General features: G+C 74.8%; 41 protein-coding genes. 23 read left to right on the forward strand and 18 right to left on the reverse strand.

The annotated features are described in order from the left end of the window. The first annotated feature begins 175 nt into the window (after positions 1-175). Positions 176-1090, forward strand: a complete 915-nt coding sequence (locus ACFZBX_RS22420) for a RimK family alpha-L-glutamate ligase (RefSeq protein ID WP_391535539.1) — start codon at positions 176-178, stop codon at positions 1088-1090. Positions 1091-1104: 14 nt separating this feature from the next. Here ACFZBX_RS22420 and ACFZBX_RS22425 read toward each other — a convergent pair whose 3' ends face one another. Next, on the reverse strand, positions 1105-2097 hold the full coding sequence (locus ACFZBX_RS22425) for a PHP domain-containing protein (RefSeq protein ID WP_391535540.1): 993 nt from the start codon (positions 2095-2097) through the stop codon (positions 1105-1107). Positions 2098-2210: 113 nt separating this feature from the next. Between ACFZBX_RS22425 and rpmG the strand changes: the two genes are divergently transcribed. After that, positions 2211-2375, forward strand: a complete 165-nt coding sequence (rpmG, locus tag ACFZBX_RS22430) for a 50S ribosomal protein L33 (protein WP_391535541.1) — start codon at positions 2211-2213, stop codon at positions 2373-2375. Between the two features lie 78 nt (positions 2376-2453). After that, positions 2454-3005 carry a GNAT family N-acetyltransferase gene (locus ACFZBX_RS22435; RefSeq protein WP_391535542.1) on the forward strand — a complete coding sequence of 184 codons (552 nt, stop codon included), beginning with the start codon at positions 2454-2456 and terminating at the stop codon, positions 3003-3005. Between the two features lie 20 nt (positions 3006-3025). Here ACFZBX_RS22435 and ACFZBX_RS22440 read toward each other — a convergent pair whose 3' ends face one another. The 3 genes from ACFZBX_RS22440 to ACFZBX_RS22450 form a co-directional block, all read right to left on the reverse strand. After that, on the reverse strand, positions 3026-3451 hold the full coding sequence (locus ACFZBX_RS22440) for a hypothetical protein (RefSeq protein WP_391535543.1): 426 nt from the start codon (positions 3449-3451) through the stop codon (positions 3026-3028). Between the two features lie 187 nt (positions 3452-3638). Then, positions 3639-4118 (reverse strand): hypothetical protein, encoded by a 480-nt coding sequence (locus ACFZBX_RS22445; protein WP_391535544.1) that lies wholly within the window; start codon positions 4116-4118, stop codon positions 3639-3641. A 131-nt stretch (positions 4119-4249) separates the two neighbouring features. Next, a complete protein-coding gene (locus ACFZBX_RS22450; RefSeq protein WP_391535545.1) occupies positions 4250-4789 on the reverse strand; it encodes a hypothetical protein in 540 nt (179 codons plus the stop codon). 259 nt (positions 4790-5048) lie between these two features. Here ACFZBX_RS22450 and ACFZBX_RS22455 point away from each other — a divergent pair, with 259 nt between their 5' ends. Next, positions 5049-7757 (forward strand): LuxR C-terminal-related transcriptional regulator, encoded by a 2709-nt coding sequence (locus ACFZBX_RS22455; protein WP_391535546.1) that lies wholly within the window; start codon positions 5049-5051, stop codon positions 7755-7757. A 48-nt stretch (positions 7758-7805) separates the two neighbouring features. Here ACFZBX_RS22455 and ACFZBX_RS22460 read toward each other — a convergent pair whose 3' ends face one another. Continuing rightward, the gene (locus ACFZBX_RS22460; RefSeq protein ID WP_344344548.1) at positions 7806-8006 is read right to left on the reverse strand and encodes a hypothetical protein; all 201 of its coding nucleotides are present in this window, start codon (positions 8004-8006) and stop codon (positions 7806-7808) included. A 204-nt stretch (positions 8007-8210) separates the two neighbouring features. Here ACFZBX_RS22460 and ACFZBX_RS22465 point away from each other — a divergent pair, with 204 nt between their 5' ends. The 7 genes from ACFZBX_RS22465 (at position 8211) to ACFZBX_RS22495 (ending at position 17699) form a co-directional block, all read left to right on the forward strand. Beyond that, positions 8211-10040, forward strand: a complete 1830-nt coding sequence (locus ACFZBX_RS22465) for a glycoside hydrolase family 15 protein (protein ID WP_391535547.1) — start codon at positions 8211-8213, stop codon at positions 10038-10040. 44 nt (positions 10041-10084) lie between these two features. After that, entirely contained in the window at positions 10085-10483 is a 399-nt protein-coding gene (locus tag ACFZBX_RS22470) for a hypothetical protein (protein ID WP_391535548.1), read from the forward strand. Beyond that, positions 10480-11886: an MFS transporter gene (locus ACFZBX_RS22475; protein WP_391535549.1), complete on the forward strand. Its 1407-nt coding sequence runs from the start codon at positions 10480-10482 to the stop codon at positions 11884-11886. The genes ACFZBX_RS22470 and ACFZBX_RS22475 overlap by 4 nt, the downstream gene beginning before the upstream one ends. A gap of 210 nt (positions 11887-12096) precedes the next feature. Next, the gene (locus tag ACFZBX_RS22480) at positions 12097-14157 is read left to right on the forward strand and encodes a discoidin domain-containing protein (RefSeq protein WP_391535550.1); all 2061 of its coding nucleotides are present in this window, start codon (positions 12097-12099) and stop codon (positions 14155-14157) included. 171 nt (positions 14158-14328) lie between these two features. Then, the gene (locus ACFZBX_RS22485) at positions 14329-15519 is read left to right on the forward strand and encodes an MFS transporter (protein WP_391535551.1); all 1191 of its coding nucleotides are present in this window, start codon (positions 14329-14331) and stop codon (positions 15517-15519) included. A 223-nt stretch (positions 15520-15742) separates the two neighbouring features. After that, entirely contained in the window at positions 15743-16849 is a 1107-nt protein-coding gene (locus ACFZBX_RS22490) for a phage tail sheath family protein (RefSeq protein WP_391535552.1), read from the forward strand. 307 nt (positions 16850-17156) lie between these two features. Further along, the gene (locus ACFZBX_RS22495) at positions 17157-17699 is read left to right on the forward strand and encodes a DinB family protein (protein WP_391535553.1); all 543 of its coding nucleotides are present in this window, start codon (positions 17157-17159) and stop codon (positions 17697-17699) included. A 47-nt stretch (positions 17700-17746) separates the two neighbouring features. On the opposite strand, the gene ACFZBX_RS22500 is transcribed toward ACFZBX_RS22495, so the two are convergent. Then, complete coding sequence (locus ACFZBX_RS22500; protein ID WP_391535554.1) at positions 17747-18478, reverse strand: dienelactone hydrolase family protein; 732 nt, start codon at positions 18476-18478, stop codon at positions 17747-17749. A 266-nt stretch (positions 18479-18744) separates the two neighbouring features. On the opposite strand from ACFZBX_RS22500, the gene ACFZBX_RS22505 reads away from it, so the two are divergent. After that, the gene (locus tag ACFZBX_RS22505) at positions 18745-19776 is read left to right on the forward strand and encodes a medium chain dehydrogenase/reductase family protein (protein WP_391535555.1); all 1032 of its coding nucleotides are present in this window, start codon (positions 18745-18747) and stop codon (positions 19774-19776) included. Between the two features lie 39 nt (positions 19777-19815). On the opposite strand, the gene ACFZBX_RS22510 is transcribed toward ACFZBX_RS22505, so the two are convergent. The 3 genes from ACFZBX_RS22510 to ACFZBX_RS22520 all read right to left on the reverse strand — a co-directional run bounded on the left by ACFZBX_RS22510 (position 19816) and on the right by ACFZBX_RS22520 (position 21751). Continuing rightward, the gene (locus ACFZBX_RS22510) at positions 19816-20346 is read right to left on the reverse strand and encodes a histone-like nucleoid-structuring protein Lsr2 (RefSeq protein ID WP_391535676.1); all 531 of its coding nucleotides are present in this window, start codon (positions 20344-20346) and stop codon (positions 19816-19818) included. A gap of 188 nt (positions 20347-20534) precedes the next feature. Next, complete coding sequence (locus ACFZBX_RS22515) at positions 20535-20936, reverse strand: hypothetical protein (RefSeq protein WP_391535556.1); 402 nt, start codon at positions 20934-20936, stop codon at positions 20535-20537. An 83-nt stretch (positions 20937-21019) separates the two neighbouring features. Further along, the gene (locus tag ACFZBX_RS22520) at positions 21020-21751 is read right to left on the reverse strand and encodes a hypothetical protein (protein WP_391535557.1); all 732 of its coding nucleotides are present in this window, start codon (positions 21749-21751) and stop codon (positions 21020-21022) included. A gap of 334 nt (positions 21752-22085) precedes the next feature. Here ACFZBX_RS22520 and ACFZBX_RS22525 point away from each other — a divergent pair, with 334 nt between their 5' ends. The 8 genes from ACFZBX_RS22525 to ACFZBX_RS22560 all read left to right on the forward strand — a co-directional run bounded on the left by ACFZBX_RS22525 (position 22086) and on the right by ACFZBX_RS22560 (position 31575). Then, entirely contained in the window at positions 22086-23948 is a 1863-nt protein-coding gene (locus ACFZBX_RS22525) for an alpha/beta hydrolase family protein (RefSeq protein WP_391535558.1), read from the forward strand. Then, entirely contained in the window at positions 23945-24106 is a 162-nt protein-coding gene (locus tag ACFZBX_RS22530; RefSeq protein WP_380764226.1) for a hypothetical protein, read from the forward strand. Before ACFZBX_RS22525 ends, ACFZBX_RS22530 begins: the two co-directional genes overlap by 4 nt. A 78-nt stretch (positions 24107-24184) precedes the next feature. Continuing rightward, the gene (locus ACFZBX_RS22535) at positions 24185-26128 is read left to right on the forward strand and encodes a RiPP maturation radical SAM C-methyltransferase (protein WP_391535559.1); all 1944 of its coding nucleotides are present in this window, start codon (positions 24185-24187) and stop codon (positions 26126-26128) included. After that, positions 26109-26780, forward strand: a complete 672-nt coding sequence (locus tag ACFZBX_RS22540) for a DUF5825 family protein (protein WP_391535560.1) — start codon at positions 26109-26111, stop codon at positions 26778-26780. Before ACFZBX_RS22535 ends, ACFZBX_RS22540 begins: the two co-directional genes overlap by 20 nt. Before the next feature lie 79 nt (positions 26781-26859). After that, on the forward strand, positions 26860-28062 hold the full coding sequence (locus tag ACFZBX_RS22545) for a cytochrome P450 (RefSeq protein ID WP_391535561.1): 1203 nt from the start codon (positions 26860-26862) through the stop codon (positions 28060-28062). Then, a complete protein-coding gene (locus tag ACFZBX_RS22550) occupies positions 28055-29371 on the forward strand; it encodes an MFS transporter (protein ID WP_391535562.1) in 1317 nt (438 codons plus the stop codon). The genes ACFZBX_RS22545 and ACFZBX_RS22550 overlap by 8 nt, the downstream gene beginning before the upstream one ends. A 145-nt stretch (positions 29372-29516) precedes the next feature. Then, positions 29517-30620 carry an NADH:flavin oxidoreductase/NADH oxidase gene (locus ACFZBX_RS22555; protein ID WP_391535563.1) on the forward strand — a complete coding sequence of 368 codons (1104 nt, stop codon included), beginning with the start codon at positions 29517-29519 and terminating at the stop codon, positions 30618-30620. A gap of 82 nt (positions 30621-30702) precedes the next feature. After that, a complete protein-coding gene (locus ACFZBX_RS22560; protein WP_391535564.1) occupies positions 30703-31575 on the forward strand; it encodes a hypothetical protein in 873 nt (290 codons plus the stop codon). A 37-nt stretch (positions 31576-31612) separates the two neighbouring features. On the opposite strand, the gene ACFZBX_RS22565 is transcribed toward ACFZBX_RS22560, so the two are convergent. Next, on the reverse strand, positions 31613-32377 hold the full coding sequence (locus ACFZBX_RS22565) for a hypothetical protein (RefSeq protein WP_391535565.1): 765 nt from the start codon (positions 32375-32377) through the stop codon (positions 31613-31615). 154 nt (positions 32378-32531) lie between these two features. Further along, the gene (locus tag ACFZBX_RS22570; protein WP_391535566.1) at positions 32532-33143 is read right to left on the reverse strand and encodes a DoxX family protein; all 612 of its coding nucleotides are present in this window, start codon (positions 33141-33143) and stop codon (positions 32532-32534) included. A 435-nt stretch (positions 33144-33578) separates the two neighbouring features. Between ACFZBX_RS22570 and ACFZBX_RS22575 the strand changes: the two genes are divergently transcribed. Beyond that, positions 33579-34268 carry a polysaccharide deacetylase family protein gene (locus ACFZBX_RS22575; protein WP_391535567.1) on the forward strand — a complete coding sequence of 230 codons (690 nt, stop codon included), beginning with the start codon at positions 33579-33581 and terminating at the stop codon, positions 34266-34268. 39 nt (positions 34269-34307) lie between these two features. On the opposite strand, the gene ACFZBX_RS22580 is transcribed toward ACFZBX_RS22575, so the two are convergent. The 5 genes from ACFZBX_RS22580 to ACFZBX_RS22600 all read right to left on the reverse strand — a co-directional run bounded on the left by ACFZBX_RS22580 (position 34308) and on the right by ACFZBX_RS22600 (position 41136). Next, complete coding sequence (locus ACFZBX_RS22580) at positions 34308-35486, reverse strand: epoxide hydrolase family protein (RefSeq protein WP_391535568.1); 1179 nt, start codon at positions 35484-35486, stop codon at positions 34308-34310. Beyond that, positions 35483-35902 (reverse strand): hypothetical protein, encoded by a 420-nt coding sequence (locus tag ACFZBX_RS22585; protein WP_391535569.1) that lies wholly within the window; start codon positions 35900-35902, stop codon positions 35483-35485. The genes ACFZBX_RS22580 and ACFZBX_RS22585 overlap by 4 nt, the downstream gene beginning before the upstream one ends. Positions 35903-35971: 69 nt before the next feature. Beyond that, positions 35972-38050, reverse strand: coding sequence for a hypothetical protein (locus ACFZBX_RS22590; protein ID WP_391535570.1), 2079 nt, complete (start codon positions 38048-38050; stop codon positions 35972-35974). After that, positions 38047-39852, reverse strand: a complete 1806-nt coding sequence (locus ACFZBX_RS22595; protein ID WP_391535571.1) for an HSP90 family protein — start codon at positions 39850-39852, stop codon at positions 38047-38049. Before ACFZBX_RS22595 ends, ACFZBX_RS22590 begins: the two co-directional genes overlap by 4 nt. Before the next feature lie 156 nt (positions 39853-40008). Further along, positions 40009-41136 carry a nucleotide disphospho-sugar-binding domain-containing protein gene (locus tag ACFZBX_RS22600; RefSeq protein WP_391535572.1) on the reverse strand — a complete coding sequence of 376 codons (1128 nt, stop codon included), beginning with the start codon at positions 41134-41136 and terminating at the stop codon, positions 40009-40011. 504 nt (positions 41137-41640) lie between these two features. On the opposite strand from ACFZBX_RS22600, the gene ACFZBX_RS22605 reads away from it, so the two are divergent. Next, complete coding sequence (locus ACFZBX_RS22605) at positions 41641-42066, forward strand: cold-shock protein (RefSeq protein WP_391535573.1); 426 nt, start codon at positions 41641-41643, stop codon at positions 42064-42066. Between the two features lie 79 nt (positions 42067-42145). Here ACFZBX_RS22605 and ACFZBX_RS22610 read toward each other — a convergent pair whose 3' ends face one another. After that, positions 42146-42733 (reverse strand): lytic polysaccharide monooxygenase, encoded by a 588-nt coding sequence (locus ACFZBX_RS22610; RefSeq protein WP_391535574.1) that lies wholly within the window; start codon positions 42731-42733, stop codon positions 42146-42148. A 534-nt stretch (positions 42734-43267) separates the two neighbouring features. On the opposite strand from ACFZBX_RS22610, the gene ACFZBX_RS22615 reads away from it, so the two are divergent. Further along, positions 43268-44422, forward strand: coding sequence for a Cmx/CmrA family chloramphenicol efflux MFS transporter (locus tag ACFZBX_RS22615; protein ID WP_391535575.1), 1155 nt, complete (start codon positions 43268-43270; stop codon positions 44420-44422). 150 nt (positions 44423-44572) lie between these two features. Here ACFZBX_RS22615 and ACFZBX_RS22620 read toward each other — a convergent pair. Further along, positions 44573-44870, reverse strand: a 298-nt coding sequence (locus tag ACFZBX_RS22620) for a hypothetical protein (protein WP_391535576.1), incomplete at its 5' end; no start/stop codon positions are given.

The following is a 44870-nucleotide window of genomic DNA, read 5'->3' on the forward strand; positions in this document are numbered from 1 at the left end:
GGCCGGGGGCCCGCCCCCCCGGGCGGGGGGGGGCGCCCCCCCCCCCGCGCCGGCGGGCCCCCGCGGGGGGGGGCCCCCGGGGGGGGGGCCCCCCCCCCCCCCGGGGGGCGCGGCCCCCCCCCCCGCTTCCGCTCCCGGCGGGCACGTCCGGGCGGGCCGGGGCCAAGCTGGGGGCATGACTGTTGGCAGGGTCGCCCTGGTGACCAGCGAGGCCGGTCTCGCACTCGACGAGGACCTGCCGGCCGTGGTGGCGGCGCTCGGCGAGCGGGGTCTGACGGCGGAGCCGGTGGTGTGGGGCGGTGCGGGCCGGACGGCCTGGGAGCGCTTCGACCTGGCGGTCGTCCGCTCGACCTGGGACTACGCGGAGCGGCTCGACGAGTTCCTGGCCTGGGCCGACGGCACGGCGCGCGCCACCCGGCTGTGGAACCCGGCGCCGCTGATCCGCTGGAACAGCGACAAGCACTACCTCGCGGAGCTGGCCCGGCGCGGGGTCGCCGTGGTGCCGACCCGGTTCCTGGAGCCCGGGTCCCCGGCCGCCCCTGCCGTCCCCGGGGATCCGGGCGGCCCCGCGTGGCCGGACGGGCCGGACGGCGTCGTGGTCAAGCCGGTCGTCTCGGCGGGCGCCGTGGACACCGCCCGGTACGAGGCCGGCCGGTCCGGGGAGGCCGCCCGGCACGCCCGGGCGCTGCTGGAGCAGGGCCGCGGTGTGATGGTCCAGCCGTACCTGCCCCGGGTGGCGGAGGGGGAACGCGCGCTGGTCCTGTTCGACGGCGTCTTCAGCCACGCGGTCCGCAAGGAGCCGCTGCTGACGGAGCCGGGGGTGATCGACAACGACCGCTTCCCGCACCCCGGCGTCGCCGCGTACCGGCCGACGGAGGCGGAGCTCCGCACCGCGCTGGCGGCCCTGGCGGCGGTGCCCTCGGCCCGTCCCCCGCTGTTCGCCCGGGTGGACCTGGTGCTGGACGCCGGCGGGGCGCCCGTGGTCCTGGAGCTGGAACTGGTCGAACCGAACCTCTTCCTGGACGCCGATCCGCAGGGCCCCGGCCGGTTCGCCGACGCGGTGGCGGCACGGGCGCGGGCTGAGCGCTGAGCCGCGACGGGCGCTCAGCGATGGTCCGTCCACTCCAGCAGGCGCGCCAGTGGCCAGGTCGTCACCAGCCGGTCCGGGCCCAGACCGGCCTTCGCGGCGCGCGCGTAGCCGGTGGACTGCCAGCGGAGCTGCTCGGGCGCGTGGGCGTCGGTGTCCACGGCGAACAGGCAGCCTGCCTCCGCCGCCAGCGCCAGCAGGTCGTCCGGCGGGTCGCGCCGCTCGGGGCGGCAGTTGATCTCCACCGCCGTCCCGGACTCGGCGCAGGCCGTGAAGACCTCGCGCGCGTCGAAGCGCGACTGCGGGCGGCCCCGGCCGGTGATGATCCGGCCGGTGCAGTGCCCGAGCACGTCGACGTGCGGGTCGCGCACGGCGGCCACCATCCGGGCGGTCATCGGTCCGGGGTCGGAGCGCAGCTTGGAGTGCACCGAGGCCACCACCACGTCGAGGCCGTCGAGCAGTTCCTCCTCCTGGTCGAGCGAGCCGTCCTCCAGGATGTCGCACTCGATGCCGGTCAGCAGCCGCAGGCCGGGGCGGGCGTTGACGGCGGCCACCGCGGCAAGCTGCAGCCGCAGCCGGTCGGGGCCGAGGCCGTGGGCGACGGTGAGCCGCGGCGAGTGGTCGGTGAGGACCGCCCAGCGGTGTCCCAGCGCGCCGGCCGCCTCGGCCATCACCTCGATCGGGCTGCCGCCGTCGGACCAGTCGGAGTGCAGATGGCAGTCGCCCCGGCTCGCCGTGACCAGGTCCCAGCCGGCCCGGGCCGCCGGACCGCTCTCCTCCTCCAGCCTGGCGAGGTAGGCGGGCACCGCGCCCGCCGAGGCCTGGGCGATCACCTCGGCGGTCACCGGGCCGACCCCGCGCAGCGTCCGGGCGCGGGCCTCGTCCACCGGGCCGGCCGGCAGCGCGCGGACGGCGTCGGCCGCCGTGTGGAACGCCCGCACCCGGTACGGCGAGGCGTCGCGCCACTCCAGGAGGAAGGCGATCCGCCGGAGCGCTTCGATCGGGTCCATGTCTCCAGTGTTCGCCCGGTCCCGGGGCCTGCGCGCGGCCGGGAATGCGTGCGGCGGGGCTCGTGTCGGACGCGGGTGAAAACGATTTCCGTCTCAGATCGGGAGGAATCCCCATGGCCCGCAGCGACCTGCGTCCGGTGATCAGGCTCCGTTCCACCGCCGGCACCGGCTACACCTACGTCACCCGCAGGAACCGCCGCACCAGCGCCGACCGGATGGTGCTGCGCACGTACGACCCGGTCGCCGGCCGGCACGTCGACTTCCGTCAGGAGCGCTGAGCGAAGCCCCTGGTGCGGCTGCGAGGTGCGGCCCCGCGACTCTGGCGTGCGGAGGCGGCGCGGGTCATGATGACCCCCATGGGGCGACCGAGGGGGATCATCGACTGCGGGGACTTCACGCTGCGCCGCTGGCGCGGACTGCCGGACCTCGCGGCCGCACTGGTGCTGTTCGAGGAGTCGCGGGAGCATCTGCGGCCCTGGGAGCACTGGATCACCGGGCACGACGAAGAAACGACCCGGGGCTTCCTCGAACGGTCCGTCGTGCGGTGGGAGGCGGGCGAGGTGTTCAACTACGCCATCGCCGCCGCCGGGGACGGGACCCTGCTCGGGATGTGCCAGGCCTACCGCGCGGCCGATCCCCGGGGGCCGCGGCTGGGGTACTGGCTGCACCCGGACGCCACCGGCCGGGGCATCGCGACCCGGTCGGCGGCGGCGCTGGCCGCCGAGATGTTCACGCTGCCGGGCGTGGAGTACGTGGAGATCGCGCACGACCTGGCCAACGTCCGCAGCGGCGCCGTCCCGCGCCGGCTGGGGTTCGCGGAGGTCCGGCGCGGGCCGCTCTCACCGCCCGCCGCCCCGGCGGACAGCGGGATCGAGGTGGTCTGGCGGCTGGAGCGGCCCGCGGACTGACCCGGGCGGACGGCGCGCGGTCAGACGTGCGGGACGGTCGGGCCGCCGCTCGCCCGGTTCGCGCCGAGCGGGGCGAGCAGGGTGGTGGCCGCCGCCAGGGACTCGGCGAGCCGGGCGGCGGTGCGGCCGGCCTCGTAGAGCTGCTCGCGGGCGTCCCGGGCGGTCCTGGCGGCCGCGAACGCCGCGTCCCCGGCGCCGGCGGAGGCGGAGGCGGAGGCGATCCGGCCGGCCGCCTGCTCGCTGCTGAGGAACGCCTCGACGTGGTCCAGCAGTTCGGGCAGCCGCGCGGTCAGCCCGGCCAGCGCGCCGACGGTCTCGGCCGCCTCGGCGGCGTGCCGCAGGCCGGGCCGGCCGCCCTGCGGGGCGGCGCCGGCGGCGCGCAGCAGTTCGGCGGCCTCGGCGGCCAGGTGGGCGACGGACAGGTTCGGGGGGACGGGCCGGGTCATCGGGTACCTCCTCGGCGGTGGCGGCGGTGCGGCCGGTGGACGCCCGACGGCCCGCCGGAGGCTTCCGACGGACCGTCAGCACCGGCCCGGGAGCGCGTCTTCCCGCGGCGGCGCGTGGTATGCCACCCGGTTCCGGCCGAGGAGTCGAAGAGTCCGAGGCGTCCGAGGCGTCCGAGGTGTCCGGGGCTCAGGTGTCGCCGCCGGGACCGGGCGGCTGCTCGGAGCGTGCCGGTGCCCACCGGCCGGGGGTGGCGTAGGCGGTCAGCGCGTAGATGGCGACGACGTCGATCGCGATGATCGTCAGCGACCAGACCGGGTAGGACGGGACGAAGGACATCTGGGCGAAGGCGTTGAGCACCAGGACCACGACGCCCGCCCACCGGGCCCACTGCGTGCGCAGGGCCAGGACGCCGTAGGCGGCCCCGAGTTGGGCGACGGCCAGGGCCAGCATCACCCAGCCCCAGGCCAGCAGGTCGCCGAAGACGAAGTGGGCGTCCCCGATGAAGACGTGCGAGCCGGCGATGGCGGAGATGCCGTCCAGCGCGTTCAGGGCGCCCACCAGCACCAGCAGCACACCGGCGAAGGTGAGCAGCCCGGACCCGACGTGGTCGTCGGTCGCGCGCGCCCCGGCCGACGGGGTGGCGCCGTGGGGAACGGCGGCGGTCATGATGGCCTCCAGGTGATCCGGCTCCGGGTGCGGGGCACGAGGGGTACGGGGCACGCCAGGTGCGGGGCACGTCCCCGGCCACCACTGCGCCACACCGGCCCGGGCCCGGGGACCACCCGCTGCGGGTGATTTCAGTGCCCCACCGCCACCTTGGCCGCCACGATCACCAGGCCCAGCAGCAGGTTGACCGCGCCCTCGACGAGCACCTGGCGCGGCGCGGCCCCCGCCCGGCGGGCGCCCAGGCCCGCCCAGCCCACCTGCTGGGCCACCGCGACGCCGAGCGCCAGCCAGGCGTTCTCCCCCGTCCCGAGCCAGGGGCTGAGCAGCACCGCCAGGGCGGGCAGCGCCGCGGCCTCGACGATCGGCCACTCGTGCCGCCCCACCTCGCGCACCTGGTGCCAGGTGACCTGGCGGCCGGCCTCGCGCTGCCCGGCGACGTGCGCGTAGACGTGCGCCGCCCAGAACACCAGCCCGGTGACCGCCAGCAGCAGGACGAGCGAGATCCTCGGGTGCGGTCCGCTCGGGCTGGAGGCCGCGATCACGGAGGCCGCGAGCATCGAGCCGTAGACCGCCCCCGCGTAGTCGGTCCGCGCGGCCCGCCCGGGGCCCGCTCCGGGCGGGCCCGGCGGGCCGGGGACGGGCCCGCGGGACGCCGGTCCGGGGTCGGTCACGACGGCCTCCTGCGGGGTCGGTGCCGGGCCGCTCCACCGGGGCCGGCCCTCCCGTCGATCGTCGCCGCCGCTCCGGCGCCCGGCCTCACCCCCGGAGGGTGACGCGGGCCGCGCCCCCGCTCGGATGGCACCCGGCGCCCGGGCCGTACTACCGTCGAAGTGGCGTCTCCCGGAGGCGCCCGCAACGGCGCGCCCGCGGCCCGCCGCTCCGCACCCGGCCGTGCCCTCCCGCACGGCGGAACCACCAGGCGGTGGCCACATGCCGCACACCCGCACCGCACCCGCGAGGCTTCCGAACGGGGACCCGCTGCTGGACACCCGGGTCCGTCCGCCCGGTCCGCCCGCCGCCACCTTCCTGCGCCGCGAGCGGCTGCTGCGCCGGCTCGACGCGGCCGCGTCCCGGCCGGTGACCCTGGTCGACGGGCCCGCGGGGGCGGGCAAGACCCTGCTGGTGGCCGACTGGCTGGCGCGCGGCCGGCTCCCCGGTCCCGCGGGCTGGCTCACCCTGGAGGAGGGCGACAACCAGCCCGGCACCTTCTGGGCGTACGTCCGCGAGGCCCTTCAGGGCGGCGTGCCCGGGCTGCCGGACGAGGTCGGCGCCCCGGCCCGGGCCGAGCACGTCGAGCCGTCCCTGCTGGTGCGGCTGGCCGCCTGGATCAACGCCCGGCCGCAGCCGCTGGTCCTGGTGCTGGACGAGTTCGAGCACATCGACAACCCCGGGCTGACCGGGCAGCTGCACGACCTGGTCCGCCACACCGCCGGGCGGCTGCGGCTGGTACTGGTCGGCCGGCGCGAGCCGCTGCTGCCACTGCACCGCTACCGGGCCGCCGGCGAGCTCGGCGAACTGCACGCCGCCGACCTCGCGCTCAGCCGCGCCGAGGCGGGCGCCCTGCTGGAGCGGCACGGGCTGCGCCTGGACGCGTCCACCGTGGACGCGGTGCACCGGGCGGTGTCCGGCTGGGCGGCCGGGCTGCGGCTGCTCGCGCTCGCCGCCAAGGACGCCGACGACCCCGGCGCCTACCTCCGGCGGATCGACGCCGGGCACGCCGCGCTCTCCGACTTCCTGCTCGCCGAGGTGCTGCGGACCCAGCCCGCGCCCACCCAGGACCTCCTGCTGCGCTGCAGCATCCTGGGCCGGGTCCACCCCGACCTCGCCGATGCGCTCACCGGCCGCCGCGACGGCCGGCGGATCCTGGAGCGGCTGCACCAGGAGAACGCCTTCACCGAGGCGCTGTCCGACGGCTGGTACCGGCTGCACCCGATGTTCGCGGGCATCCTGCGCCTGCACCTGCGCGCCGCCGCGCCGGAGCGGGTCGACGAGCTGCGGGTGCGGGCCGCGCACTGGCTCGCCGACCACGGCCGGCACCGGGCCGCACTGGACCACGCCGCCGAGGGCGGCGACTGGGCGCTGGCCGCGCGGCTGCTGGTCGACGAGCCGGCCCTCGGGGAGCTGGTCGCCGGACGGGACGCCACCCGGCTGTGCGCCCTGTTCTCCCGGATGCCGCCGGCCGAGCGGACCCCGGCCGCCGAACTCGTCCGCGCGGCCCTCCGCCTGGGCCGCGACGACGCGGAGGGCGCCCTGCGGATCGTGGATCGCGTCGAACCCCTGCTGGCGGAGCAGGAGACCCCGTACCACCTGGCGGCCGCCTTCGTCCGCGCGGAGGCCGCCCGGCTGCTCGGCTCGGCCGCGCTCGCCGAGCGCGCCGCCCGCCGGGCCCACGAGCTGGCGGCCCGGGCACCGGCCGAGCTGCTGGACGGCCACCCCGAGCTGCTCGCCCTGGTGGACGCCGGCCTCGGCTCCGCGCTGCTGTGGCACGGCCGGCTCGACGAGGCGCGGGCGGCGCTGGAGCGCGCGGCGCGCGCCGCGCCCTCGCCCGCCACCGCCCGGCTGCGCCACGACGCGCTCTGCCGGCTGGCGCTCATCGACCACCTGCGCGGCCGCTCCGGGCGCGCCGAGCACCGGGTGCGCGAGGCCGACGAGGAGGCCGACCGTTCCAGCCTGCCGCCCGACAGCCGCACCGATCTGCGTGACCTGCTGCTGGCCGCCACCGCGCTGGAGCGCGACGAGCCGGCCGCCGCCCGCAGGGCGCTGCACCGGCTCGCGGCCCGCCCCGCGCCCGGGCGTGATCCGCTGGTCGCGCTCGGCAACGCCGTGGTCGGGGCGAGGCTGGAGGTGTCCCAGGGACGGCCCGACACCGCGCTGCGGCTGCTGGCGGAGGCCCGGGAGCACGAACTCGCCGACCGGCCGTCCGAGTGGAGCCGTGAGCGCCTGGCCGTCACCGCCTGCGCCGCGCACCTGGCGGCGGGCCGCCCGCGAGCGGCGGTGGCGGCCCTGGACGGCGTGCCCACCCGGGCGCCGGACTCGCGCGTGGTGGCGGCCCGGGCGCACCTCGCCGCCGGGCTGGACGAGGCTCAGGCCCTGGAACAGCTGCGTGCCCTGTGCGACGACCCCGCCGTGGGCAGCGCCACCCGTACCCGGGCGCTGCTGCTGCTGGCCCAGTCCTGCGCCGAGCCCGACGGGCCGGACGGCGCCCGGCTGCTGGCGCAGGCGCTCGCCACCGCCGAGCCGGAACGGCTGCGCCGGCCGTTCCGCGAGTGCGCCCCCTGGGTGCGGCGCCGGCTGCGCCGGCGGCCGCAGCTGGCCCTCGCGCATCCCTGGCTGCCCGGCGACCTGCGCCCGGCCGCGCCCGGCCCGGGGCCGCACCCGGACGGCCCGGACCCGGACGGCGGGCCACCGCCCGCCGGGCCGCCGATGGAGCCGCCGACGGAACCGCTGACCGGGCGGGAACGGGACGTCCTGCTGCACGCGGCGCGGATGCTGTCGACCCAGGAGATCGCCGACGAGCTGTTCCTGTCGCCGAACACCGTCAAGACGCACCTCAAGAGCATCAACCGCAAGCTGCTGACGGCCAACCGCCGCGAGGCGGTGCGCACCGCGGCCCGGCTGCACCTGCTCGACGAGCCGTGAGCCGTGAGCCGGGGCCGCGAGCCGGGGCCGTGAGCCTGCTTCTGCGCCTCACTCCGGCAGGCGGTGCAGCTCCGTCACCCGCAGCCCCAGCGCCTGGCAGCGGTTCAGCAGTCCGAACAGATGGGCCTCGTCCACCACGTCCCCGTACAGGACGGTGTGGTCGGGCACGACCCTGCTCTCCATTTCGGGGAAGCCCTCCCTGCGGGTCGTCTCCTGCAGTACGCCGGACACCCGGATCTCGTAGCGCATGGGGCCGGCTCCCTTCGCCTCGACGGTGGCCTCCAGCCTGGCCGCACGGTGCGGCGCGGCGCATCACCCCCATGAGGTGACCCGCCGGTCCGCCGTTCCCCGGTGCCCCGGGCGCTCACCCGCCCGGGGTGATCCACCGCCTGTGCCGCCGCCCGTACGGTGGCGGCGCAGGCAGTTCCCGCCGTCCGCCGAGGGAGCCCCACCATGAGTTCCTACCCCGCGATCGCCGACCACGGCGTGATCGGCGACCTGCAGACGGCCGCCCTGGTCTCCACCGACGGCGACATCGACTGGTGGTGCACGCCCCGGTTCGACTCCCCCAGTCTCTTCGCCTCCCTGCTGGACGACGCCGGGGGCGGCCGGTGCCGGCTGGCCGTCGACCGGGAGGCCGTGCCGGACGCCCGGGTGAAACAGCTCTACCTGGCCGGTACGGCGATCGTGGTCACCCGCTTCCTCGCCCCGCAGGGGGTGGCGGAGGTGATCGACCTCATGCTCCCCGACACCTCGGCGAGCCCGTCCGACCGGCACCGGATCATCCGGGGCGCGCGGGTGGTGCGCGGCCGGGTGCCGTTCGTGCTGGAGTGCCGGCCCCGCTTCGACTACGGCCGCGCCGCCCACCGGCTCAGCCTGCCCGACGAGCACACCGCGCTGCTGCGCTCGCCCGGCCAGGAGCTGTGCGTGCGCACCACCGCCCCGGTCACCCTGCACGCCGACGGCGAGGACGTCACCGCGCGGTTCACGCTGGCCGCCGGGGAGCTGGCGACCGTGGAGCTGACCTCGCTGCCGCCGGGCGGCGAGCCGCCTCCCGCGCCGAGCGACGAGGACGCCCTCGCCGCCTTCGACGCCTGCCGGGCGTACTGGTACGGCTGGCTGAGGTCGTCCAACTACCAGGGCCGTTGGCGGCAGATCGTGGACCGCTCGGCGATCACCCTGAAGCTGCTCAGCTACCGGCCGACCGGGGCGCTGATCGCCGCCGCGACGATGGGCCTGCCGGAGCAGGTCGGCGGCGAGCGCAACTGGGACTACCGCTACACCTGGATCCGGGACGCCTCGCTCTCCGTGCACACCCTGATCGGGCTCGGCTTCCGCGAGGAGGCGCAGGCGTTCCGCCGCTGGGTGCGCGAGCGGATCGAGGCCGCCGGCGCCGGGGGCGAGCGGCTGCAGATCATGTACCGGATCGACGGCGACCCGCACCTGGGCGAGGAGACGCTCGGCCACTGGGAGGGCTACCAGGGCTCCTCCCCGGTGCGGGCCGGCAACGCCGCCGCCGACCAACTCCAGCTCGACATCTACGGCGAGGCCGCCTACGCGTTCGCCGCCGGGGACGGCGACATGGGCGCGCTGCGCGGCTGGGACGCGTTCCGCCGGATGGTGGACTGGCTGACCGAGCACTGGGACCGCGCCGACGAGGGGATCTGGGAGACCCGCGGCGGGCGCCAGGACTTCACCTACAGCCGGCTGATGTGCTGGGTGGCCTTCGACCGGGCCGTGCGGCTCGCCCGCACCCACGCCCGCCCCGCCGACCTGGACCGCTGGAGCTCGGTGCGCGACGACGTCCTGCGCCAGATCGTGCAGCGCGGCTGGAGCCCGAAGCGCGGGGCCTTCGTCCAGCACTACGACACCGAGGTCCTGGACGCCTCGCTGCTGCTGATGCCCAAGGTCGGCTTCCTCTCCCCCACCGACCCGGACTGGCTCTCCACCCTGGACGCGATGGACCGGGAACTGGTCTGCGACAGCCTGGTCTACCGCTACGACCCGGCCGCCTCCCCCGACGGGCTGCGCGGCACCGAGGGCACCTTCAACCTCTGCTCCTTCCTCTACGTGGAGGCCCTCGCCCGGGCGGGCCGGGTCGAACAGGCCCGCTACGCCTTCGACAAGATGCTCACTTACGCCAACCACGCGGGCCTGTTCGCCGAGGAGATCGGCCCCTCCGGCGAGCAACTGGGCAACTTCCCGCAGGCGTTCACCCATCTGGCACTCATCGATGCGGCGCTCGCCCTGGACGAGGAGCTCGACCGCCGGGGCACCGCCTGAGCCCGCGTGCGGCCCGGGCACAGGTCCACGAAAGGAGTCCGGTCATGGCCTCGTCCACCCACCCGGCACGGCCCCGCCGGAACCTGCTGCCGTTCGCGGGTGTCGCGATGATCCTGCTGGCCCTGTTCAACGGGTGGGACGCGATGGCGGCGCTGATCGACTCGCCCGTCGTCACCGGCACCGACCGCTACGTCTTCGGCGACCTGCACAGCCTGGGCTGGGCGGTGCTCGCGCTGGCCGTCGCCCAGGGCCTGGCCGGCATCACGCTGCTCACCGGCGACCTCCCCAGCCGCTGGTTCCCGGCGACGGTGCTGTGCGCCAACGTCTTCGTGCAGTTCGTCTTCGTGGCGAGCTACCCCGCCTGGTCGCTCATGATCATCGCGATCGACGTGGCCGCGCTCTACGCGGTGCTCACCGCGCCCGACGGACGGAGCCGGGAATGACCACCACCGCTGCCGCGAGTCCCGCCCCGGCCGCACGGCGCGTCCTCGCCCCGCTGGCCCTCGCCCAGTTCATCTGCAGCTTCGCGGGCTCCAGCATGAACGTGATGATCAACGACATCAGCGCGGACCTCGACACCACCGTCCAGGGCGTCCAGGTCGCGATCACCGTCTTCCTGCTGGTGATGGCCGCCCTGATGATCCCCGGCGGCAAGCTCACCGACCGCTGGGGCCGCAAGCGCTGCCTGATGCTGGGCCTCGCCGTCTACGGCGTCGGCGCCCTGCTCAGCGCGGCCGCCCCCGGGCTCGGGGTGCTGATCCTCGGCAACTCGGTGCTGGAGGGCGTCGGCACCGCCCTGCTGATCCCCCCGGTCTACATCCTGACCACCCTGCTGTTCACCGGGACGGCCGCCCGGGCCCGCGCGTTCGGCACCATCATGGCGCTGGGCGGCGTCGGCGCGGCGGCCGGTCCGCTGATCGGCGGCCTGCTCACCACGGCGATCGACTGGCGCGCCAACTTCGGCTTCCAGGTCCTGGTGGTGGCGGTGATCCTGTTCCTCACCCGCACCCTGGAGGATCCGCTGCCCGCCGACCCCGGCCGGCCGTTCGACACCGTCGGCGCGGTGCTGTCGGCGACGGGTCTGGTGCTGCTGGTCACCGGCATCCTCGCCGCGGACGACAACACCTGGCTGATGATCGGCCTGCTGGCCGCGGGCGCCGCGGTGCTGGCCGCCTTCTTCGGCTGGATCCGCCGACTGGAGCGGGCGGGCCGCGAACCGCTGCTGGCCACCAGCCTGTTCCACAACCGCGTCTCCAATCTGGGCCTGGTCACCCAGAACGCCCAGTGGCTGGTCCTGATGGGCGTCTCGTTCACCGTCGGCGCCTACCTCCAGGTCGTCCGCGGCTACAGCGCGATCGCCACCGGCGGCGTCTTCACCGCCGCCACCGTGGGCCTGCTGGCCTCCTCGCTCGCCGCCGAGCGGCTGGCGAAGCGGCGCGCCCAGCGCACCCTGATCGTCACCGGCTTCGCCACCACCACCGCCGGCATCCTGGTGCTGCTCCTGCTGGTGCGCGCCTTCGGCGGCGCCTGGGCGTTCGCGCCCGGACTGCTGCTGATCGGGCTCGGCCTCGGCCTGATGCTCACCCCGTCGGTCAACGTGGTGCAGTCCGCGTTCCCGGACAGCCGGCAGGGCGAGATCTCCGGCCTGTCCCGCAGCATCTCCAACCTCGGCTCCTCGCTCGGCACCGCCGTGGCCGGCACCATCCTGGTCTCCGCGCTCTCCCCCAACGGCTACGCGGCGGCGATGATCGTCCTGGCCGGCTTCGGCGTGGTCGGCCTCGGCGCGGCGCTGTTCCTCCCGCACGACCGGCCACCGGGCACCGGGGCCGCCGGGCCGGGGCGCTGAGCCCGGCCGCTGAGCCCGGCCACCGAGCGGGCGCACACGGAACAGCCGTTTCCGTCACGACTATTGACGGAATGTCCAACAGTGGCGATTCTCGTCACACCGAGTATGCGGACGCCGACAGCCGCCCCCGGGGGCGCCGCGGTGCCGCGGACGGCGGGCGTCGGCCGCGTCGTCGGACCGCCCGTCCGTCCCTCCGGAACTGGGGTGCCCATGACCCGACTCCCCCACGCACGCCTGCGATTCGCCACCCTGCTCGCCGCGCTGCTCGCCCTGGTCGCCGCCGCCCTCGCCGCGCCGGCGCGCGGGGCCGGCGGCGCGAACTGGTGGGACCCGGTCGCCCGGCCGGCGCCCGACGCCGCGATCGGCGTCACGGGCGAGCCGTTCACCGGCACCGACGCCCAGGGCCGGGTCCGCGGCTTCGTCGACGCGCACGACCACATCCTCTCCAACGAGGCCTTCGGCGGCCGGCTGATCTGCGGCAAGGCCTTCTCCGAGGCGGGCGTGACCGACGCCCTCAAGGACTGCCCCGAGCACTACCCCGACGGCTCGCTCGCCGTCTTCGACATGATCACCAACGGCGGCGACGGCCGGCACGACCCGGTCGGCTGGCCGACCTTCGCCGACTGGCCGGCCCATGACTCGCTGACCCACCAGCAGAACTACTACGCCTGGGTGGAGCGCGCCTGGCGCGGCGGCGAGCGGGTCCTCGTCAACGACCTGGTGACCAACGGCGTGATCTGCTCGGTCTACTTCTTCAAGGACCGCGACTGCGACGAGATGACCTCCATCCGCCTCCAGGCGAAGCTCAGCCACGACATGCAGGCCTACGTCGACAGGATGTACGGCGGCCCCGGCAAGGGCTGGTTCCGGATCGTCACCGACAGCGGGCAGGCCAGGGAGGTCGTCCACCAGGGCAAGCTCGCCGTGGTGCTCGGGGTGGAGACCTCGGAGCCGTTCGGCTGCAAGCAGGTGCTGGACGTCGCCCAGTGCGGGCGCGCGGACATCGACCGCGGCCTCGACGAGCTGTACGGGCTCGGCGTGCGCAGCATGTTCCTGTGCCACAAGTTCGACAACGCGCTGTGCGGCGTGCGGTTCGACGAGGGCGCGCTGGGCACCGCGATCAACGCGGGCCAGTTCCTGTCCACCGGCACCTTCTGGCAGACCGAGCCGTGCACCGGCCCGCAGCACGACAACCCGATCGGCCTGGCGCCCGCCACGGCGTCCGTGCAGAACCAGCTGCCACCGGGCGTGACGCCGCCCGCGTACGCGGCCGGCGCCCAGTGCAACACGCGGGGCCTGAGCGAGCTCGGCGAGTACGCCCTGCGCGGGATGATGCGGCGCGGCATGATGCTGGAGCTCGACCACATGAGCGTCAAGGCGGCCGGGCGGGCGCTGGACGTCCTGGAGTCCGAGGCGTACCCGGGCGCGATCTCCTCCCACAGCTGGATGGACCTCGGCTGGACGGAGCGCGTCTACCGGCTCGGCGGCTTCGTCGCCCAGTACATGAACGGCGCGGAGGCGTTCAGCGCGGAGGCGCGGCGCACCGACGCGCTGCGCGACAAGTACGGCGTCGGGTACGGCTACGGGACCGACATGAACGGGGTCGGCGGCTGGCCCGGTCCGCGCGGCTCCGGCACCGCGAACCCGGTGCGCTACCCGTTCCGCACCGCCGACGGCGGCTCGGTGGTGGAGCGGGCCACGGCGGGCAGCCGCACCTGGGACGTCAACACCGACGGGGCCGCGCACTACGGGCTGGTGCCGGACTGGCTGGAGGACGTCCGGCTGGTCGGCGGGCAGGACGTGGTCGACGACCTGTTCCGGGGCGCGGAGTCCTACCTGACCACCTGGGGCGCCTCCGAGCGGCACCGGTCCGGGGTGAACCTGGCCGCCGGCGCCTCGGCCGCCGCCAGTTCCGCCGAGTGGAACCCGTTCACCGACTACGGGCCCGGCCGGGCCGTCGACGGCAGCCCCTCCAGCCGGTGGGCCAGCGACTGGAGCGACGACCAGTGGCTGCGGATCGACCTGCCCGCGACCACCCTGGTCGGCCGGGTCACCCTGGACTGGGAGCGGGCCCACGCCCGCGCCTACCGGATCGAGGTGTCCACCGACGGGGCGGCCTGGCGGACGGTGTGGTCCACCGCCTCCGGCGACGGCGGCCTGGACACCGCGCGCTTCCCCGCCGTCCCGGCGCGGTACGTGCGGATCCACGGGGAGCAGCGGGCGACCGGGTGGGGGTACTCGCTGTACGAGGCGGGCGTCTACCGGGGCTGACCTGCACCGTTCCTGACCCTGACCGGTTCCGGCGATTCGCCGGGACCGGTCTTTTGCATGCGCGGGAACGACCGGTGCGCGGACATTATGCGCTTGCATATATCTAGCGCCTGCAATTATTGTCAGCACACGCAAGGAGCTCACTCAAGCAATCCAGAAGGGTGGAGCCCAGTGCCCCTCGTCCTCCTCGCCCTGGCCATCGGCGCCTTCAGCATCGGCACCACCGAATTCGTGATCATGGGCCTGCTCCCCGAGATCGCCGCCGACTACGGCGTCTCCATCCCCACCGCGGGCCTGCTGGTCACCGGCTACGCGCTCGGCGTGGTCGTCGGCGCACCACTGATGGCCGTCCTCGGCACCAGGGTCAACCGCAAGCGGATGCTGATGCTGCTGCTCGGCCTGCTGGTGCTCGGCAACGCGCTGTCCGCCGTCGCGCCGGGCTTCGGCGTGATGCTGACCGGCCGGGTGGTCGCCTCGCTCGCCCACGGCGCGTTCTTCGGCATCGGCTCCGTCGTCGCGGCCGACCTGGTCGCCCCCGACAAGAAGGCCGGCGCCCTCGCCACCCTGTTCGCCGGCCTCACGGTCGCCAATGTCGTCGGCGTCCCGCTCGGCACCTTCCTCGGCCAGGGCGTCGGCTGGCGCGCCACCTTCGCCGTCGTCGCCGCGCTCGGCGTGGTCGGACTGATCGGCATCGCCCGCCTGGTGCCCGAACTGCCCCGCCCCGAAGGCGCCCACCTGCGCCGCGAGCTGGGCGCGTTCCGCAACCCGCAGGTGCTGCTCGCGATGACGATGACCGTGCTCGGCTTCGGCGGCGTCTTCGCCGCGATCACCTACATCGCGCCGATGATGACCGAGGTGACCGGCTACTCCGAGGGCTCCGTCACCTGGCTGCTGGTGCTCTTCGGCGCCGGGATGTTCCTCGGCAACCTGGTCGGCGGCCGGTTCGCCGACCGCAGCCTGATGCCGATGCTCTGCACCGCGCTCGGCGGCCTCGCCGTCGTGCTCGCGCTGTTCACCCTCACCGCGCACAACAAGGCCACCGCCGCCGTGACCATCGTCCTCGTCGGCGCCCTCGGCTTCGCCACCGTCCCGCCGCTGCAGAAGCGCGTCCTCGACCAGGCGCACGGCGCGCCGACCCTCGCCTCGGCCGTGAACATCGGCGCCTTCAACCTCGGCAACGCCCTCGCCGCCTGGCTCGGCGGCCTGGCCATCTCCGCCGGCCTCGGCTACACCGCGCCCAACTGGGTCGGCGCCCTGCTCGCCGCCTCGGCCCTCGCCCTGGCCTTCTGGTCCATCGCCCTGGAACGCCGCTCCCCCGCGGCCGCCGCGCCCACCGCAGCGCCCGTCCCGGTCCACCACTGACAACAGGTGGCGGCGCCTCGGCCTCCGCTTCCGGGAAGGGCAGCTCCAGGGCCCGTTCGCCGGGCCGGTCACCCGATGAACGGGTTGTCCAGAGGTTTGCGAAGAGAACACTCGATCGCATGACATTTCTGACGCCCCATCACTTTCCTCCCTACGCTCGCGCTTGCGGGTGGTTCCGGCCACCCGCGTTCTGCTGCCTTCCATCAACGTCCAAGGAGCCAGGATGCAGAGTGGGGTTCGGATCATCGCGGGCGCGGGAACGTCCACGGCGGCGTTCGTGGCACCGCTGAAGAGCGGCGCGGCGGAGCCGAGGCCCGTACGCGGCTGGCAGGACTTCACGCGGCTGTACCCGGTCGGCGCTGAGGGCGGCGGCGAGGGTGGCGGTGAGGCCGGTGCGAATCTGGCCGAGGCCGTGTACGGGTTCTTCGCCAACGGCGGCACCGAGTGCTACGTGGTCGGCACGGGCGGTGGCACGCCGACGGCCTACACCGCCGGGCTGACCGCATTGGAGGCGGTGGCCGACGTGAACATCGTGGTCGCTCCCGACCTGTGGCAGGCCGAGAGCGAGGCACCGGCGATCGCCAAGGCGATCGCCGGCCACTGCGCGCGCCTCGGCAACCGGATGGCGCTGCTGCACACCGAGCAGGGCGCCTCGGCAGCGGACGCGGTCAAGACGCCCGCGCTGTTCGGGCTGGACGACACCGAGGCGCAGTTCACAGCCGTCTACCACCCCTGGATCGAGGTGCCCGGCGTCGACGGTACGGCCCGCACGGTTCCCGCCTGCGGCCACATCGCCGGGATCTGGGCCCGCACCGACGCCGAACGCGGGGTGTTCAAGGCCCCGGCGAATCAGAACGTCCGGGGGGCGACCGCGATCGAGAAGGCGCTGACCGACGACGAGAACGGCGAACTGAACGCGGTCGGGGTGAACTGCCTGCGGGTCTTCCCCGACCGCGGGCTGCTGGTGTGGGGCGCCCGCACACTGTCCACCAGCCGTGACTGGAAGTACCTGAACGTCCGGCGCCTGGTGAACCACCTGACCGACTCGATCCGGGCCGGCGCGACCTGGGCCGTCTTCGAGCCGAACGACGAACGCCTCTGGGCGAGCCTGCGCTCGGCGGTCGCCTCGTACCTGAGCGATCAGTGGCGCCAGGGAGCACTCGTGGGCAGGACGCCGGACGAGGCGTTCTACGTGATCTGCGACCAGACCAACAACCCGGCCGAGCGGGTGAAGGCCGGCCAGGTGGCCATCGACATCGGCATCGCCCCCATCCGCCCCGCGGAGTTCATCGCCTTCCGGGTCGTCCAGGAGGCCGGCACCGGCCAGTAGCCGCGTCGAGCGGCGTTCGGGCGGTGCCCGGCCCGTCAGTAGTCGGGCAGGTCGAAGAGGGTGGCGGCGCAGAAGACCTCCGCCGCCTCCGGCCCGGGCTCGTCGAAGCCGCCGAAGGAGTCGGGATCCTCCGTGGCGCCGGCGGTCCACCGGCGCCGCTGTCACCCCGCCGACAGCTCACTGACAGCCCGTCAGCGTTGCACGCTCCCCCGGAGTCGAGGACAGGATCTGACCTACATGCCTCCTACTGTGGATCACGTCGGACGGCAGCGGCCGCCGGCACCGGAGCTTCCACGGAGGAACAGCCATGAGCGAGACCGCGACCACCACCGCCCCCGCCGTCACCGGCGAGCGGAGCGACCTGCTGGCGCAGCTCGCCACGCAGCGTCAGTTCCTGCGCTTCACCACGCGGGACCTGACCGATGAGCAGGCCGCGCTGCGGACCACCGCCGGCGAGCTGTGCCTGGGCGGTCTGATCAAGCACGTCGCGGCGGTCGAGGAGTCCTGGGCAGGCTTCATCCTCGAAGGCCCGTCGGCGATGCCCGACTTCATGAACCTGACGCAGGCCGACCTGGACCAGCGGGCCGACCAGTTCCGGCTGCTGCCGGGCGAGACCCTGGCCGGCGTTCTCGACGCCTACGAGGAGGTGGCCCGGCGCACCGACGCGCTGGTCGCCTCGCTGCCGGACCTCGACGTCACGCACCCGCTGCCCGAGGCGCCGTGGAACAAGCCCGGTGTCCGCTGGTCCGCCCGGCGGGTGGTGCTGCACGTCATCGCCGAGACGGCGCAGCACGCCGGCCACGCCGACATCCTGCGGGAGTCCCTGGACGGCGCCAAGACCATGGGCTGAGCGCCGCCCGGCGCGCGTCCTGCGGCGCGCGCCGGGGGCGGTGCCGGTCAGCCGAAGTGGCGGGCGAAGAACCGCAGGGCGCCGGTCAGTTCGAAGGCCGGGAGGCCGCCGTGCGGGCCGGGGTTGGCGTGCAGGGTCTTCTCGGCGGAGCCGAGGGCCTCGAACAGGGCGAGGCCGGCCTCGCGCGGAACCCGCTCGTCGTCCCACTGGAGCAGGAAGTGCACCGGGACGGTGATCCGCGCGGCCTGCCCGGCGGAGGCGAGCGCGCCCCCGAGGCCCAGGACCGCCGCGCGCACCCGGGGTTCGGCCGCGACGAACGGGACGCCGAGCCCGCATCCCAGCGAGACGCCCCAGTAGCCGACGGGCCCGGCGCCGACGTGGTCGAGCCGCTGGACGGCGTCCAGCACCGCGCGCCATTCGGGGACCGTCCGGCGCGCCACCAGGGCGTGGAACTCCGCGAGCAGCGGCGCCGGTTCGGCGCCGGCCTCGATGCGCGCCCGGTTGGCGGTGGCGATCCGGTCGTACTCCTCCTGCACCGGCCGGTCGCCGTGGCCGGGCACGTCCGGTGCGACCACCGCGAAGCCGCGTTCGGCGACGAGCCGGTGGGCGCGCTCCAGGACGGCGGGGGCCTTCTTGTGCTCGCCGCCGCCGTGTCCGAGCAGGATCAGCGGGCGGGGGCGGGCGGGACCGTCCGGGGTCCAGAGCGCGCCGGGGGTCTCCCCCAGGACGAAGAGCTGCTCACGGATGCCGTCGGACGAGGTGTCAGTGGTGAAGCGCATGGGCGGTACGAGCCTTCCGGGGTGCCTGCTCCGGGCACTCCCGGGCCATGCGAGGGAGGGGTGCCCGACCTGTCACAGCGTTGATCGGTCCCACCTCCTCGGTTCGCAGCGGCGCACGGCGGAGTGGACGGTACCACGGGGCTCGTCGGCCGGGCAGTCGAGTTAGAGGGTCTCACTGAAGTTGTTGACACTCACGGCAATGCGGAGTTAGAACTTATAACGAGCGCGAGAACGCGAAATCCTCTACCGAGAAGGAGGGCGCGGCCATGAGTGACCAGCGTCTGCTCCAGGTCGTCCTGCCGGGTGTGGTGGCTCCGGAGGGGCTGGAACTCCGGTACGGCACCGTGCCCCCGGCCGGCCGGGGGCAGGTCGTGGTCGGTGTGGAGGCCACCGGCGTCTCCTTCGCCGAGCAGCAGATGCGCCGCGGGCGGTACTACGACCAGCCGGCCTTCCCCTTCGTCCCCGGCTACGACCTGGTCGGCCGGGTGCTGGCCACCGGCGAGGGCGTGGACCCGGCGCTGGCCGGACGGCGGGTGGCCGCGCTGGTCAAGATCGGCGGCTGGGCCAGCCATGTGGCGCTGGACGCGGCGGACGTGGTGCCGGTGCCCGACGGCCTCACCCCGGCCGAGGCGGAGACCGTGGTGCTCAACGGCATCACCGCCTGGCAGATGCTGCACCGGCTGGCGAGGGTGCGCGCCGGGCAGACCGTCCTGGTGCACGGCGCGAGCGGCGGCGTCGGCTCCGTGCTGGTCCAACTGGCCCGCGCGGCCGGGGCGTCGGTGATCGGCACCGCCTCCGCCCGCAACCACGACGAGCTGCGCGGGCTGGGCGCCGTCCCGGTCGACTACCGCGAGGGCGACGTGCCCGCCCGGGTCAGGGAGCTGGCCCCCGGCGGGGTGGACGCGGTGTTCGACCACGTCGGCGGGCGCAGCGTGGTCGACTCCTGGCGCCTGCTCGCCCCCGGCGGCGTCCTGGTCGCCTACGGCAGCGCCTCCACCCGGGACGACAGCGGCTCCAGGACGTGGCCGGTGCTGAGGGTCCTCGCCCGCACCTGGGCCTGGAACGCCCTGCCGAACGGGCACCGCGCCCACTTCTACAGCATCTGGGCCGGCCGAATCCTGCGCAAGGACGCCTTCCGTGCCCGGCTGCGGGCCGACCTCACCGCGGTCTTCGGCGCCGTCGCCCGGGGCGACGTCATCGCCCGCGTCGCGGCCGAACTCCCGCTCACCGACGCCGCCGTGGCGCTGCGCCTGGCCGAGTCCGGCACGGTCAGCGGCAAGGTCGTCCTGGTCCCCTGACGGGCACACGGAGCCCCGGCCGCTCGAAGGGCGCGGTGGTCACTGTGCCGCTTCGTAGGCCTCGCGGACGGCCGCCGGGATCCGGCCCCGGTCGTTGAGGAGGTGACCGTTTTCCCGGGCCCAGTGGCGGACGGGGTCGTCGGCCGGGCGGGGAGCGAGCCGGCGGGCGCGGGCGGGTCCGTTCCAGTCGCCCGTGGAGACGCCTTCCAGCCGGTCCGCCGTCTCCTGGAGGAAGGCGGACAGGGAGGGGTGCTCACCCTCCTCGGGGAGTTCCCCCTCGCGCCAGGTCCCCACGGCGCCGGTGCGCGTGTCGACGAACGTTCCGTAGCGGCCGTCGCGCTCCGCGACGATCGGCAGCCACTCCCGGCGCCAGTGCGGGTGGCCGGGGACGTCGGACGGCTCCGACTCCTCCACGGCCATCCTGTGGCCGTGGACGCGCTCGATGTCGGTGAGGCCGAGCAGGAGCCGTCCGTCGGGGACGACACCGTCCAGGCCACCCGGGCACGCTCCGGCGTCGATGTCGATCGCCGGCAGCCACTGGCGCAGCCCGTCCGGCAGTTCGAGGCCCATGCGCTCCGCGGCGGCGTCGACGGCCGCCGGGTCCCCCGGGCCGCCGAGGGCGGCCGGCACGCCGGGGTCGTGCCGCTCCAGCCAGGCGGTCACCCGGCCCCACGCCCGCCGGACCTCGGCTGCCTCCGACGTCGGCGTCGGCCGATCACTCACGTACGGTCTCCGGTTCGCTCGGACTCCGAGGGCGCTCAAACCCCGCGCTGGAGCGGACCGTTCGCGGCGAGGTGCTCGCGGGCGGCCGCCAGGCGGCGGGCGGCCGTGCCGAAGTGGTGCGAGACCAGCGGCAGCACGTGCGGGTCCAGCCTACGGGTGAAGGCCTCGGCCGCCTCCAGCGGCGCCGTCGCCCGGAGCAGCAGCTCCGCCGTCCCCGCGCCCTGCGCGCCGGGCCCGGACGCCTGGAGGCCGGCGGCGGTGCGGCGCAGCAGGATCAGCGCGTCCTCGGCGTCCGGCGGCCCGTCCGGGAAGTCGTGTCCCCACCAGGACAGTTCGACGGTGACCGCGTTCAGGTGCGCCTCGCAGCGCCGGAACCACCAGGCGGTCCACGAGGCGGTCAGGTCGGCGGTCTTCGGGCTCATGTTGTCACTCGGCACAGGGCCGATCATGTCCCACGAAGTCCGCCCGCAGGCGGGTATTCCGGAAAAGTCGGCCTTTCCGGTGTCAGCAGCCGCAGGTGTCAGCAGCCGCGGGTGTCGGCGGGCAGCACCAGGCCGGCCGTCACCAGGCGGGGGCCGGTGACCCGGATCTGCTGGCTGTACGGGCCGGTGGGCGCGGGGCTCGGGGCGACCAGGTTGAGCCGCTCCGGCAGTTCGGTGTCCGCGACCGGCGCTCCGGTGTGCACCACGGACAGCACGCCGGAGCACGTCGCGGTGGCCGGGGGCGTACTGCCCGGGGCGACGCCGTTGGCCGGGCCGAGCGGCACCTCGACGGTGTCCAGCGGGCGGTAGGAGTAGGACGGCCGCCCGGTCGCCCCGGCACCGTAGTTGGACAGCCGCACCGCGAAGCGGGTGATCTTGACCGGGACCGGCGCGCAGAACCGCTTGGTCTCCTGGGTGTCCAGGTGCAGGCCGTCCAGCGACATGTAGACGCCCAGGTCGATGATGCGCAGTGAGCCCGGGAGGCGGACCAGGTAGCCGCTCAGCTCCGTGTCGCCGAGCAGCGCCGGGTCGGCGCAGGTGGCGGTGGGCGAGGGGGCCTCGGTCGGCGTCGCGTCCGGCGACGCGGTGTCCGAGGCGGCGGAGGGGCTCTCCGTCGCGGACGGCGTCACGGACGCGCCGCTCGCCGCCGTCGACGGCGCACCGGCGGCGTCCGCCGAGGAGGACCCGCCCGACGAGCAGCCGGCCACTCCCAGTGCGGCGGCCGCCGCCACCGCGAGCAGCTTCGCCCCGGACCGGCCCGGATACCTCACACCCATTTCCCCGCCTTTCCTGGATCGAGGCCGATGATGCCAGAACTCGGCTCAGGGGAAGGCCAGTTCGGGGAAATCCTGATCTCCGGAGCGGGTCCGCGCACCCGCACCCACGAAGGCTTCGCACCGGAGGGGGATCACCGCCCGCCCCCTCAAGGCGGCATGAGCCCGACAATTCTTTCGGCCATCCGTGCACGAGGTCTGTTCGCCGTCACAACACCCCCCTAGAGTGGGCCGCGCCCCTCCACACGTGCCCCTTTCGCAAGCCGGTTCACTGGTTCCCGAAGCGTTCAGCGCAGCCTGTTCCCATTGTCGAGCCGGAAGGGCCGGGCCCGTGACGCAGGCGTTCCAGTCCCCCGGCTTCGCCGCGCTGGCGGCCGGCCGCGCGGTCGAGACGCGGCTCGTCGAGGACCGCTGGCAGGCGGTCGCCTGGGACCTGGGGACGGGCCTGCGCCGGGTGGTCACCGACCGGCCGGACGGCGTCCACCTGAGCGAGATCGAGCCGGACGGCGACGCCATCTGGTGGTTCGACGCCGACAGCGCCGGGGAGGGCCGGTGGCGGCGCGCGCCGTTCGGCGGCGCGGCGGACGGCGAGGCGAACGGTGGAACGAACGGTGGAACGGACGGCGAGGCGCTGCACGGCGTACCGCACGGCCGGGCGTACGGCGTCGCCTTCGACCGGACGGGCACACTCGCCGCGGTGGCCGTCGGCGTCGGCGACGCCTCGCACTGCTACGTCGGACCACCCGCGGGCCGGGCACGGCTGATCGGTTCGGCGCCGGGGTACCTGGGCCTGGCCGACCTGTCGCCGGACGGCCGCCTGCTCGCCCTCGGCGGCCGGCCCGACGGCGACGACGCGGTGGTCCTGTGGCCGGCCGACGCCCGGGCCGACGCCCCGGCGGGCGGTCCGCTGCGGCTCCCCGGGGACGAACAACTGCGGCTCTGGCCGATCGAGTTCAACCCGCTCGCGCCGCACGAGCCGGAACTGCTGCTGGTGGCCGAGGAGGACGAGCGCTACACGGTCGCGACCTGGCGGGCGGGCGAGGGGCTGCGCAGGTACCCGGGGTTGGCGTTCGACTCGCAGATATCGGCCGGCTGGTACGGCGGGCCGCGCGGGGTGCTGATCCAGCACGAGCGGGCCGGGCGCAGCCGCCTGCTGCTCGCCGACCTCGGCCCGTCCACCGGGCAGCCTCCGCCCGTCCGGGAGATCCGCACCCCCGGCGGCACGATCCACGACCTGTCCTGCGCCCCGGACGGCACCCTGCACTGCGTGTGGAGCCGCGAGTCGACACCGCCGCGCCCGCTGGTGCTGCGCCCCGGCGAGGAGGCGGCGCACCGCCCCGGCCCGGAGCGGGACGACACCTCCCGGAGCGCGCGCTGGACGCCCCGGCCGTACGGGCGGATCCACAGCTTCGTCAGCACCCCGGCCGGCCCGGGCCCGTGGCCGACCCTGTTCCTGGTGCACGGCGGCCCCGCCACCCACGACCGCGACTCCTACGACCCCCGGGTGAACGCCCTGGTCGGCGAGGGCTACGCGGTGGTGCGCAGCAACTACCGCGGCTCCACCGGCTACGGCGCCCGCTGGCAGCACGACTACGGCCACCGGGTCGGGCTGGCCCAGATCGAGGACCTGGCCGCCGTCCGCGCGGAGCTGGTCGCCGACGGCACGGCGCTCGCCGAGCGCACCGGCCTGTGCGGCTTCTCCTGGGGCGGCTACCTGGCCCTGCTGGCGATGGGCGCGCAGCCGCGGCTGTGGTCGCTCGGCATGGCCGCCCAGCCGATCGCGGACTACCCCGCCGCCTACCGCACCACCACCCCCGCGCTGCGCGAACTCGACCGGGAGCTGTTCGGCGGGACCCCGGAGGAGGTCCCCGAGCGCTACCGCGCGGCCGACCCCCGGTCGTACGTGCACCAGGTCCGCTCGCCCGTCCTGCTGGTCGCCTCGCGGACCGACGAGCGGTGCCCGCCCGGCCAGGTGGCCCGGTACGCGGCCGACCTGCGCCGGCTCTCGGTGCCGCACGAACTGCTCTGGGTGGACGGCGGCCACTACAGCCGCCGCACCGCCGACCACCGGTCGGTGCTGGCCGCGATGGTCCGGTTCGCCGGACGGGCCTGGCCGGCGCCGCTCCCCCGCGCACCCCGGGGCGACCGCCCCGAGGGATCCGCCGAGTCGTCGGAAGGAGGTGAACAGCCATGAAGCGCCGCAGCATCCAGAACGACCCGATCGGCACCCCGGAGCGTGACCGGGGCGCCGTCGTGGTCCAGAACTTCGCGCTCGACATCACCAAGGCCGCACCGGTCGCGCCTGCCCTCAAGGGGCAGCCGAAGCCGAAGAAGGCCCCGGAGGGCAAGTGACCCTCCGTCGCTCCGGGGCGCCCGCGCGCCCCGGAGCGGCACCTCACCGACCGCCGGCGGACAACAGAAGTGGCCACCATGCGTATCGTCCTGCTGCACATGCCCTGGGGCGCGATCGACGTGCCGTCGCTGGCGCTCGGAATCCTGCACACCGCCGCCGCCCGCGCCGGCCATCAGGTCGACGTGCGGTACGCCAACCTGGACTTCGTGGACTGGGCGGCCGAGCATGCGGGATTCGGCGCGGACGACTACCAGTACTTCTCCGAGAAGTCCTACTTCCAGGGCGCGGGCGACTGGGCGTTCGCCGGCGCCCTGTACGGCGACGACGACGCGGCGGGTGCCGGGGCCTCGGGCGACGTTGCCACGGGTGACGGGGCCTCGGATGACGGGGCCGCGGGCTACTTCGAGTACCTGGCCGCCAACGGCGCGAGCGAGCGGGAGATCGCGCTGACCCGGGCCACCCGGGCGCTCGCCCCGGCGTTCGTCGACCGGCTGGTGGGGGAACTCGCCGCCGACCCGCCGGACCTGGTCGGCTTCACCACCACCTTCCAGCAGAACACCGCGAGCCTCGCCGCCGCGCGGCTGCTGAAGCAGCGCTGCCCGCAGGTGCGCACGGTGTTCGGCGGCGCCAACTGCGACGGTCCGCAGGGCGCCGCGCTGCACCGCAACTTCCCGTTCCTGGACTACGTGGTGCGCGGCGAGGGCGAGGCCGCCTTCCCCGCGCTCCTGGCGGGCGGCGACCTCGCCGCCGTCCCCGGGCTGTGCTGGCGCGACGACGCCGGAAGGCCGACGGCCAACGCGATGGCGCGGCGCCCGCTGCCGCCCGCTGCGATCCTCCCGCCCCGCTACGACGGGTTCTTCGAGCGGCTGGACGCCTCCGTCGCGGCCGGCTGGGTCGATCCCAAGCTGGTCCTGGAGGGCTCCCGGGGCTGCTGGTGGGGCGAGAAGCACCACTGCACCTTCTGCGGGCTCAACGGCTCCTCGATGGAGTTCCGCTCCAAGCCGCCCGCGGACTTCCTCGCCGAGCTGCTCGCGCTCGCCGAGCGCCACCAACTGCTGGACGTCTACGTGGTCGACAACATCCTGGACATGGGCTACTTCGACACCGTCCTGAAGTCGCTGGCCGAGCTCCCGGTCGACCTGCGGCTGCACTTCGAGATCAAGGCCAATCTGCGCCGCCGCCAGTTCCAGCTGCTCGGCGACTCGGGCGCGGCCCAGGTGCAGCCCGGCATCGAGAGCCTGAGCACCCGGGTCCTGCGGATCATGGACAAGGGGGTCACGGGCTGCCAGAACGTCCGTGCGCTGCGGGACGCGCAGAGCGCCGGGGTCTCGGTGACCTGGAACTACCTCTACGGCTTCCCGGGCGAGCAGGAGGAGGACTACGAGTCGGTGATCCGCCAGCTGCCCGCGCTGCACCACCTGGACCCGCCGACCGGGGCGGGCCGGATCGCGATCGAGCGGTTCAGCCCCTACTTCGACCGCCCCGAGCTGGGCTTCGCGATCACCCGGCCGGCCTTCCAGTACCGGGCGACCTACCGCCTGCCGGAGAGCGAACTGAACGACCTTGCCTACGTCTTCACCGCGCCGCCGCGCGGGATCGGCGGCGCCCTCGCGGAGCGGCTGGGCGCGGCCGTGGACACCTGGCTCGAACGGTTCCCCGACAGCCGGCTCAGCTACCGGGACGCGGACGGGCGGGTCGTCCTGGTCAACACCCGGCCCGGGTACGACTGGCGGGTGGTCGAGCTGACCGACCCGGTTGAGCTCGCCATCTTCCGGCTGCTCGACCAGCCCCGCTCGACGGCCGCGCTGGCCGCCCGGGTACCCGGCGGCGCGTCGGAGGTCGGGCCGGTGCTGGAGCGCTTCACCGAGCTGGGCCTGCTGTTCCACGACGGGGGCGCCTACGTGCAGGTCGCCGTCGAGTCCGACAACCAGGTGCTGATGCGGATGCGCCACCGGCACGGCCCCGCCACCGCCGCCCGTCCCCGTACCGAGGAGGTGCTCGATGCCGTCGCCACCGGCTGAGCGGACCGGCGCCGCCTGGCGCGAGGCCGCCCCGGAGGTCGAGCTCTGGCTCGACTACGACCCCGCCGTGCGGGAGCTGCCGGGCTTCGCGCTCGGCCGCCGCACGCTGGCGGGACCGGCCCGCACGGAGGTGACCGGGCTGCACCGCGCCGGGGTCCGCTGCCTGCGGCTGACCGAGCCGGTGCGGCTCTGCGCGGACGCGCCGGCCGCCTCCGCGCGGGCGCTGATGCTGCTGCGCGAGGCGACCGGGCAGGGGCTGGCCGTGCTCTGGCAGGCGGTCTGCACGGACGGCTGCGCGACGCGGCGCCGGTTCCACCACCTGTACCCGCCCGAGCGGCTGACCGGCGCGCCGCCGGAGGTCGCCGCCGACTGGCGTGCCACGTACTTCCCGAGCAAGTGCGTCTTCCGGCGCGGCCCCGGCTTCGTCGAGGTGCGCGACCGCCGGTTCGGGACGCTGGAGCTGTTCACCGTCGACGAGCCCGGCCACCTGGCGCAGTTGGACGCGCTGGCCGAGGGCGTCGAGGCCGGCCTGCTGCCGGACGCCGTCCACCGGGACTTCGCCGAGGCGGGTCTGATCGCCGAGCAGGCGGGCCGCGTCTGGTTCCTGCCGATGCGGGTGCGGCGCTGGCCCTTCCCGTCGCTGACCGTGTAGTCGCGAAGGTCCGCCCCCGAGCCCCCAAGTCCCCGCCTTCGAGTCCCCGTCTTCGAGTCCCGAGTCCGAGGAGCGATCCATGACCACCGCGGTCGACGACGACGCCGCCGCGCGGATGTCCGCCTTCATCCGCGACCCGTACCCCACGCTCGCCCGCATCCGCGAGGCCGGCGCGGTCTCCGTCGTCGAGTTCGGCGAGGGCCTGCCGGTCTACCTGGTGACCCGCTACCAGGACGTCCGGGCCGCGCTGATGGACCCGCGGTTCGGGCAGGACGTCCGCCGCAGCCAGGCCATCGCCAGCGGGCGGGGCTCCGGCCTGACGCTCGGCTCGGAGGTGGTCCACATGCTCAACAGCGACCCGCCGGACCACACCCGGCTGCGCCGCCAGATCCAGGGCGTCTTCACCCGCCGGCGGGTCGATCGGATGCGGCCGCTGGTCGAGCGCATCGCCGGCGGCCTGCTGGACGGACTGCGCGAACGGGAGAGGGCCGACCTGGTCACGGACTTCGCCTTCCCGCTGCCGATCATGGTCATCTGCGAGCTGCTGGGCTTCCCGCCGGAGGACATGCAGGCCTTCCGCACCTGGTCGACGGCGATCCTCACCCAGGGCGGCGAGCTGACCTTCGACCAGGCCACCGCCGAACTCAACGACTACCTGCGGGAGTTGATGAAGGCCCGGCGGGCTTCGCCGCGCGCGGACATCCTCACCGACCTGGTAGGGGCCCGGGACGCCGGGGAACTCACCGAGCAGGAGGTGTTCTCGATGGTCTTCCTGCTGCTGATCGGCGGCCACGAGACCACCGTCAACCTGCTCGGCACCGCCACCCTGGCGCTGCTCCACCACCCCGACCAGCTCACCCGGCTGCGCGCCGACCCGGCGGCGATGCCGGTCGCGATCGACGAGTTCCTGCGCTACGAGTCCCCGGTCAGCATGGCCACGCTGCGGTTCACCAACGCCGAGGTGACCGTCGACGACGTGGAGATCCCGGCGGACGAACTGGTACTGCTCTCGCTCGGCGCGGCCAACCGGGACCCGAACCGCTTCACCGACCCCGACCGGCTGATCCTCGACCGGGGCGATCCGGGCCACCTGGCCTTCGGGCAGGGCCTGCACCGGTGCCTCGGCTCCTTCCTCGGCAGACTGGAGAGCGAGGTCGCGCTGACCGGGCTGCTGGAGCGCTTCAGCCGGATCGAGCTGGCCGCGGCGGAGGAGACCCTGCCCTGGCGCAACACCATCATGCTGCGCGGCCTGGAGTCGCTGCCGGTCGCGCTCCATGGCTAGCAGCACGGGGGCGGGGAGCACCGGGACAGGCGACACCGGGACAGGCGGCACCGGGACAGGCGGCACCGGGACGGGCGGCGCGGCGGGCCTGCTGCGCTTCCGCCCCCGGATCGGCCTCGCGCCACTGCGCTCGCGCGGCTACCGGCTGCTGGTGATCGGGCAGGCCACCTCGGAGTTCGGCAACGCCTTCCAGGTGGTCGCCCTGCCGCTGCTGGTCTACTCCCTCGCCGGGGGCGCCCGCCAGCTGAGCCTGGTGGTCGCCGCCTACGGCGCGGGCCGGCTGGCCGCCACCCCCCTCGGCGGGATGCTCGCCGACCGGTTCGGCGCCCGGCGGGTGATGCTGGCCGCCGACCTCGGCCGGCTGTTCGCCACCGCCGGGCTCTGCGCGGTCGCCGCCGGCGGGCAGGCGGACTACTGGCTGATCGGCGGGCTGGCACTGCTGGTCGGCCTCGGGGCGGGGGTGTTCCTTCCGGCCGCCTGGGCGATCACCCCGACCCTGCTGCCCGCCGAGGACCTGCACGCGGGCAACGCGCTGAACAGCACGGTCACCTTCGGCGCCGGCCTGCTCGGCCCCGCGGTGGCCGGCCCGCTGGTCGCCTGGCTGAACCCGGCCGCCGCCCTGGGGCTGGACGCCGCGACCTTCGCGGTGTCGACGGCGACACTGCTGCTGATCGGCCGCGGCAGTCCCGTCGCACCGCCCCGCCCGATCTCCGAACGGGCCTCCGTGCCACGGAACTTCCGCGCCCTGCTGCGGGAGTCGCCGCTGCTGCGCGCGGTGCTGACGGTCACGGTGATCGCGAACCTGACGGTGGGCGGCGCCACCCGGGTCGCACTGCCGGCCCTGGCCACCGACGGCTTCGCCGCCGGCGCCGTCGGGCTGGGTCTGCTGCTGGCCGCGTTCACCGGCGGCGCACTGGTCGGCGGCCTGTTCGCGGCCGGCCTCACCGACCTGCGCTCGCGCGGCCGTACCGCGATGACCTCAGGCCTGGTGATGGGCGCGGCGATCGGCCTGGTGCCGTTCACCGGGATCGTGGGCGCCGTGCTGCTGCTGTGCCTGGCCGGTGGCGCCAGCACGGTGACCAATGTGCTGGTCGTCACCGGAGTGCAGAAGAGCACCCCGCCCGAGCTGCTGGCCCGGGTCATGGCGGCGGTCACCTTCTGCGCGCTCGGGGTCTTCCCGGTCTCGGTGATCGCGGCCGGCGCGGCGGTGGACGCGTTCGGGAGCCGAGGGGTGCTCGCGACGACCGGGCTCTGCCTGCTGGGCGCGTTCGGGTACGCGCTGACCAGGAGGGAGATCCGCGCGCTCTGAGGCCTCCGCCGGGACGGGCGGCGGTCCGGGAAGCCGTCGCTTGCGCTTATGCCGCGCACGCAATTATTGTGGCAGCAGAGATTGCAGCTGCAATCTCTCGTGCGCACGAGTCCTCCCCGTCCTCCGTCCCGACCAGGAGCCTGACATGAGCACCAGCCTCTTCAGCCCGTACACCCTGCGGTCGCTGACCGTCCCCAACCGGGTCTGGATGGCGCCGATGTGCCAGTACAGCGCCGCGCCGGACGGCGAGCAGGCGGGCGTCCCCACCGACTGGCACTTCACCCACCTCGCGTCGCGCGCCGTCGGCGGCGCCGGGCTGATCCTCACGGAGGCCACCGCCGTCAGCCCCGAGGGCCGGATCTCGCCCTACGACCTCGGGCTGTGGAACGACACCCAGGTGAAGGCCTTCCGCCGGATCACCGACTTCCTCAAGGCGCAGGGCACGGCCGTCGGTGTGCAGATCGCCCATGCCGGACGCAAGGCGTCCACCGAGCGCACCTGGGTCGACCACGGCCGCGCCATCGCCCCGGACGAGCCGCACGGCTGGACGCCGCTCGCCCCCAGCGCCGTCCCCTTCGACACCACCCGGATCGCCCCGCAGGAGCTGACCGTCGAGCAGATCGGCGAGATCGTCGGCCAGTTCGCCGACGCCGCCCGGCGCGCGCTCGACGCCGGCTTCCAGATCGCCGAGATCCACGGCGCGCACGGCTACCTCATCCACGAGTTCCTCTCCCCGCACAGCAACCGCCGCACCGACGCGTACGGCGGCTCCTTCGAGGGCCGGATCCGCTTCGCCCTGGAGGTCGTCGACGCCGTCCGCGCCGTCTGGCCCGAGGACCTGCCGGTCTTCTTCCGCGTCTCCGCGACCGACTGGCTCACCGAGAACCCCGAGGACGACCGCGAGGGCTGGACCTCGGAGGACACCGTCCGCCTCGCCAAGGAACTGCGCGCGCACGGCGTCGACCTGCTCGACGTCTCCACCGGCGGCATCGCCCCCGACGCCAAGGTCGGCTCCGGCCCCGGCTACCAGGTGCCGTTCGCCCAGGCGGTCCGCAACGGGACCGACCTCCCGGTGGCGGCCGTCGGCCTGATCACCGACCCCGTCCACGCCCAGCGGATCCTCACCGACGGCCACGCCGACGCCGTCCTGCTCGGCCGCGAACTCCTCCGCAACCCCTACTGGCCCCGCCACGCCGCCGCCGCCCTCGGCGCCGAGACCCCCACGCCGGCGCCGTACCACCGGGCGTAGCGCCCCGGCCGCCGTGGAAGGTGTCGGTGGCGCCCGGTATCTTGCGTCGACCCGTGTGACACGACGCGAAGGAGTGCGCATCATGACGCCCGAGACCGCCACGGCGGCCGACCTCAATGGGTGGGACGCCGCGCTGGCCGGTGCCTTCGAGATCCTGCTCGGTGGCGATCCGGCCCTCGACGGAGCCGCCGCGGGATACGGCGTGTACTACGCCTCGGACACGCTCGACGAGTTCCTGTTCCCGAACCCCTGGGCCACCCCCGAGGCGCTGTCGGCCCGGACGCCGAGGCTCCTTCCGGACCTGGACGGCGAGTACCCGTTCTCCCCCTCGGCGTGGCGCTTCGACCTGAGCGGGTCGCTGTTCCGCTTCGACGCCGCGCTCCTGGAGGGGACCGGGCCGTGGGGCGAGGACGGGCACAAGGGCCCCCGACCGTTCGACGACGCCTTCGTCACCGATCTGCGGGCCGTTGCCACGGTCGACGAGGCCGGTGACGCGCTGGTGCGCGGTGCGGAGTTGGGGACGCTCCTGGACCGGCACGGGGTCGACCTGACCGGCGCGCGGGCCACGAAGCTGAACAACTGGCTGGCCGTGCTGCTGCGCGTCGCCACCGACGGCACCCTCGCCGACGCGATGCGGGCCGCCACGTTCACCGGGCGCGGCCCCGGGCACCTGGTGTCGGTCCAGGACATCGGCGGCGACCGCCGCGCCGACGAGCCCTGGGAGGAGAGGCTGGCGGCGGTCGCGCACCCGGCGCTGCGCGACCACCTCCGCATGCTCTGCCTGAGCGAGGCCGATGCGCGCAGCACGGGCGGCTTCTACTGCGGCGCCGACCACTGGCCGTGGTCCGACGCCCTGGACGCGGTCGGCGCCTCCCTGGTGGCCGGCTGGGGGTTCGGCGAGTCCCAGGCCGGCGCCGCCGTCGTGCGGCTGCCGGACGGCCCGGGGGCGCCCTGAGCCGGGCACCGAGCCGTCAGTGCGGCCGTCCAGCCCGTCAGTTGGCGTCTCCGGTGCCGAACAGGCGCAGTACGTAGGTGTCTGCGGCCCGCTCCGCGTCGTGGTACTTCCGCAGGAAGGCCGCGGTCGGGCCGCGCCGCAGGAGCGGACTGGTGACGATGAGGTTCGGTCCCGTCGCGAAGACCTGGTCCACCCGGGGCACCATGCCGTCCAACCACGCCCGGACCTCCGTCGGCGCCGCCCGCGGACGGCCCGGGTCCGCGCATTCCCGCAGGAACGCGTTGCGGTTCGCGGCCGAGGCCGGGGCTGAAGCCGAGTCCGTGGCGGAGGTGGAGGCCGTCACCGAGCAGAACACGGACATCAGTTCCCCGCCCTCCGACCACACGGCGGCGATCGACCGCACGGTCCCGCCCGCCTCCGCCTTTCCCGCCGCATGCCAGACGCTCGGCCGGCCGGGGAAGTCGATCTTCTGCCTCGCCTTCAAGGTGATGCCCCGACGGGCGGCGAGGCGTTTCAGGAACGCCTCGCCGGTGTAGCCCGGCTCGATCACCTGGGCCTTGATCGGCGGCAGCGCCGACTGCTCGGCCACCGGTTCGTCCGGCCAGTCCGCCAGCGTCCGCAGGTCGGGGACCTGCAAGGAAGGGGACGGCGGCGGATCGACGAGACCCTCGCTCCCGCCGGAAGGTCCGGCCCGCTCCACCCCCTCGCGCTTGAGCAGTGAGCACTCGGAGACGGAGACCAGGACCACCAGCGTGGCGAGCACGGCGGCCACCCGGGTCACGGCACGACGGGATCCGTTCACCGGATCTTGAACTCCCCCGTGCGCCGGCGGTCGTGGGGCTCGATCGGGGCACGTAAACCAAACATGACCGCCGATCGTACGCGAGTTCGTCGACGCACGGCCCGGCGGGGCCGAGGCGCGCGCCCCAGCCCCGCGCCGTCCTCGGCGGCAGCGTTCAGGCGGCGAACTGCCCGCGCAGATCGGCGGTCGTCCGGCTCCGGGCCACCGGGTCCTGCGGTTCGTCAGGAGCCGTGCCCGACGGGAGCGGTGCGCCGGCGGACGCCGCCGGTCCCGGGTCCGGGCCGGGCTCGGCCGCGGGCCGCGCCCTTCGGGTGGCGACGGTCAGACAGGCCACGATCAGCACGATGTTCTTGAGGATGTACTGCCCCTCCAGCGTGGGAACGGGCGGCACGCCGTTGGTCCACACGTCGTTCGGCAGCAGGACCAGTGTCGCGAACACCCCGGTCATGTGGACGAAGAACACCGCGAGGACCACCCGGAGCAGCAGGCCGGTGACCAGGCCGATCCCGATCGTGACCTCCATCAGCGCCAGCAGGAACCGCGAGACGTCGGGCGGCACCGCGTCGAAGGTCATCAGGCTCATGCAACGGGTGGCGAGGTCCTCGGCGGGGCTGGTCCCGGGGAAGAACTTCGGCAGCCCGAACCAGAGGTACAACACCCCCACGCTGACCCGCAGGACACCGGGCGCCACGCGCTGGTAGGCGCGGGCGAACACATCGGCACGGCGTCTCGACGAGCGCACCACCCGTGCGGGAAACGACTCCATCTGCCCCTCCTTCATTCGGATCCATCAGAGTTCCCAGCACCCGAACGGCGACGGGGCATGACACGACCGATGGAATCCGGGTGAGGGGCGGCCCGGAGCACCGACCGTGGCACGGCCTGTCAGGTACTGGCTCAGAAGTTCGCAGCTTAGCGCCCTGTTGCTGCGCCGCATAGGCTTCCCGTCGCTGTCCGACCAGGTGAGCGGCGCCGCCGACTCCGCCACCCGCCTCACCGTCACGCCCCCACCCCCACCGCACCGTTCACGTCCTGCCACGCATACCGCCCCCCCTGCGGGAACCGGCCTGAGTCGGCCGAAGTGCGACCTCCGTTGACGCGGACCGGGGACGGTGTGGGGGTGGGCCGCTACATTGGGTGAAGGGCCGGGGAGGGGGCGGGCAGCGGGTTCGTTCCCGTGCCGCGGCCGTTGGGAGGACCTGTGTCTTCAGCCCGTCGAGCGGACCGGCGCAGGGGGCGCCGCGCCGCCCGGGTCGCCGTCGGAGCCCTGGTCGCGGCGGCGGCCGCGGTCGTCGTGCTGCCGGCCGTCCCGGCGCAGGCCGCTCCGGCCAAGGTCGTCTACCTCACCTTCGACGACGGCCCGAGCCCCCGCTACACGCCGCAGGTGCTCGCGCTGCTGTCCCAGTACGGCGTGCGGGCCACGTTCTTCGAGATCGGCCAGAACGTCGCCGCCTACCCCGGGGTCACCCGGCAGGTGGGCGCGCAGGGGCACAGCGTGCAGAACCACAGCTGGTCCCACCCGGACCTGCGGAAGGTCTCCAAGTCCGCCTTCCAGTACCAGGTGACGGCCACCGACGCCCGCATCCGCGCGCAGACCGGCACCACCCCGACGTGCCTGCGCCCGCCCTACGGCGGCGTCAACGGCGCCGTCCGCTCGGGGGCCGCCGGACTCGGCAAGAGCATCCAGCTCTGGAGCGTCGACCCCCAGGACTGGGCCCGCCCCGGCCGCGCCGCGATCGAGCGCCGCGTCCTCGACGCCGTCAAGCCCGGCTCCGTGATCCTCCTCCACGACGGCGGCGGCGACCGCGGCCAGACCGTGGCCGCCCTGCCGGGCATCCTGCGCACCCTCAAGTCCCGCGGCTACACCTTCGCCCTGCTCCCCTGCCGCTGAGCACCGGACGCACCGGACGCACCGGACGCGCTCCCCGCATCAGCGGAAGCGACGGAAGAAGGCGCGGACGTCGGCCGTGAACAGGCCGGGCTGTTCCATGGCGGCGAAGTGGCCGCCATGGGGCAGTTCGGACCAGTGGACGATGTCGTGCTCGCGCTCGGCGAGCCGCCGCACCGGCCGGGCGATGTCGGCGGCGAACACCGCGACCCCGGTGGGGGTGGCGGGCCGCGGCCCGGTACGCACCGGGCGCGAGGAGTGGGCGGCCTCCCAGTAGTGGCGGGCCGAGGATCCGGCGGTCCCGGTGAGCCAGTACAGCATCACGTTGGTCAGCAGGCGGTCACGGGGGACGGCGTCCTCGGGCACCTCGGCGCTGTCCGTCCACTCCTTGAACTTCTCGACGATCCAGGCCAGTTGGCCGACCGGAGAGTCGGTCAGCGCGTAGGCGAGCGTCTGCGGGCGGGTGCCCTGGATCCTGGCGTACCCCGACATCTCGGGTTCCGCCTCCAGGAGCCGGTTCAGCCGGGCCCGGTCGTCGGCGGTGAGCCCGGCCGCGAGCTCGGCGGCCGTGGCGGGATCGTCGGGGGGCAGGGTCAGCAGGGTGTTCAGATGGATCGCGACGACCTGCTCGGGCGCCAGCGCGGCCAACTCCAGGGTGACGGCGTGCCCCCAGTCCCCGCCCTGGGCGCCGTAGCGGCGGTAGCCCAGCCGCCGCATCAGTTCGGCCCAGGCGCCGGCGACCCGGTGGACGTCCCAGCCCGCGTCCCGGGTCGGCCCGGAGAGTCCGAAGCCCGGGAGGGAGGGGATCACCACGTGGAAGGCGTCGGCGGCGCCGCCGCCGTGGGAGCGCGGGTCGGCGAGGGGACCGACGACGTCGAGGAACTCGACGATCGATCCCGGCCAGCCGTGGGTGAGCAGGAGCGGCAGCGCGTCGGATTCGGGGGAACGGACGTGCAGGAAGTGGATGTCCGCGCCGTCGATCGCCGTGGTGAACTGGGGCAGCCGGTTCAGCTCGGCCTCCTGCGCACGCCAGTCGTACGCGGTACGCCAGTGGTCGGCGAGTTCCCGCAGGTAGGCGGGCGGCACTCCCTGTGTCCAGCCGGGGGCGGTGGGGGCGTCCGGCCAGCGGGTGGCGTCCAGTCGTGCGGCCAGGTCGTCGAGGGCCGACTGCGGGACGTGGAGTTCGAAGGGGCGGAGCGCGGTCGTCGGGTCGGCGCTCATGTGCGGTCCTCCTCACCCGGGTCACCGGCGAGCGCACGGGCGGATGCGAGGTCGCGCTCGTCCCAGCCCCAGTGGCCGCCCCGGTCCTCCGGCCGCCGGGCCTGCTCGTCGATCCACCGGTTGTGGGCCTCCCAGGCCGCCTGCTTGCTGGTGCCCAGGGCCGCGCCGATCTGTGCCCAGGACGCGCCCGCCCGGCGTGCGGAGCGCACGGACAACTGGCGGCCGTGGGCGGCCTTGCGGGCGATCACCTCGCCGAGCGCGAGCAGCTCCAGGGCTTCGGCGCGTGTCAGCGCGGCCTCGGCGCCGTCGTCCTCGTCGGCCGGGCCCGCGAGGGCGTCGCGGGTTCGCAGCGCGTCGTAGCGGGCGACGGCGGTCGTCAGCGTGAAGCGGGATTCGAGGTCCTCCGGAGTCGGCATGGACGAAGTCTTCCGTCAGGCCGCCCTGACGTCAAGACAGCCTGACGAAACGTCAACTCCATTGGTCTGTCAGTACTCCTCGGCCTCCGACAGGTCGTCCTCGGTGATGTCGTGGGCGGCCATCAGCTCGGCGGCCTCGGATGCGGCGCCGCGGGCGCGCAGGACGCGGGCCGCCAGCAGCGCCGCGTCCCAGGTGTAGCCGTCGTCGCCGGCGGCGGCCAGGGCGGCGAGGGCGGCCTCCTCGGCGGCGGCCGGGTCGCCGAGGCGCAGGCGGGCCTGGCCGAGTTCGGTGAGGACGTCGGTGAGTTCCTCCGCCGCGCCGGGGTCGGCCCGGTCGGCGGCGAGCTGCTGTTCGAGGAGGGTGCGGGCGGTGGTGAGGTGGTCGGCGGCCTCGCGGTGGCGGCCCGTCGCACGGATCTGGTCGACGTAGCCGCGCAGGACGGCGACCACCTCGCCGGTGTGGGCGGGGTCGGGGGCGTCGGCGAGGACGGTCCTGGCCTCCGTCAGGATGTCCCGCAGCAGGCCGGTCTCGGCCTCGGTGTCGCTGTACGGGTGGCGCCACATCGCCTGGACGAGGGCGCGGAGCCGGTCGGCCGTCCGCCCGGCGGCGGCGAAGCCGAGGGAGGCGGCGAGGTAGCGGGCGGCCGGCTCCGCGCCGTTGCCGAGCAGTTCGCCGAGGCGCGCCTCCAGGTCGGGGCGCGCGGGCAGGGAGGCGGGGCGGTCGGCGTCGTCGGTGTCGTCCAGGAGCTGGCGCAGCCGCTCGGCGGCGTCGCCGCGCCGGGCGTGCTGCTGGTGCACGCGCGCGAGCAGCCAGCGGCAGGAGGCCGCCTCCTCGGGCGCGCCGTACCGGTCGAGCTCGCGGACGGCCTCCTCGGCGGCCTCCGCCGCCTCGGCCGGATGTTCGGCGGCCAGCAGGGTCTCGGCCAGCTCGACGCGGGCGCGGGCGGCGCCCGGCCGGTCACCGGCCGCGACGAGGGCGGCGACCCGGTCGGTCAGCCGGTGGACCCGCTCGCCGCTGCGCGAGCGCAGGTCCGTACCGGTCCCCGGCAGCGGGACCGGTTCGCCGATCGGCCCGGCGGCCATCCACTCCCCCATCCGGGCGCTCTGGTAGCCGTTGCCGTTGCGCGCGTCGAACCGGGCCGCGAGGGCGAGGACGCGTTCGCGCAGTTCGGCGGCGAGCGCGGTGACCGTGGTGTCCGGGCGGCGGCGGCCCTCGACGGTCGGGAAGCGCAGCACCGGCGCCCCGTCGCCGCCCGTCTCCACCGCGGAGAGCACCGCGACGGCCGCCGCGGCGAACTCCATGTCCGCCAGCGGGGTCCGCGCCCGGTCCAGCCAGGACAGGTGGCGCTCGATCAGGTCGAGGCCGCGCCCCGGGTTGCCGCTGTGGGCGCAGAACAGCAGGTTGGAGGCGAGCTCGCCGAGGCTGCCCGGGTTGCCGCGGATCCGCCGGTAGGCGGTGCGGTGCGCCTCCGCGGCCTGCTCGCCGCGCCCGGTCCGCAAGTAGGGCAGCAGGAGTTCGGAGTTGATCCACTGCGGCTGCTCGGTGCAGCCCGAGCCCCGGGCCGGCTCGCCGAGGCGGATCGCCTCCTCGTCCCGGCCGAGCGCGACCAGTGTCCGCACCTGGCTGCTCGGCACGCAGCCGGAGCAGTCCGACAGGGCGTCGCGCCGGGTGAGCGCCATCTGCTCGTAGTACTCCTGGGCGCGGGCGAGGTCGCCGGTGGCCTCGGCGACCAGCCCGCGGTGCTGGAGGACGGCGTGCGGGCTGTGGCCGCCGCGCCGGTAGCGCCGCTCCATGTCGTCGAGCAGGTCGGCGGTCCGGCCCAGCGGGATCTCCGGGAACTGGTGGACGCTGGAGACCATCCACTTGAACTGCCAGAGCAGGGTCTCCTCGTGGCCGCCCTCGAAGCGCCCGGGCTCGCGGTCGTAGGCCGCCAGGCACCAGGAGAAGGTGAGGAAGGCCTTGGCCGGCGCCCAGCTCTGCTGGAACACCTCGGTGGCCTCCATCCGCACCTCGAAGGCGAACTCGACCAGTCCGAGGGCGTCGGCGTGGCGGATCACCTCCTCCAGCGCGGCGAACTTCGCCGCCCCGTCGGGCATGACGTGGGTGCTGCGGAAGAGTTCGCGCAGGTCCTGCTCGGTCCGGCTCACTGCGCGCCTCCGGCGACGGCCCGGCCGATCAGGCCGAGGAAGGACTGGTTGAGGACTGCGGTGTCGGCCGGGCGCAGCGGGTGGTGGCCGAGCAGCAGCGCCTGCACGTAGAGGCCCTCCAGGCAGATCGACCGCAGCTCGGGCTCGGTCAGCGCGAGCACCTGCCGGGCCAGCGGATTGCGGTGGTTGAGGACCAGGCGGGGCCGGGGCTCGGTCTCGCTCCGGAAGCTGCCGAGGATCGCCGCCCAGGTCTCGTCCACCTGCTCGCGGGTGCCGCGCACGTCCAGTTGGAAGGCGGTGTCGTCGTCGAGCAGGTAGAGGGCGGGCAGGCCGGAGGGCTCGAAGGAGCGGACCAGCACGTCGCAGCCGAGCCGCGCCAGCACCGGGTCGGCGGCCGCCAGGAAGGGCGCGAGGGCCCGCTCGTCGGCGGCGTCCAGCCGGGCCAGGTGGGTGGTGAGGTCCGCCGCGCGCAGCTGTTCGGTCTCCAGGGAGCGGTCGAGGGTGGCGAAGCGGTCGATCAGCTCGGCGTCGTAGACGTAGCCGGCGTTGACGACGGCGAGTCCCTGGGCGGCGGCGACCGGTGCCAGCCGGCGGAACTCGTCCAGCAGCGGGGTGTAGCGGAGCAGTCCGTAGCGGGCGGTGAACTCGGCGAGGGTCAGCGGGCCGACGTTGGTCTCCATCGGCCAGTACTCGGCGACCAGCCGGAGCATCTCGTCGTCGTGCAGCGCCAGCGCCTTGACGCCCAGGTGGTGCACCCGCAGGAAGGAGCGCAGCCGGCCCGGTTCCTGCACGCTGAGGCGCACCAGCCAGCCGCGCAGCAGGTCGCCGAGCGTCTCCCGGGTCGCCTCCAGCAGCGAGTCCTCGTAGAGCGCCTCCCGGCTGGCGGTGGGCCGCAGTTCGCCGGTGTCCACGACGCAGCGCACGAAGAACGCCCAGTCGGGCAGCAGCCGCTCCGCGCCCTCGGCGAGCAGCATCCGCTTGAGGTGGACGCGGTGCGCCGCCGGGACGGCCGGGTTGGCCGGCATCGGCAGGACGAAGGCGACGCCGCGCAGGCCGGCCTCGGCCGAGGCGATGTCGACGACGTCGAACGGCGCGAAGCCGAACACCTCCTCGCAGTACGCCTCCAGGCGGGCCCGGCGCTCGGCGGCTCCCTCGCCCTCGGGGCGGTCCCAGGGGGCCGGTCCGCCGGTGACCGGCTCGCCGTCGACGGTGACCGGGTGCGGCAGCCGCGAGCCGTAGTGGGTGACCAGGTCGGTGACGGCGCGGCGGGTCAGCAGGTGCTCGCAGCCGGGGCGAGGGCGCAGGGTGACGGTGGTGCCGGCCTCGGGGCGCTGCCGGTCGGCGGGGGCCCGCTCCAGCGCGTAGCCGCCGTCGGAGCGGCCGTGCCAGAGCACGGTGGGTTCGCCCTCCCGGCGGGTGGTGACCTCGATGGCGTCGGAGACCATGAAGCAGGAGAGCAGCCCGATGCCGAACTGGCCCATGAACTCGTGCCGGGCGAAGCCGAGCTCGTCGCGCTTGGAGCTGCGGCCGATGGTGGCGAGCAGTTCGTGCACCTGGGCCTCGCTCAGCCCGATGCCGTTGTCGCTGATCGTCAGCGAACCGTCGCCGGTCGCGTCGCCGGAGGAGATCTCGATCCGGGGCGTGCGGCGGGGCGAGGTGCCGGTGTCGTCCTGGCGCACGGCGGTGATGGCGTCGACCGCGTTCTGCAGCAGTTCGCGGACGTACACCTGGGGGCTGGTGTAGAGGTGGTGGCTCAGCAGATCGACTATTCCGCGCAGGTCGACGCGAAACGTTTGGCTCACGGGTTCTTCTCCCAGGTCGTGTTGGGAGCACCCTAGAGCCGGGCGCCGACACACGGGAGCGAATTTCGCGTGAGGGTTCGAACGGCGGGGCCGTGAGCGGCGCGAGCGCCCCCGACCGCCCGCGCGGGCGGTCGGGGGCGCTCGCCGGAGGACGGGTCAGGGGCGGGCGGTGATGAGGGCCTCGATGTCGGGGACGACCGCCGCCGGGGTCGGCAGGGCGTCGTTCTCGGCGCGCAGCCGGGTGGCGGCGGCGCGCAGGTCGGGGTCGGTGACGAGGCGGGTGAGCAGCGCGGTGTCGACGTCCGCGGAGGACGAGCGCAACCCCGCCCCGTAGGCCGCCATGGCGTCGGCCACCATGAAGTTGTCGGCGCCCTGGGGCAGCAGCAGCTGGGGCAGACCGGCCTGCATCCCGGTGAGGGTGCTGCCGGAGCCGCCGTGGTGCACGACCGCGTCGCAGACCCGCAGCAGTTCGGCCAGCGGCACCCACGGCAGCAGGTGGACGTTGGCCGGCAGGCTGCCGAGCCCGGCGGGGTCGGCGTCGCCGACGGCGAGCAGGAACTCGGCGTCGACCTCGGCGGCGGCGGCGACCAGCGGGGCGATGGCGGCCAGCCCGTCCACCCCGGCGAGCACCGTGCCGAGGGTGACCGCGACCCGCGGCCGCGTGCCCCGGTGCAGCAGCCCTGCGGGGACGACGCCGCCGCCGTTGTACGGGACGTAGCGCATCCGCAGGCCGCCCGGGTCGCCGCCGAGCGAGGCGGGCACGATGTTCAACGGGGTGGACTCGGCGGGTGCGGCCACCCCGTGCTTCTCGTAGAGGTCGGTGAAGTGGGCGGCCAGCGCGGCGGCCATCTCCAGGCCGGAGCTGAGGCCGAAGTTCTGCAGCGCCGCCGGGATGCCGAGCTTGGCCGCGACCAGCTGGGCGGAGGCCAGACAGGAGTCGTGGACGATCAGCTGGGCGTCCCAGCCGGTGGCGACGGCCAGCAGGTCGTCCACGGTGGAGCGCGAGGCCAGGGCGAAGGCGGCGGCCCCGATCTCCAGGATCTCCGCCTGCGTCAGGTCCGGCTGGGCGTAGTGCGCCTCGGTGCCGATGATCTCCTCGAAGGCCTCCCGCACGGACCGCCCGTCGCCGATCTCGACGACCGGGAACCCGGTCTGGCGCAGCGGCTCCAGCGGCTGCGGACTGGCGAAGAGCACCTCGTGCCCGGCGGCCCGGAGGGCCTGGGCGGTCGGCACCATCGGGAAGACGTGGCTGGGTGCGGCCGGGCCGGTGAAGAGTATGCGCACAACTGTCTCCTGGTCGTTCTCAGGTCGGTCGTCGGTCATGACTGCCGTCAAAGGACTGCCGGTCGAAAGGACTGCCGTCAAAGGTCGGTCGTCATCGGGACCGCGCGGGGCGCGGACCACTCGTCGCTCAACTGACGGACGATCAGTTGTTCTTCCCCGTGGGATCGATAATCGGACGTTCTGGCCCGTGCGGGTGGGAGGCGGGGGCCGCCGCGGGGCCCGTGTTCCCGGCGCTCGCGCGCAGGACGCAGCGCTCGCCGGGGATCGCGCGCCCCGGTGGGAGCGCCGGAACGCGCGGATCGGCCAGGTGGCGGGCCCACCGGCCGCCGCGCCGGGCCCGGGCGCAGACCTGGCCGGTTCCCGCCCTTCGCGAGCGGCGCCGGCGCCGGAACGCCCCGGGCACCGCTCCTCCAGGTGCCGCTGGCGAAGGCGGCCGTCCGATCCTCTATCCTCTACCTCAGGTGTCGGGCAGGGGGCCCGGGTTGTTGTCATTGGGGGTGTGTTGTGATCACTGGTCGAGTGGTGCGGTACGACAGTGTGCGCGGGTACGGGTTCATTGCTCCGGACCACGGCGGGGAGGATGTCTTCCTGCACGTCAACGACATGCTGATGCCCGAGTCGATGGTGCACTCGGGCCTGGTGGTCGAGTTCGAGATGGAGGAGGGCGACCGGGGGCTGAAGGCCTCCTCGGTGCGCCTGCCCAAGGGGGCACTGGTCCGCCCGGCCGGCCCGGCGGTGTCCGTTGCCGCCCGGGTGCCGGCGGCCGAGGGCGACGACGTCGAGTGCGACGTCCTCACCTCCGCGGAGTTCCTGCTGGAGGTGACCGAGCTGCTGCTGGAACACGCGCCGTCGCTCACCGGCGAGCAGCTCCTGAAGGTGCGCAACGCGATGCTGCAGTGCGCGAAGGGTCACGGCTGGACCGAGGGCTGAGCCCGGTCCCACGCCGCACAACGCCGTCGGCCGGCCCCGCTCGCGGGGCCGGCCGACGTTCGTTCGGGGTGCGGGTGGATCAGAAGAGCACGTCGGTGCAGGAGTAGAACGCGTTCGCCGTGTCGGCGACGTCCCAGACCGCGACGACCACGTGGTGCCCGGTGCGGCCCGTGGGGAGGGTCGCGGTGTGGGTGGTGATGGCGGCGGGCTGACGGCGGTTGTAGGGAACCGTCAGGAACGGCGTGAGGTCCAGGCTGGCCCGGGTGATCTTCTGGGTCGGGTCGTAGCCCTGCTTGGTCAGGAAGTACCGGAAGTTGGTGGTCGAGTGCCGGGCCTCGATCTCCCAGGTGAAGGTCTGCTGGGCGCCGCCCGTCACCTTGGTGGTCGGCCAGGCCCCGTTGCGCGGGTTGTCCAGCGGCGCCCAGCGGGCGTCACCACCCGCGCAGATGGTGCCGTCGACGGGACCGCGGGCCGGGAAGCCCTTCAGGCCCTCGACGCTCTGCGGCTCCCACTGGATGTCGCCGCAGTTCTGGACGACACCCGCGCCGCACAGGGCCGAACGGCTCGGCGGGAGGTTGATGAACCCGTGCGAGTTGGCCGGAACGGCCATCGCGAGCGGGACGGCGACCGCGGCCAGGGCCGCGCCGATGATGTGGCGTTTGCGCATGATGCTCCTCCGTGGGGGGATGGAGAGTGCGCCCGACGCAGCAGGCGGCGCGCGTGGGGGTGCGCCAGCCGTGGGATCTTGGCATGCCTGCGCCAGGTGAATGCCCATACCGTAGGGAGCGCGACGACCGTCGTCAATGGTCTGGACCAGTTTGGCGTTCGGTCAACCTGCGGCCGCCACAGCCGCGTTCCGCCACGAGGGTCGGCGCTCGGTCGACCGTCCTGCCAGAGCGCCAACGGAGATACCGCTCGATGATGTCGGCGCCGCGCACGACTCCCGCCGGCGCACGAAGCGGCGGCGAAAACCGTTGTGCGGGTGCGGTGGAGGTCGGGTAGCGTGCCGGGCATGTCGAGTCCCGAGTCGGACGAGGTGGGGGCTTTCGGTCACACGCCGTCAGCCCCCTGAACCCCCGATGAGTCCCTGAGTCCGCCGGCCCTGCCGAGCGGGCCGGAGGCGTGCGGTCGCGGGTGTCCCGGGTGCTGGCCGCGGTGACGAGTCGCCCTTTCGTGCCTCTCCTCACCTCGGAGCCACTCGATGCCTCTTCCGCTGTACCTGCTCGCCGTGGCGGTCTTCGCCATGGGCACCTCGGAGTTCATGCTCGCCGGCCTCCTCCCGGCCATCGCCTCGGACCTCGGCGTCACGGTCGGCGCGGCCGGCACGCTCACCTCGGCCTTCGCGGTCGGGATGGTCGTCGGCGCGCCGGTGACGGCGGTGCTCGCCCGCGCCCTGCCCGGACGGTGGGGACTCCTGGGGTTCGTCCTGCTCTTCGCGGCGGCGCACGGTGCGGGCGCCGCCGCCCCGAACCTCACGGTCCTGCTCGCGACCCGGGTGGTCGCGGCGCTCGCCAACGCCGGGTTCCTCGCCCTCGCGCTGACGACCGCCGCCGCACTGGTACCCGCCGACCGGAAGGGACGCGCGCTCGCCGTCCTGCTGTCGGGCACCACGGTGGCCACGGTCGCCGGCGTCCCGGCCGGGGCGGCGCTGGGTTCGGCGCTCGGGTGGCGGGCCGTCTTCTGGGCCGTCGCCGCGCTCTGCCTGCCGGCCGCCCTCGGCATCGTGGCCGGTGTGCCGAAGGGGCGCAGCCCACGGGACGGCGCCGAACGGCCGGCCCTGCGGGCGGAGTTCGCACGCCTGGGGCACCCCCGGCTGGGGGCGGTGATGCTCCTCGCCGCGCTGGTCAACGCCGCGACCTTCGCCGCCTTCACGTACCTCGCGCCCGTGGTCACCGGGCCCGCCGGGCTGGACGGATCGTGGGTCCCGGTCGTCCTGGTGCTGTTCGGCGCCGGTTCGTTCGCCGGCGTCACCGTGGCCGGGCGGCTGTCCGACCGGCACCCGGGCCCGGTCCTCGCCGTCGGCGGCGCGCTGCTGCTGATCGGGTGGCCGGCCCTCGCCGTGCTGGCCGACCGGCCGGCGGCGGTGCTCGCGCTGGTGTTCGTCCAGGGCGCGCTGTCGTTCGCGGTCGGCGGCACACTGATCACCCGCGTCCTGTACGAGGCCGCCGCCGCCCCGACGCTGGCCGGCGCCTGCGCGACCGCCGCCCTCAACGTGGGCGCCGCCGCCGGCCCCCTCGCCGGCGCGGCCGCCCTGGCCACGGCCGCCGGGGAGCGCGGGCCGTTCTGGCTGGGCGGCCTGCTCGTCCTGGCGGCGCTGTCGCTCGCCGCCGCTCCCCTCCGCTCGGCGCTCCGCTGAAGCAGCCGCACCGCCGCGCGGCCGGGGCGGAACACCCGGGTGTGCGGGCCGCGGCCGTCTCGGCGAGGTGCCGGGACGGCCGCGCGGCCGCTCGCCGCTTGACCTCCACCCGGCGCTCAGGGGCACCCCGGGACGCCCCCGGGCGTGGGGTCAGCTGCGCGCGGCCGGGGTGGGCTCGACGTAGACGCGCAGACGCTGATGGGCATGGAGCCAGCGGAGCCGGGTACCGCAGGCCCGCAGGGCAGTGCCGAGGGCGTGACGCATCGCGCCGTCGACGGCCGCACGGGCCGTCGCGGCCTGCGCGGCCTCAGAGAGAGTGCTGCCGGCCAGATCGGCGAGGCGACGGGCGAGATTCCAGCCGAGGTCCGCCGCACCGTTGCGGTCGTCCGCGCCCCCGGGACCGGGGTCAGCGGCGCGCGACCGGGGTGGGCTCGACGTAAACACGCAG

This window comes from Kitasatospora sp. NPDC008115, assembly GCF_042957205.1.
Taxonomy (GTDB): Bacteria; Actinomycetota; Actinomycetes; order Streptomycetales; family Streptomycetaceae; genus Kitasatospora.

What these genes read in the sequence shown, in the direction of transcription:
- ACFZBX_RS22435 (WP_391535542.1), top strand. Translation starts at nt 2,454, where the DNA reads ATGGGGCGACCGAGGGGGATCATCGACTGCGGGGACTTCACGCTGCGC.
- ACFZBX_RS22480 (WP_391535550.1), top strand. Translation starts at nt 12,097, where the DNA reads ATGACCCGACTCCCCCACGCACGCCTGCGATTCGCCACCCTGCTCGCC.
- ACFZBX_RS22615 (WP_391535575.1), top strand. Translation starts at nt 43,268, where the DNA reads ATGCCTCTTCCGCTGTACCTGCTCGCCGTGGCGGTCTTCGCCATGGGC.
- ACFZBX_RS22610 (WP_391535574.1), bottom strand. Translation starts at nt 42,733, where the DNA reads ATGCGCAAACGCCACATCATCGGCGCGGCCCTGGCCGCGGTCGCCGTC.
- ACFZBX_RS22580 (WP_391535568.1), bottom strand. Translation starts at nt 35,486, where the DNA reads ATGAGCGCCGACCCGACGACCGCGCTCCGCCCCTTCGAACTCCACGTC.
- ACFZBX_RS22545 (WP_391535561.1), top strand. Translation starts at nt 26,860, where the DNA reads ATGACCACCGCGGTCGACGACGACGCCGCCGCGCGGATGTCCGCCTTC.
- ACFZBX_RS22445 (WP_391535544.1), bottom strand. Translation starts at nt 4,118, where the DNA reads ATGACCGCCGCCGTTCCCCACGGCGCCACCCCGTCGGCCGGGGCGCGC.
- ACFZBX_RS22540 (WP_391535560.1), top strand. Translation starts at nt 26,109, where the DNA reads ATGCCGTCGCCACCGGCTGAGCGGACCGGCGCCGCCTGGCGCGAGGCC.
- ACFZBX_RS22495 (WP_391535553.1), top strand. Translation starts at nt 17,157, where the DNA reads ATGAGCGAGACCGCGACCACCACCGCCCCCGCCGTCACCGGCGAGCGG.
- ACFZBX_RS22500 (WP_391535554.1), bottom strand. Translation starts at nt 18,478, where the DNA reads ATGCGCTTCACCACTGACACCTCGTCCGACGGCATCCGTGAGCAGCTC.
- ACFZBX_RS22460 (WP_344344548.1), bottom strand. Translation starts at nt 8,006, where the DNA reads ATGCGCTACGAGATCCGGGTGTCCGGCGTACTGCAGGAGACGACCCGC.
- ACFZBX_RS22585 (WP_391535569.1), bottom strand. Translation starts at nt 35,902, where the DNA reads ATGCCGACTCCGGAGGACCTCGAATCCCGCTTCACGCTGACGACCGCC.
- ACFZBX_RS22490 (WP_391535552.1), top strand. Translation starts at nt 15,743, where the DNA reads ATGCAGAGTGGGGTTCGGATCATCGCGGGCGCGGGAACGTCCACGGCG.
- ACFZBX_RS22570 (WP_391535566.1), bottom strand. Translation starts at nt 33,143, where the DNA reads ATGGAGTCGTTTCCCGCACGGGTGGTGCGCTCGTCGAGACGCCGTGCC.
- ACFZBX_RS22555 (WP_391535563.1), top strand. Translation starts at nt 29,517, where the DNA reads ATGAGCACCAGCCTCTTCAGCCCGTACACCCTGCGGTCGCTGACCGTC.
- ACFZBX_RS22530 (WP_380764226.1), top strand. Translation starts at nt 23,945, where the DNA reads ATGAAGCGCCGCAGCATCCAGAACGACCCGATCGGCACCCCGGAGCGT.
- ACFZBX_RS22420 (WP_391535539.1), top strand. Translation starts at nt 176, where the DNA reads ATGACTGTTGGCAGGGTCGCCCTGGTGACCAGCGAGGCCGGTCTCGCA.
- ACFZBX_RS22535 (WP_391535559.1), top strand. Translation starts at nt 24,185, where the DNA reads ATGCGTATCGTCCTGCTGCACATGCCCTGGGGCGCGATCGACGTGCCG.
- ACFZBX_RS22550 (WP_391535562.1), top strand. Translation starts at nt 28,055, where the DNA reads ATGGCTAGCAGCACGGGGGCGGGGAGCACCGGGACAGGCGACACCGGG.
- ACFZBX_RS22440 (WP_391535543.1), bottom strand. Translation starts at nt 3,451, where the DNA reads ATGACCCGGCCCGTCCCCCCGAACCTGTCCGTCGCCCACCTGGCCGCC.
- ACFZBX_RS22455 (WP_391535546.1), top strand. Translation starts at nt 5,049, where the DNA reads ATGCCGCACACCCGCACCGCACCCGCGAGGCTTCCGAACGGGGACCCG.
- ACFZBX_RS22470 (WP_391535548.1), top strand. Translation starts at nt 10,085, where the DNA reads ATGGCCTCGTCCACCCACCCGGCACGGCCCCGCCGGAACCTGCTGCCG.
- ACFZBX_RS22505 (WP_391535555.1), top strand. Translation starts at nt 18,745, where the DNA reads ATGAGTGACCAGCGTCTGCTCCAGGTCGTCCTGCCGGGTGTGGTGGCT.
- ACFZBX_RS22425 (WP_391535540.1), bottom strand. Translation starts at nt 2,097, where the DNA reads ATGGACCCGATCGAAGCGCTCCGGCGGATCGCCTTCCTCCTGGAGTGG.
- ACFZBX_RS22475 (WP_391535549.1), top strand. Translation starts at nt 10,480, where the DNA reads ATGACCACCACCGCTGCCGCGAGTCCCGCCCCGGCCGCACGGCGCGTC.
- rpmG (WP_391535541.1), top strand. Translation starts at nt 2,211, where the DNA reads ATGGCCCGCAGCGACCTGCGTCCGGTGATCAGGCTCCGTTCCACCGCC.
- ACFZBX_RS22510 (WP_391535676.1), bottom strand. Translation starts at nt 20,346, where the DNA reads ATGGGCCTCGAACTGCCGGACGGGCTGCGCCAGTGGCTGCCGGCGATC.
- ACFZBX_RS22465 (WP_391535547.1), top strand. Translation starts at nt 8,211, where the DNA reads ATGAGTTCCTACCCCGCGATCGCCGACCACGGCGTGATCGGCGACCTG.
- ACFZBX_RS22560 (WP_391535564.1), top strand. Translation starts at nt 30,703, where the DNA reads ATGACGCCCGAGACCGCCACGGCGGCCGACCTCAATGGGTGGGACGCC.